The organism is Microbacterium sp. UBA1097, assembly GCF_002313585.1.
GTDB lineage: Bacteria > Actinomycetota > Actinomycetes > Actinomycetales > Microbacteriaceae > Microbacterium.
Window position 1 is genome coordinate 28,879 of the sequence record NZ_DCBW01000019.1, and the last position, 57,185, is coordinate 86,063.

General features: G+C 66.9%; 53 protein-coding genes (1 of these 53 running past the window's edge). 30 read left to right on the forward strand and 23 right to left on the reverse strand.

Translation table 11 applies throughout. The features are described 5' to 3' along the window. The 5 genes from B4F19_RS05560 to B4F19_RS05580 form a co-directional block, all read right to left on the reverse strand. Window positions 1–1,214, reverse strand: a 1,214-nt coding sequence (locus tag B4F19_RS05560) for a maltokinase N-terminal cap-like domain-containing protein (protein ID WP_292733235.1), incomplete at its 3' end; no start/stop codon positions are given. After that, on the reverse strand, window positions 1,211–2,977 hold the full coding sequence (treS, locus tag B4F19_RS05565) for a maltose alpha-D-glucosyltransferase (RefSeq protein ID WP_228177684.1): 1,767 nt from the start codon (window positions 2,975–2,977) through the stop codon (window positions 1,211–1,213). The genes treS and B4F19_RS05560, both read right to left, overlap by 4 nt. A 94-nt stretch (window positions 2,978–3,071) precedes the next feature. Continuing rightward, window positions 3,072–4,091, reverse strand: coding sequence for a 1-aminocyclopropane-1-carboxylate deaminase (locus B4F19_RS05570; protein ID WP_228177685.1), 1,020 nt, complete (start codon window positions 4,089–4,091; stop codon window positions 3,072–3,074). Beyond that, window positions 4,088–4,801: a GntR family transcriptional regulator gene (locus B4F19_RS05575; RefSeq protein WP_292733238.1), complete on the reverse strand. Its 714-nt coding sequence runs from the start codon at window positions 4,799–4,801 to the stop codon at window positions 4,088–4,090. The genes B4F19_RS05570 and B4F19_RS05575 overlap by 4 nt, the downstream gene beginning before the upstream one ends. A gap of 53 nt (window positions 4,802–4,854) precedes the next feature. Continuing rightward, complete coding sequence (locus B4F19_RS05580) at window positions 4,855–5,493, reverse strand: pyroglutamyl-peptidase I (protein WP_292733241.1); 639 nt, start codon at window positions 5,491–5,493, stop codon at window positions 4,855–4,857. A gap of 104 nt (window positions 5,494–5,597) precedes the next feature. On the opposite strand from B4F19_RS05580, the gene gtfA reads away from it, so the two are divergent. After that, complete coding sequence (gtfA, locus tag B4F19_RS05585; RefSeq protein WP_292733244.1) at window positions 5,598–7,085, forward strand: sucrose phosphorylase; 1,488 nt, start codon at window positions 5,598–5,600, stop codon at window positions 7,083–7,085. Between the two features lie 66 nt (window positions 7,086–7,151). Beyond that, window positions 7,152–8,948 (forward strand): proline--tRNA ligase, encoded by a 1,797-nt coding sequence (locus B4F19_RS05590; RefSeq protein WP_292733247.1) that lies wholly within the window; start codon window positions 7,152–7,154, stop codon window positions 8,946–8,948. Window positions 8,949–8,952: 4 nt separating this feature from the next. Here the strand turns inward: B4F19_RS05590 and B4F19_RS05595 are convergent, their stop codons facing one another. From B4F19_RS05595 to B4F19_RS05610, 4 genes are all read right to left on the reverse strand, one after another. After that, window positions 8,953–9,456 carry a pyridoxamine 5'-phosphate oxidase family protein gene (locus tag B4F19_RS05595; protein ID WP_228177690.1) on the reverse strand — a complete coding sequence of 168 codons (504 nt, stop codon included), beginning with the start codon at window positions 9,454–9,456 and terminating at the stop codon, window positions 8,953–8,955. A gap of 51 nt (window positions 9,457–9,507) precedes the next feature. After that, a complete protein-coding gene (locus B4F19_RS05600; protein ID WP_292733250.1) occupies window positions 9,508–10,317 on the reverse strand; it encodes a DUF1206 domain-containing protein in 810 nt (269 codons plus the stop codon). Between the two features lie 84 nt (window positions 10,318–10,401). After that, window positions 10,402–11,232, reverse strand: a complete 831-nt coding sequence (locus B4F19_RS05605) for an NADH:ubiquinone oxidoreductase subunit 4 (chain M) (RefSeq protein WP_292733253.1) — start codon at window positions 11,230–11,232, stop codon at window positions 10,402–10,404. Next, the gene (locus B4F19_RS05610; RefSeq protein WP_292733255.1) at window positions 11,229–12,734 is read right to left on the reverse strand and encodes an alanine/glycine:cation symporter family protein; all 1,506 of its coding nucleotides are present in this window, start codon (window positions 12,732–12,734) and stop codon (window positions 11,229–11,231) included. The genes B4F19_RS05605 and B4F19_RS05610 overlap by 4 nt, the downstream gene beginning before the upstream one ends. A 131-nt stretch (window positions 12,735–12,865) precedes the next feature. Between B4F19_RS05610 and nusA the strand changes: the two genes are divergently transcribed. The 4 genes from nusA (at window position 12,866) to rbfA (ending at window position 17,550) form a co-directional block, all read left to right on the forward strand. Beyond that, window positions 12,866–13,855 carry a transcription termination factor NusA gene (nusA, locus tag B4F19_RS05615; protein WP_228177694.1) on the forward strand — a complete coding sequence of 330 codons (990 nt, stop codon included), beginning with the start codon at window positions 12,866–12,868 and terminating at the stop codon, window positions 13,853–13,855. A gap of 44 nt (window positions 13,856–13,899) precedes the next feature. Further along, complete coding sequence (locus B4F19_RS05620) at window positions 13,900–14,187, forward strand: YlxR family protein (RefSeq protein ID WP_228177695.1); 288 nt, start codon at window positions 13,900–13,902, stop codon at window positions 14,185–14,187. 57 nt (window positions 14,188–14,244) lie between these two features. Further along, window positions 14,245–17,022, forward strand: coding sequence for a translation initiation factor IF-2 (infB, locus tag B4F19_RS05625; RefSeq protein ID WP_292733258.1), 2,778 nt, complete (start codon window positions 14,245–14,247; stop codon window positions 17,020–17,022). 90 nt (window positions 17,023–17,112) lie between these two features. After that, window positions 17,113–17,550, forward strand: a complete 438-nt coding sequence (rbfA, locus tag B4F19_RS05630; protein ID WP_228177697.1) for a 30S ribosome-binding factor RbfA — start codon at window positions 17,113–17,115, stop codon at window positions 17,548–17,550. Between the two features lie 6 nt (window positions 17,551–17,556). On the opposite strand, the gene B4F19_RS05635 is transcribed toward rbfA, so the two are convergent. Beyond that, the gene (locus tag B4F19_RS05635) at window positions 17,557–18,081 is read right to left on the reverse strand and encodes a flavodoxin family protein (RefSeq protein WP_292733261.1); all 525 of its coding nucleotides are present in this window, start codon (window positions 18,079–18,081) and stop codon (window positions 17,557–17,559) included. Window positions 18,082–18,092: 11 nt separating this feature from the next. After that, complete coding sequence (locus B4F19_RS05640; RefSeq protein ID WP_292733264.1) at window positions 18,093–18,995, reverse strand: A/G-specific adenine glycosylase; 903 nt, start codon at window positions 18,993–18,995, stop codon at window positions 18,093–18,095. 92 nt (window positions 18,996–19,087) lie between these two features. On the opposite strand from B4F19_RS05640, the gene B4F19_RS05645 reads away from it, so the two are divergent. From B4F19_RS05645 to B4F19_RS05665, 5 genes are all read left to right on the forward strand, one after another. Then, window positions 19,088–19,762, forward strand: a complete 675-nt coding sequence (locus tag B4F19_RS05645) for a uridine kinase (protein WP_228177700.1) — start codon at window positions 19,088–19,090, stop codon at window positions 19,760–19,762. After that, window positions 19,759–20,664 carry a tRNA pseudouridine(55) synthase TruB gene (gene truB, locus B4F19_RS05650; protein ID WP_228177701.1) on the forward strand — a complete coding sequence of 302 codons (906 nt, stop codon included), beginning with the start codon at window positions 19,759–19,761 and terminating at the stop codon, window positions 20,662–20,664. Before B4F19_RS05645 ends, truB begins: the two co-directional genes overlap by 4 nt. Next, a complete protein-coding gene (locus B4F19_RS05655; protein ID WP_292733267.1) occupies window positions 20,661–21,029 on the forward strand; it encodes a hypothetical protein in 369 nt (122 codons plus the stop codon). Before truB ends, B4F19_RS05655 begins: the two co-directional genes overlap by 4 nt. Window positions 21,030–21,118: 89 nt before the next feature. Continuing rightward, window positions 21,119–21,556: a hypothetical protein gene (locus B4F19_RS05660; protein WP_292733270.1), complete on the forward strand. Its 438-nt coding sequence runs from the start codon at window positions 21,119–21,121 to the stop codon at window positions 21,554–21,556. Next, entirely contained in the window at window positions 21,553–22,530 is a 978-nt protein-coding gene (locus B4F19_RS05665; RefSeq protein ID WP_228177704.1) for a bifunctional riboflavin kinase/FAD synthetase, read from the forward strand. The genes B4F19_RS05660 and B4F19_RS05665 overlap by 4 nt, the downstream gene beginning before the upstream one ends. A 17-nt stretch (window positions 22,531–22,547) precedes the next feature. Here the strand turns inward: B4F19_RS05665 and deoC are convergent, their stop codons facing one another. Then, window positions 22,548–23,276, reverse strand: a complete 729-nt coding sequence (deoC, locus tag B4F19_RS05670; protein WP_228177705.1) for a deoxyribose-phosphate aldolase — start codon at window positions 23,274–23,276, stop codon at window positions 22,548–22,550. 93 nt (window positions 23,277–23,369) lie between these two features. Here deoC and B4F19_RS05675 point away from each other — a divergent pair, with 93 nt between their 5' ends. From B4F19_RS05675 to B4F19_RS05690, 4 genes are all read left to right on the forward strand, one after another. Beyond that, the gene (locus tag B4F19_RS05675) at window positions 23,370–23,990 is read left to right on the forward strand and encodes a hypothetical protein (protein ID WP_228177706.1); all 621 of its coding nucleotides are present in this window, start codon (window positions 23,370–23,372) and stop codon (window positions 23,988–23,990) included. 197 nt (window positions 23,991–24,187) lie between these two features. Further along, window positions 24,188–26,338 (forward strand): DEAD/DEAH box helicase, encoded by a 2,151-nt coding sequence (locus tag B4F19_RS05680; protein ID WP_228177707.1) that lies wholly within the window; start codon window positions 24,188–24,190, stop codon window positions 26,336–26,338. Window positions 26,339–26,473: 135 nt separating this feature from the next. After that, the gene (locus tag B4F19_RS05685; protein ID WP_292733274.1) at window positions 26,474–27,502 is read left to right on the forward strand and encodes a 6-phosphofructokinase; all 1,029 of its coding nucleotides are present in this window, start codon (window positions 26,474–26,476) and stop codon (window positions 27,500–27,502) included. Window positions 27,503–27,714: 212 nt separating this feature from the next. After that, complete coding sequence (locus tag B4F19_RS05690) at window positions 27,715–28,590, forward strand: DUF559 domain-containing protein (protein ID WP_228177709.1); 876 nt, start codon at window positions 27,715–27,717, stop codon at window positions 28,588–28,590. A gap of 101 nt (window positions 28,591–28,691) precedes the next feature. On the opposite strand, the gene B4F19_RS05695 is transcribed toward B4F19_RS05690, so the two are convergent. Further along, window positions 28,692–30,809: a S9 family peptidase gene (locus B4F19_RS05695; RefSeq protein ID WP_414683149.1), complete on the reverse strand. Its 2,118-nt coding sequence runs from the start codon at window positions 30,807–30,809 to the stop codon at window positions 28,692–28,694. 45 nt (window positions 30,810–30,854) lie between these two features. On the opposite strand from B4F19_RS05695, the gene B4F19_RS05700 reads away from it, so the two are divergent. The 3 genes from B4F19_RS05700 (at window position 30,855) to B4F19_RS05710 (ending at window position 33,694) form a co-directional block, all read left to right on the forward strand. Beyond that, complete coding sequence (locus B4F19_RS05700) at window positions 30,855–31,763, forward strand: phosphodiesterase (protein ID WP_292733279.1); 909 nt, start codon at window positions 30,855–30,857, stop codon at window positions 31,761–31,763. A 12-nt stretch (window positions 31,764–31,775) separates the two neighbouring features. Then, a complete protein-coding gene (locus tag B4F19_RS05705) occupies window positions 31,776–33,248 on the forward strand; it encodes an aspartate ammonia-lyase (RefSeq protein ID WP_292727365.1) in 1,473 nt (490 codons plus the stop codon). Window positions 33,249–33,355: 107 nt separating this feature from the next. Then, window positions 33,356–33,694 carry a DUF4190 domain-containing protein gene (locus tag B4F19_RS05710; protein WP_292733281.1) on the forward strand — a complete coding sequence of 113 codons (339 nt, stop codon included), beginning with the start codon at window positions 33,356–33,358 and terminating at the stop codon, window positions 33,692–33,694. 29 nt (window positions 33,695–33,723) lie between these two features. Here B4F19_RS05710 and B4F19_RS05715 read toward each other — a convergent pair whose 3' ends face one another. The 4 genes from B4F19_RS05715 to B4F19_RS05730 form a co-directional block, all read right to left on the reverse strand. Next, window positions 33,724–34,587 (reverse strand): fumarylacetoacetate hydrolase family protein, encoded by an 864-nt coding sequence (locus B4F19_RS05715; protein WP_228177714.1) that lies wholly within the window; start codon window positions 34,585–34,587, stop codon window positions 33,724–33,726. Between the two features lie 140 nt (window positions 34,588–34,727). After that, window positions 34,728–35,336, reverse strand: coding sequence for a cytochrome c biogenesis CcdA family protein (locus tag B4F19_RS05720; RefSeq protein ID WP_228177715.1), 609 nt, complete (start codon window positions 35,334–35,336; stop codon window positions 34,728–34,730). A gap of 16 nt (window positions 35,337–35,352) precedes the next feature. After that, complete coding sequence (locus B4F19_RS05725) at window positions 35,353–36,369, reverse strand: sensor histidine kinase (RefSeq protein WP_292733286.1); 1,017 nt, start codon at window positions 36,367–36,369, stop codon at window positions 35,353–35,355. Further along, window positions 36,366–37,067, reverse strand: a complete 702-nt coding sequence (locus tag B4F19_RS05730) for a response regulator transcription factor (RefSeq protein ID WP_292733289.1) — start codon at window positions 37,065–37,067, stop codon at window positions 36,366–36,368. The genes B4F19_RS05725 and B4F19_RS05730 overlap by 4 nt, the downstream gene beginning before the upstream one ends. Before the next feature lie 167 nt (window positions 37,068–37,234). Between B4F19_RS05730 and B4F19_RS05735 the strand changes: the two genes are divergently transcribed. Then, a complete protein-coding gene (locus tag B4F19_RS05735) occupies window positions 37,235–37,603 on the forward strand; it encodes an FKBP-type peptidyl-prolyl cis-trans isomerase (protein WP_228177718.1) in 369 nt (122 codons plus the stop codon). Between the two features lie 179 nt (window positions 37,604–37,782). After that, window positions 37,783–38,346 carry a YceI family protein gene (locus B4F19_RS05740; protein ID WP_228177719.1) on the forward strand — a complete coding sequence of 188 codons (564 nt, stop codon included), beginning with the start codon at window positions 37,783–37,785 and terminating at the stop codon, window positions 38,344–38,346. Between the two features lie 71 nt (window positions 38,347–38,417). Here the strand turns inward: B4F19_RS05740 and B4F19_RS05745 are convergent, their stop codons facing one another. Together B4F19_RS05745 and B4F19_RS05750 are read right to left on the reverse strand one after the other, a co-directional pair. Next, window positions 38,418–39,725 (reverse strand): MFS transporter, encoded by a 1,308-nt coding sequence (locus B4F19_RS05745; RefSeq protein WP_228177720.1) that lies wholly within the window; start codon window positions 39,723–39,725, stop codon window positions 38,418–38,420. Continuing rightward, a complete protein-coding gene (locus B4F19_RS05750) occupies window positions 39,725–39,946 on the reverse strand; it encodes a DUF167 domain-containing protein (protein WP_292733292.1) in 222 nt (73 codons plus the stop codon). Before B4F19_RS05750 ends, B4F19_RS05745 begins: the two co-directional genes overlap by 1 nt. Before the next feature lie 146 nt (window positions 39,947–40,092). Here B4F19_RS05750 and rpsO point away from each other — a divergent pair, with 146 nt between their 5' ends. The 7 genes from rpsO (at window position 40,093) to B4F19_RS05785 (ending at window position 46,909) form a co-directional block, all read left to right on the forward strand. Continuing rightward, entirely contained in the window at window positions 40,093–40,362 is a 270-nt protein-coding gene (gene rpsO / locus B4F19_RS05755) for a 30S ribosomal protein S15 (RefSeq protein ID WP_228177722.1), read from the forward strand. A gap of 162 nt (window positions 40,363–40,524) precedes the next feature. Continuing rightward, complete coding sequence (gene efeU, locus B4F19_RS05760) at window positions 40,525–41,511, forward strand: iron uptake transporter permease EfeU (RefSeq protein ID WP_292733295.1); 987 nt, start codon at window positions 40,525–40,527, stop codon at window positions 41,509–41,511. Continuing rightward, window positions 41,492–42,724: an iron uptake system protein EfeO gene (efeO, locus tag B4F19_RS05765; RefSeq protein ID WP_228177724.1), complete on the forward strand. Its 1,233-nt coding sequence runs from the start codon at window positions 41,492–41,494 to the stop codon at window positions 42,722–42,724. Before efeU ends, efeO begins: the two co-directional genes overlap by 20 nt. A gap of 2 nt (window positions 42,725–42,726) precedes the next feature. Beyond that, entirely contained in the window at window positions 42,727–44,016 is a 1,290-nt protein-coding gene (gene efeB / locus B4F19_RS05770) for an iron uptake transporter deferrochelatase/peroxidase subunit (protein WP_292733298.1), read from the forward strand. Window positions 44,017–44,064: 48 nt separating this feature from the next. Continuing rightward, the gene (locus tag B4F19_RS05775) at window positions 44,065–44,979 is read left to right on the forward strand and encodes an alpha/beta fold hydrolase (protein WP_292733302.1); all 915 of its coding nucleotides are present in this window, start codon (window positions 44,065–44,067) and stop codon (window positions 44,977–44,979) included. A gap of 90 nt (window positions 44,980–45,069) precedes the next feature. Beyond that, complete coding sequence (locus B4F19_RS05780; RefSeq protein ID WP_292733397.1) at window positions 45,070–46,266, forward strand: LLM class flavin-dependent oxidoreductase; 1,197 nt, start codon at window positions 45,070–45,072, stop codon at window positions 46,264–46,266. Between the two features lies 1 nt (window position 46,267). After that, a complete protein-coding gene (locus B4F19_RS05785) occupies window positions 46,268–46,909 on the forward strand; it encodes an FMN reductase (RefSeq protein ID WP_292733305.1) in 642 nt (213 codons plus the stop codon). Between the two features lie 52 nt (window positions 46,910–46,961). Here the strand turns inward: B4F19_RS05785 and B4F19_RS05790 are convergent, their stop codons facing one another. The 4 genes from B4F19_RS05790 to B4F19_RS05805 all read right to left on the reverse strand — a co-directional run bounded on the left by B4F19_RS05790 (window position 46,962) and on the right by B4F19_RS05805 (window position 51,543). Further along, window positions 46,962–48,977 (reverse strand): PTS fructose transporter subunit IIABC, encoded by a 2,016-nt coding sequence (locus tag B4F19_RS05790; RefSeq protein ID WP_292733308.1) that lies wholly within the window; start codon window positions 48,975–48,977, stop codon window positions 46,962–46,964. A gap of 20 nt (window positions 48,978–48,997) precedes the next feature. Then, on the reverse strand, window positions 48,998–49,963 hold the full coding sequence (locus B4F19_RS05795; RefSeq protein ID WP_292733311.1) for a 1-phosphofructokinase family hexose kinase: 966 nt from the start codon (window positions 49,961–49,963) through the stop codon (window positions 48,998–49,000). Beyond that, window positions 49,960–50,742 (reverse strand): DeoR/GlpR family DNA-binding transcription regulator, encoded by a 783-nt coding sequence (locus B4F19_RS05800; protein ID WP_292733314.1) that lies wholly within the window; start codon window positions 50,740–50,742, stop codon window positions 49,960–49,962. The genes B4F19_RS05795 and B4F19_RS05800 overlap by 4 nt, the downstream gene beginning before the upstream one ends. 186 nt (window positions 50,743–50,928) lie before the next feature. Next, window positions 50,929–51,543, reverse strand: coding sequence for a DedA family protein (locus B4F19_RS05805; RefSeq protein ID WP_292733317.1), 615 nt, complete (start codon window positions 51,541–51,543; stop codon window positions 50,929–50,931). Window positions 51,544–51,693: 150 nt separating this feature from the next. On the opposite strand from B4F19_RS05805, the gene B4F19_RS05810 reads away from it, so the two are divergent. The 3 genes from B4F19_RS05810 to B4F19_RS05820 all read left to right on the forward strand — a co-directional run. Then, window positions 51,694–53,772 (forward strand): glycosyltransferase, encoded by a 2,079-nt coding sequence (locus tag B4F19_RS05810; protein ID WP_292733320.1) that lies wholly within the window; start codon window positions 51,694–51,696, stop codon window positions 53,770–53,772. 249 nt (window positions 53,773–54,021) lie between these two features. After that, a complete protein-coding gene (locus B4F19_RS05815; RefSeq protein ID WP_228177733.1) occupies window positions 54,022–56,301 on the forward strand; it encodes a polyribonucleotide nucleotidyltransferase in 2,280 nt (759 codons plus the stop codon). Window positions 56,302–56,501: 200 nt separating this feature from the next. Beyond that, window positions 56,502–57,185, forward strand: the 5' portion of a protein-coding gene (locus tag B4F19_RS05820) for an aldo/keto reductase (protein WP_292733323.1). Its footprint extends 342 nt past the window's final position; only the first 684 of its 1,026 coding nucleotides appear in the window; the start codon lies at window positions 56,502–56,504; its stop codon lies off the right edge, out of view.

A 57,185-nucleotide genomic window follows, 5' to 3' on the forward strand; every position in this document is an offset into this window, starting at 1 on the left:
CGCGCGCGCTCTGCTCGCAGAGCCCCCGCCTCATCGGTATCGGTGTCAGAAGCCCAGGACATCTCGATCATCGCAGCCGCGTAGTCGAACGAACGCAGCATTCCGGCGACATCCCGCCACGGCGAATCCGGAAGAGAGCGCTGCTCGAACGGCCGGCCCGGTTCACCCTCGAAGTCGACGATGCGCCATCCGTGCGAGGTACGCAGAGTCTGGCCGAGGTGCAGGTCGCCATGCACGCGCTGAACCTCGAGGGTGTCAAGTGCGGCGACAGCGTCATAGAGGGCGTGCAGTTGCGGGACGCTGGCCTCAAGCCCGGGGACCGACCGGCGCGCGTGGTCGAGGCGACCCCGCATCGCGTCGGCGAGCTCCGCCGTGGTGCCGGCACCGCGGCGCTCGGCGGGAAAGCGCGACCGCATCAGGGCATGGACCTGCGCGAGGGCCTCACCCAGACGCGCGGCCTCGCCGGCGAAGTCACCGCCGGAGTCCTCCGCACGCTGCTCGGGATCTGCGAGGAGCGCGCGAACGCTGGCGACGGCCAGCTCGAATCCGTCGGTCGCCGTCGCCAGGAACTCTTGCAGCATCGCCGTCTGCAGCAGCTGCCCCTCGACCTCGACCTCCACCCAGCCGTACAACTGTGCGATGTGTTCGGAGCCGCCGCGTGTGAGTTCCTCATGGATCTCGATGTCGGGGTTCGTTCCGGGGCTCACCTTGCGGAACAGCTTCATGATCGCGGTGTCATCGAACCGCGCCGACGAGTTCGACTGCTCACCGGTCATCGGTGACGAGATGAGCGAGTCGTCCAGGGGTTCGCTGCCTGCGACACGGTGGAAGCGCAGCCGATCGACCTGCGCGGTTCCCGTGGCCTCCGCCGCGATGAACCCGTCCAGCCAGATGCGCATCGCCTCGCGGTCGTGCACCGCGTCGTAGAGGTGGATGTGGCCGGCATCCGTGTCGATGCCCCCGAGGTAGGCGTGGCTGATTCGCTCTTCAACGTCGGGGTAGCCGCTCAGCGGCACCTGATATAGCTCGCTGTCGGCATCCTGATCGCGATAAGTCACCGTGAGGAGGTAAACGGTCAGAGACGGCCGCCCCTGCCGAGCAGGCACGTCCGCGATGCTGCGTACCTGTTCGACCTCGAATGGCCGCCCCTTGCCGCCGAACCAGCGGGTGCGTATCAAATAGCTCTCCAGGAGAGCGGCGTCGGGCGCGGTCACAGCAGCCCCACCTCCTCTGCATCGTCGGCCGGTGAGTGCAGTTGAAACCAGAAGAACCCGTGACCGCCGAGGGTGAGCAGGTAGGGCAGCTCACCGATCCGGGGGAAGGGAACGCCGCCGACGAGCTCGACCGGCACGAGCCCCTCGAAGCGACGGAGGTCGAGTTCGACCGGCTGGGGGAACTGCGACAGGTTGTTGACGCAGATGATGACGTCCACGGTGCCGTCGTCGTTGGTGTGCTCGCGCGTGTAGGAAAGCACTGACGGATTCGACCCGCCCAGGTCGTTGAAGCTCCCGAGTCCGAACGCCGGGTGGCGCTTGCGAGCCTGGATCATCTGACGCGTCCACTGGAGCAGCGAGGAGCGGTTCTCCTGCTGCGCTTCCACGTTCACAGCGAGGTATCCGTGCACCGGGTCCTGCACGATGGGCAGGGCAAGCTTGCCCGGGTTGGCGGTGGAGAACCCGGCGTTGCGGTCCGAGGTCCATTGCATGGGTGTGCGCACGCCGTCGCGGTCACCGAGCCAGATGTTATCGCCCATGCCGATCTCGTCGCCGTAGTACAGCACCGGCGCGCCGGGCAAGGAGAGAAGCAGCGCGGTGAACAGTTCGATGCGATCGATGTCGTTGTCCAGCAGTGGTGCGAGGCGGCGACGGATGCCGATGTTCGCCTTCATGCGCGGATCCTGCGCGTACTCGTTCCACATGTAGTCGCGGTCTTCGTCGGTGACCATTTCGAGGGTTAGCTCGTCGTGGTTGCGCAGGAAGATCCCCCACTGGCATCCGGACGGAATCGGGGGAGTCTCCGCGAGGATGTCGCTGATGGGATAACGGGACTCACGACGCACCGCCATGAAGATGCGCGGCATGACCGGGAAGTGGAAGCACATGTGGCATTCGTCGCCGCCGACGTCCGGATCCCCGAAGTAGTCGACGACATCCGCCGGCCACTGGTTGGCTTCGGCCAGGAGCACGCGTCCCGGATACTCGCGGTCGACGATGCGGCGCACCTTCTTCAGGAAGTCGTGTGTTTCGGGGAGGTTCTCGCCGTTGGTGCCCGGGCGCTCGTAGAGGTAGGGGACGGCATCGAGGCGGAACCCATCGAGCCCCATGTCGAGCCAGAACCGCATCGCGTCCAGCACCGCGTCGTGGACCCGCGGGTTGTCGAAGTTCAGATCCGGCTGGTGCGAGAAGAAGCGGTGCCAGAAGTACTGCTGCCGCACCGGATCCCACGTCCAGTTGCTCGGCTCGGTGTCGACGAAGATGATGCGGGCGTCCTCGTAGAGCTCGTCGGTGTCGCTCCACACGTAGAAGTCGCCGTATGGCCCGTCGGGATCGCGGCGGCTCTCTTGGAACCACGGATGCTCGTCGCTGGTGTGGTTCATGACGAAGTCGATGATGACCCGCATGCCCCGCTCGTGCGCGGCGTTCAGAAAAGCCTGGAAGTCTTCGGTAGTTCCGAGGCCCGGCTGGATGCCGGTGTAGTCGGCAACGTCGTAGCCACCATCGCGCAGGGGGGAGGGAAAGAAGGGCGGAAGCCACAGGCAGTCGACACCGAGCCACTCGAGGTAGTCCAGCTTGTCGATGAGGCCCCGGAAGTCGCCGGTTCCGTCGCCGTCACTGTCTTTGAAGGATCGGACCAAGACCTCGTAGAAGACCGCCGTCTTGAACCATTCAGGCTCCGCGCTTCCGGGTGTATCGGGGAACGGCTCCTGTGTCAGGATCGGGATGGAGACGGTATTTGTCGTCGGTTCCGCGGCGGTCATCTGTTCCTCCCGTGGTTCCGGATGTCGGAGGGCCTGTCGTCTGCCTAACCTGCCACACGCGCCTGTCCGATGCCATCCCCTTGCGCTCGCGCGCTCAGTCCCATAGGCGCCAATAGGCGTTGATCGCGGGCTGCCCGCCGAGGTGGGCGTACAGCACCGTCGAGTCTTGGGGAATGTCGCGGCTGCGCACCAGGTCGATCAGCCCGGCCAGGGACTTTCCTTCGTAGACGGGGTCGGTGATCATGGCCTCCAGCTGCGCGCCGAGCGCCATCGCGGCCATTGTCGAGTCGACCGGGATGCCGTACAGGTCACCAGCCCAGCCTTCGAGCACCTGGATCTCGTCGTCTCGGAGGTCGCGGCCTAGTTCGATGAGGCTGGCGGTGTTCCGCGCGATCCGCGCTACCTGCTCCCGCGTCTTCTCGATCGTTGCCGATGCGTCGATCCCGATGATCCGGCGGCGCACTCCGGTCAGCTCCTCCAAGGCTGCGAAGCCGGCGATCATGCCGGCGTGGGTGGACCCGGTCACCGTGCAGACGATGATCGTGTCGAAGAAGACCCCGAGCTGCTTCTCCTGTTCGGCGACCTCGAAGGCCCAGTTGGCGAATCCCAGTCCGCCCAGCGGGTGCTCTGACGCTCCCGCCGGGATCGGATACGGCACGCCGCCGGCATCCTCGACTTCCTGCAGCGCCGTCTTCCACGAGTCCCGGATGCCGATGTCGAACCCCGCGTCGTCGAGGCGCGAGTCTGCTCCCATCATCCGGGTGAGCAGGATGTTGCCCACTTTGTCGTTGGTGGGGTCCTCCCACGGCACCCACTTCTCTTGCACGAGCCGGGCCTTCAAACCGAGGTGGGCCGCAACAGCTGCCACCTGTCGCGTGTGGTTGGACTGGTAACCGCCGATGGACACGAGGGTGTCTGCGCCCGAGGCGATGACGTCGGGGACGATGTACTCGAGCTTGCGGACCTTGTTACCGCCGTACGCCAGGCCGCTGGAGACATCCTCGCGCTTGGCCCAGATCTGCGCGCCGCCGAGGTGGTTGCTCAGGCGAGCGAGGTGGTGGACCGGGCTCGGTCCGAACGTGAGCGGGTAGCGGGGGAACTCATGGAGCTTCATGCGTGGGAATCCTCGGTTTCGTTGCTCGTGCCGGTGTCGGCGGTGGCGGGGTCCGAGACGTTGGCATCGCCCTCGGTAAGCAGGTAGGTCCAGATAGACTCGGCGATCTCCGCAGCGCCCAGCGCGTCGCCGAGGGCGCAGCGCGCGATCAGCTGGTCGTGGCGCAGTGTCGAGAGCTCGGCGTGCTCCGACGAGAATTGTGCGCGTTCTGCTCGCAGGAGGACCGGTTCATACAGGCGCAGCACCGTTCGTATTGCATCGTTGTCGGCGATTTCGACCAGGATGCCGTGAAAGAGTTCGTCGGCGGCGATGGCGCCGTCGATGTCACCGCACCGGAGCGCTGCGGCGAACAGGCGATTCGCAGCACGCATCCGCTCGATCGTGTTCGAGTCGAGTCGCGGCACTGCTGCAATCGCAGCGAGACGGTGCATGGCCGCTACGACATCGCGAGCCTCACTGGTGGCCCGACGTTCGATCGGCGAGATGATTGTCGCCCGTCCCGGTGTCGTCTGGACGAGTCCCGCGTGTGCGAGCTCGAGCAGCGCCTCGCGAACAGGTGTGCGGCTCACGCCCAGCCACTGCGCAATGTCGGCGTCACGCACCTGTTCGCCCGGCGCGAGGGTGCCGTCCACGATGGCGGCGCGCAGCCGTGCTTGTACCTCGTCGCGGAGGAGGGGGCGGTGGGTGCCCGCTGTCGAGGGGACCGGCATGCAATATATTGCATACGGAACGACGCGTGTCTGTCAACTCCGACCGACGGGGTTCAGGCCAGGTGTCCGGCGGGGACGTCGAGATCGCGGGTGTACGTCAGCGTCGTGATCACGGCGATCTCGAGCGCGCGCGTGATGTCGGCTTGGGGGAGCGACGCCGCGCCGGGTGGTGCGTTCTCGGCATCCCATGGCACATGGATGAAGCCCGCCCGCAGTCCCGGGGTGTTCACGCTCACGTGTGCGAGCGTGAAGAACACGTCGTTGCAGACGAACGAGCCGGCCGATAGCGACACGGAGGCGGGGATGCCGCTGGCCGCGATCTCCGTGGCGATCGCCTTGACGGGGAGCGAGGATGCGTACGCGAGGGGCGCGCCGGGGATGCTGGCGGTGTCGACGGGCTGATGCCCCGCGTTGTCGGGAATGCGGGCGTCGCGCAGATTAACGGCGATGCGCTCCGGCGTGATGGCGTCGCGACCGCCGGCCAGGCCTGTCGCAATGACGACATCGGGCCTGTGTGTGGCGACGAGCTCGATCAGCTCTGCGCCAGCGCGCGCGAAATCCACGGGAAGTACTGCCGTGACCAGTCGAGCCGGCCCGTTCCACGCGGCGCCCAATCGCACTACCGCGTCGCCTGACGGATTCGTCTGATCACCGGCGAACGGTTCGAAGCCGGTCAGAAGCACGGTCGACATGCCTTCACGGTACGTCGAGGATGCCGGTAGAATATGCTGACACGATTTAGCAACGCGGAGGAGGTCGTCAGGACCGAGCCGCAGACGCCCCCGGAGTGCTGCTCATGACCCATCCGATCCAGCTCATCGCCTATGCCGACCGCCTGGGAGGGACGATTCCCGCGCTCGGTGAAGTAGTACGCGACCGATTCGCTGGAGCCTTCGGCGGCGTTCACATCCTTCCTTTCTTCACGCCCTTCGACGGCGCCGACGCCGGGTTCGACCCCGACGATCACACGACAGTCGACCCTCGGCTGGGCACGTGGGACGATGTCCGCGCCCTCTCTGACGACCTCGATGTCATGGTGGATGTCATCGTCAATCACGTGTCTGCCCGCTCGCCGCAGTTCCGCGACGTCATCCAGAACGGGGACCAGTCGCGCTACGCGGAGATGTTCCTGACGATGGGAACTGTCTTCCCGGACGGTGCGACAGAAGCCGATCTGCTGCGGATCTATCGGCCCCGTCCCGGGCTCCCGTTCACTCCGTATCCGTGGGGCGAGTCGACCCGGCTGGTGTGGACCACCTTCACCGCGGCACAGGTCGACATCGATGTGCGCAGTGCTGCGGGGTCCGCGTACCTCCTTTCGATCCTGGATGCCCTGCGCGATGCTGGCACACGGATGATTCGCCTGGACGCTGTCGGTTATGCGGTGAAGACGCCGGGCAGCTCGTCGTTCATGACGCCTGAGACCTTTGCTTTCATCGATGAGCTGACCGTGCTGGCGCACGAGCGCGGGCTCGAGGTCCTCGTCGAGGTTCACTCGTTCTACCGTCGCCAGATCGAGATCGCCCAGCGCGTCGACCGTGTGTACGACTTCGCGCTTCCGCCCCTGGTGCTGTTCGCTGCCGCGACAGGAGATCACGCGCCGCTGGCGCGCTGGATCGCTGAGCGGCCCGAGAACGCCGTGACCGTGCTGGACACTCACGACGGCATCGGCATCGTGGACGTGGGGCCCGACGCGGCGACGGGGGAGCCCGGGCTTCTGGATGCCACCCAGCTCGACGCGTTGGTCGAAGCGATCCACGACGCCACGGGCGGGCAAAGCCGGGCGGCAACGGGCGCGGCGGCTTCGAACCTCGACATCTATCAGGTCAACAGCACTTTTTACGACGCCCTGCGCCGCGATGATCGGGCGTACCTGGCAGCACGTGCAGTGCAGCTGTTCTTGCCCGGCATCCACCAGATCTATTACGTCGGGGCTCTCGCTGGAACCAATGACATGGATCTGCTCGGGCGCACCGGGGTCGGGCGCGACATCAACCGCCACATCTACAGCGACGCCGACGTGACGCGCGACCTCGAGCGGCCTGTCGTTGCCGCTCTGTTGGAGCTGTGCCGATTCCGCGCTGGCGCCCCGGGGCTCGACGGGGCCTTCCAGTCGCGGCTCGATGACGACGGATGGTTGCACATGCGGTGGGAGTCGGCATCCGGATGGTCCGAGCTGCGGGCGCGGCTGGACCAGGGCCAGGCCGAACTCCGCTGGGCGCGTGCCGACGGGCGCGAGCACGCTACGGCGGACCTGCTCGAGCAGCCTCCCACCGATGGGTGAGGCCCGGACGCCTTCGGCTCGCCGTTCGCTGAACCGGTGCGCCGCCGCGGCCTAGACTTGACGCTCGTGGTCACCCGTCTCTCGCATTACTTCCTCCGCACGCTTCGCGAAGACCCCGCCGACGCCGAGGTCACCAGCCACAAACTCCTGGTGCGCGCCGGCTACATCCGGCGTCAGGCACCCGGCATCTTCGCGTGGCTGCCACTGGGCCTGCGGGTCAAGGCGAAGCTCGAGCAGATCATCCGCGACGAGATGGCTGCCGCGGGAGCCTACGAAGTGCACTTCCCGGCGCTGTTGCCCCGGGAGCCCTACGAAGCGTCGGGGCGCTGGGAGTCTTACGGCGACGGTATCTTCCGCCTCCAGGATCGCAAGGGCGCCGACTATCTGCTCGCGCCGACCCACGAGGAGATGTTCACGCTCCTGGTGAAGGACCTCTACTCCTCGTACAAGGATCTGCCGCTGGCGATCTACCAGATCCAGGACAAATACCGCGACGAGGCTCGGCCGCGCGCGGGGCTGCTGCGCGGGCGTGAGTTCACGATGAAGGATGCCTACTCCTTCGACTACACGGATGCCGGGCTCGATGCGTCGTACCAGGCCCAGCGTGACGCGTACGAGCGAATCTTCCAGCGGCTCGGGCTCGAGTACGTCATCGTCAACGCCGACAACGGGCTGATGGGCGGCGCTCGCAGTGAGGAGTTCCTGCATCCGACCCCCGTCGGGGAAGACACCTTCGTTCGCAGCGCCGGGGGATACGCCGCCAATGTCGAGGCCTTCACCACGGTCGTTCCTGCACCCCTGCCGTTCGATGGCCTTCCGGACCCGGTGATCTTCGACTCGCCCGACACCCCGACGATTGCCACGCTGGTAGACCACCTCAACGCGAACGAGGCTGCCCCGGCTCCCGGCATCGCCGGTCCCGCCACGGATGGCGACACGACGTGGACGGCAGCTCACACGCTGAAGAACGTGGTGCTCGCGCTGACCCACCTCGACGGCACCCGCGAGATCGTCGTGGTCGGTATCCCTGGAGACCGCGACATCGACGACAAGCGCGCCGAGGTGGCCTTCGCGCCCGCCGCCGTCGAGGCGGCGACGGCTGACGATTTTGAGAACAGCCCGTTGCTCGTGAAGGGCTACATCGGTCCCTGGTCACCGACGGGGGCGATTCTCGGCGAAGAGTCGGCGACCGGCATCCGGTATCTCCTCGACCCGCGTGTCGTGGAGGGTACGTCGTGGGTCACTGGCGCGAACATCGACCAGAAGCATGTCCACTCACTCGTGGCGGGACGGGACTTCAGCGGCGACGGTTTCGTCGAGGTAGCGAACGTTCTGCCCGGCGACCCGGCACCGGATGGCTCGGGACCCGTCGAACTGGCGCGTGGAATGGAGATCGGTCACGTCTTCCAACTCGGCCGCTTCTTCGCCGAGACGCTTGGCCTGAAGGTTCTGGATGAGAACGGCAAGCTCGTGACGGTGACGATGGGCTCCTACGGCATCGGCGTCACGCGGATCCTTGCGATCATCGCTGAGCTGAGCAACGACGAGAAGGGTCTCATCTGGCCGACTGCCGTGGCACCCTTCGATGTGCATGTCGTCGCCACGGGCAAGGACGCCGTCGCGTTCGACCTTGCGGAACAGGCAAGCGCGCGACTTGAGGCGGCCGGTCTCGAGGTCGTTTACGATGACCGGCCCAAGGTTTCTCCGGGGGTGAAATTCGGCGACGCAGAGCTTGTCGGCGTGCCACGCATCCTCGTGGTCGGACGGGGAGCGGCGGCCGGTGAGGTCGAGCTCTGGGATCGCCGCACCGGCGAGCGCGAGACGATGACGCTTGACGACGCCATCGCTCGCCTCGCGCCGTGAGGTATCAGTAGGCGATCTTCGCGTGCCGGACGATGTCGTCGTCCGGTGTGTCGCGGGTCACCAGCGCCTTCAGCATCCCGGCGGCCTGCGCCAACCGGTTCTGTCCGGGTTCCCAGAACTCCACTTCGACCGGGCTCACCCGCAGGAGGGTGATCCCGGGCGTATCGAGCCCGTCCTCGAACCACACCTCCAGCGACGGCGAGTACAGCTCTTGCATGAGTGCATCGTCGTGGACGACGCGGGCGTGACCGGCGACCGAGACGTAGCGCATGCCCTTCGGGTCGCAGTAGGACAGTCCGACCTCGTCATCTGCTTCGGCCTCGTCGACCTTCTTGGTGTGCTCGGCCGTGAAGAACCAGATGTCTCCGTTCTCGTCCATCCGGCGTGTGCTCATCGGGCGGCTCACCAGATTGCCGCCGTCATCGCGCGTCGTGAGCATCGTGATGTCGATGTCTTCGACGAGTTCCTTGGCGCGGGTGCGGGCTTCGGTTCCTGTCAATTCCGTCATGTCGGCAGGATGTGGGTCATCCCCTCGCGCGCGCGAGGGGATTGACACGGGTCACAGGTCTGCATATCGGGCGCGGAAGAAACAGAAGAGCCCGTATGCGGCGAAGCCTGTGCCGACGCCGATGACGAGTGCCGGGCCGGCCGGTAGCGCGAGCAGGGAGTGGATCGCTTCGTCCAATCCTCCGGCGGCGTCTGGGTCGGTGGTGACCGCCGCGATCACGACCAGGATGCCCACGACGGCAAGCGCGAGGCCCTTTGCGACGTATCCCACGATTCCGAGCACTGTCACCGTCATCCCGAGCCCCCCGCCCGGGTATGACATCTTCTTCTGGAAGCCGCGGGTCACGCCGACACCGGCGTAAGCAACGCCGGCGATGAGGATGCCGATCCCCAGGATGCCAAGCACGATCGGTCCCGCGAACAGCGAGAGCACGCCCTCGCTGGCATCCTCCGCGCTCTGTTCACTGTTGGGCCGCGCGCCCAGTGCAATTGCTGCCGCCAGCACCGCAAGGATCAGGTAGACGACCCCGCGGCCCCAGGAGGCTATTCTGCGCCGCCACCTGTCGGGCTCATCAGAGCCGCGTACGACAAGGCCGTCCGCGAGCTGATAGGCGCCGAGCACGGCAAGCAGCGCGGCAATCACCCAGACGAGGATGATGCCGAACGGCGCCTCGGCAAGTGCGGTGAACGCCCCGCTCTGGCTGGTCTGCTCGCTCGATCCTCCCAGCGCGACAGTGATCACGAGGGTACTCAGGAGCAGATGCACCAGGCCCATCGCGACGTATCCGCCTCTGGCGAGCGCTCGAACGGCGGGATGAGATTGCGCATCGCGCGCGGTATTTTTCACGCTGCCGGGGGCCATGAGGCGAGCGTATCTGCGGTCGGCACGGTCGCGGAGACGGTTGACGTCACCGCGAGCCGATGCAACAGGCGATCGTCAGTGGGCTCAGAGTCCGAACTCCGCACGCACGTGGTCGCGGATCTCGACATACTCCGGGCGATCCCAGAAGAAGAGAAGCTTCTGCGCGATCACCGTGTCGTCGTCGGGTTCGGGCTCGAGCACGAACGTCATGAAGCTCTCGGCGAAGTCTTCGACCACATTGGTGGCGGCGTAGTCGCTGACGAAGTCCTCTTCGTGATCGAGATAGAACTCGTAGGCGAGGTCGGCGTCTGCATTACCAGGATCCGGAGCATCCGACCCGTACCGGGCCCAGAAACCCTGGTCGAAGCCCCACAGCGCCGAATCCGGCTCTGCGCACCCCTCGTCCAGCTGCAGCGTGTCGCAGCTCCACGCAGCGGGGTCGGTCTGGCCCGGAGACAGGCTCAGAATGTGCGCGTACTCGTGGATCATCGTGGGCAGCAGCACATCTTGGTCTGCCCCGTCAGCGAGGTTCACCACGAGTGTCCACCGCGCGGGATCGTCAGTCTGGCGTACGTAGGCCCCCACGTCGCTGGAGTCTGAATCTCCGACACGGAAGTCGCGGATGACGCTGACTGCCACCTCGGGGGTCGCGATCCTCACAAACATGTCCCAGACCGACTCGGTGGTCTCGTCGCCGGTGGGTGACAGCGAAGCATCCGGCTCGACGGTGTAGACCTGGACGACGCCGAGATCCTCGTCATCCTCGGTGTAGACCTCGCCGTCGCTGTACTGGCCGGAGCCGCTCTCGTCGACGACGCCGAAGTCGGTGAATGCTGTCAGCGAGCAACCCGAGAGCGCCAGGAGAAGGGCGACGAGGGCGGTTCCGGCGGCGGGCAGTGTTCGCCTGCGGGTCATTGCTGTGCTCCGTGGAGGTGATCGCGGTGCTTCTGGGACTGCCGCTTTTTGGTGATGAGATCCAGCGGACCGGTGACGGTGAGTTCGTCTTCCCAGCACTCGATCCCCGTGACGCCGGGCAGCAGGTCGCGGGTGAAGACGGGATCGCGGCCCTCCCGGCGTTGGCGGGTGTAGTCGCGCAGCAGGCGGAAGGCGATGCCCGACAGCAGCGCGATGGCGATGAGGTTGATCAGTGCCATGACCCCCATGACGCCGTCGGCGAAGCTCCACACCAGGTCGGCAGAGGCGAGCGAGCCGAGGAGCACGGCGAGAACAACGGCAACACGGTAGGCCGGGAGGATGCCGCGTCGGGTGGTGATGAACTCGATGTTGGACTGGCCGTAGTAGTAATTGCCGAGGATCGACGAGAACGCGAGCAGGAAGATGATGATGCTCAGCGCAATGTTCGACCACTCTCCGAGCGTGGAGACAAGCGCCCCCTGGGTGAGGGCGATCCCTCGCGATGCGCCCGCCAGATCAGGGACAGACACCAGGATGATGAAGGCGGTGATCGAGCAGACCAGGAAGGTGTCGAAGTAGACGCCCAGCGACTGCACCAGACCCTGCTTGACCGGGTGCGTGACGGCGGCGCTGGCACCCGCGTTCGGAGCTGAACCGAGGCCCGCCTCGTTCGAGAACATGCCGCGTCGTACACCCGTCAGCACGATGTATCCGAACGTCGCGCCGACGACTTCGTTGAACCCCCACGCCTGCGTGAAGATCTCCCCGAAAACGACAGGGAGCTGATCGATGTGGATGGCGACCACCGCAAGGCCGAGCAGCAGGTAGGCGAGCGCCATGAGCGGCACCAGGGTCTGGGTGACTGACGCGATACGACGGATGCCGCCGAAGACCACGAGCGCCGTCAATAGGGCCACAATCACCCCGGTGACCGGGCCGACCCATCCGGCATCCGTCCCGAAGCTCGACGACACCGTGTCGGCGATCGTGTTGGCCTGCAGGGATGAGAACGCGAAGGGGAAGCAGATCAGCAGGATGACGGCAAAGAGCACACCCATCCACCGCGCGCGCAAACCTCGCTGCATGTAATAGGCGGGTCCGCCGCGGAAGCCGCCTTCGGCGTCGCGCACCTTGAACAGCTGCGCGAGCGAGGACTCGATGAAGCTCGATGACGCGCCGATCAGCGCCATGAGCCACATCCAGAACACTGCTCCGGGTCCGCCCAGCGCGATCGCGGTTCCCACCCCCGCGATGTTGCCGACGCCCACTCTCGAGGCCGCCGAAATCGTGAAAGCCTGGAACGACGACACGGACTGCGGTGCGCCGTCGGTTGTTCGCGGCGTCTTGTCGGTGAGGGTGCGGAACATCTCCGGGAAGAGCCGGATCTGCACGACGCCCGATCGCACCGTGAAATACAGGCCCAGTCCGACGACGACCGGAAGCACCGCCCAGGTCCAAAACAGGTCACCCCACTCGACGATGAGGGAAATGACGTCATCCACGGCATCAGTATGTCGGTTCCGGGATGGAATGAGCGACCAACACGGGACGAGCAAAGGAGCGATCGGGTAACGTGGGATGATTCCGCGCGGCGTGTGATTCGCGACGGGTAGAGCTGAATAGGGAGGTCACGATGGACATCGATCTGACACTGCTCAGAACGGTCGAGCGCGAGAAGGACATTCCGTTCGACGAACTCGTTCGCATCATCGAGCAGGCGATTCTGACCGCCTATGCAAAACACACCTCGCCAACCGGCGAGGCACCCGAGGGTGCGCGCGCTCAGCTGGACCGTAAGACGGGCCACGTCGCGATCTTTGTGCCGCTGCTGGATGACGAGGGTGTGGTCATCGGCGAAGAGGAGACCACGCCCGAGAACTTCGGTCGCATCGCGGCCTTCGCCGCCAAGCAGGTCATCAGCCAGCGCCTGCGAGACATCGCCGACGACGCCGTCCTCGGCGAGTTCCGGGGCAAAGAGGGCGACATCGTCGCCGGTGTCGTCCAGCAGGGACCGAACCCGCGCATGGTGCACGTCGACCTCGGCACGGTCGAGGCGATCCTGCCCCCCGAGGAGCAGGTGCCCGGAGAGGACTACGCCCACGGTTCGCGGCTGCGGGTTTATGTGACATCCGTCTCGAAGGGAACGAAGGGTCCGTCGATCACCGTTTCCCGGACGCACCCGGGCCTCGTTCGCAAGCTCTTCGCTCTCGAAGTTCCCGAGATTCCCGCGGGGCTCGTGGAGATCGTGTCCCTCGCGCGTGAGGCGGGGCACCGCAGCAAGATCGCGGTGAAGGCCAACGATCCGTCGATCAACGCCAAGGGAGCCTGCATCGGGGAGCTGGGGCGGCGTGTGCGCGCGGTCACCGAGGAACTTGGCGGCGAGAAGATCGACATCGTCGACTACAGCCCTGACCTCGCGACGTTTGTCGGCAATGCCCTCTCGCCGGCGAAGGTGACTTCCAGCTTCGTGTTGGATGCCAAGACCAAGGCCGTACGGGCCCTCGTGCCGGATTACCAGCTCTCCCTTGCCATCGGCAAGGAGGGACAGAACGCGCGGCTTGCCGCAAAACTCACGGGCGCGAAGATCGACATCCAGCCCGACAGCATTCTCGACGAGTCCTGATCGGCCGAGCCTCGCGTGGGCTGGCCCGGGAGGGCAGGTGTAGGATGGAACCTGTACGAACGTGCGTCGGATGTCGCACGCGTTCTTCCCGATCGGCGCTTCTTCGCGTCGTGGCCATCGAATCCTCACTCGTCTGGGACGAGCGGGCTTCGATGCCGGGGCGGGGTGCGTGGGTTCATCCGACGCGAGAGTGCGTCGACGCGGCACTGAAGCGTCGGGCCTTCGTACGCGCGCTTCGCGCCCCAGGTTCTCTGGATTCGCAAGCGCTCACGAAACGGCTGAACGAGAAACGGCTGAATGGCAATGGACACAAAGTGAACGGCTCGAAATGAGACCCGTCCGCAACTAGTGGTCCGCCCCTGTCTGGGTGGACCCCAGACAGGAGAACTGTGGCAAAACCACGCGTGCACGAGATCGCATCCGAACTCGGCATTGACAGCAAAGTGGCTCTCGCGAAGCTGAAGGAGCTCGGCGAATTCGTCAAGAGCCCCTCTTCGACGATCGAGCCTCCCGTCGCGCGGAAGCTGCGCGCGGCGTTCGAGGGACAGGGCGCTGACGCAGCCAAGGGCAGCGGCACGACCGCACCCTCGAGCGCGTCAGGCGCGCGCCCCGCCCCGCGTCCCGGCGCGACGTCAGGTCGCTCGGGATCGCGCCCGGCTGCAACTCCCGGGGCTGCGACCCCGGGACCGCGTCCCGGCCCGCAGCCGGCGGAGAAGGCGGAAGCTCCCGCCCCGGCGGCATCCGCACCCGCTGCGCCTACGGGGTCCAGCGCGCCGGCGTCCGAAGGCAACTCCGCCGACACGGGATCCTCTGCTGCTCCGACGCCGCAGGCTCCGCGTCCCGGTGGCGCACCGCGTCCGGGCAACAACCCGTTCGCGTCGCAGCAGGGTATGGGCCAGCGCCCGGCCGGCCCGCGTCCGGGCAACAACCCGTTCGCGTCGCAGCAGGGTATGGGCCAGCGCCCGACTCCTGCCAACATCCCGCGGCCTCAGGCTCCGCGTCCTGGTTCGCCCGGACGCCCCGGTGGCCCCGGCCGGCCGGGCGGCGCAGGCCGTCCCGGCGGTGGCGGTCGCCCCGGTGCACCGTTCCAGCAGCGTCCCGGCGGCGCCGGTCGTCCCGGTGGCGGCGGTGGGTTCGCTCGTCCCGGCGCGCCTGGTGGCGGTGGCGGTTTCCCCGCCCGTCCCGGTGGCGGCGGCCGTGGCCGCGGTCCTGGCGGTGGCACCGCCGGTGCCTTCGGTAAGGGCGGTGGCAAGTCCAAGCAGCGCAAGTCGCGTCGGGCGAAGCGTCAAGAATTCGAGATGAGGGATGCCCCGCAGGTCGGCGGCGTCAACGTCCAGAAGGGCAACGGCGAGATCATCCGCCTGCGCCGCGGCGCGTCGATCTCGGACTTCGCCGACAAGCTCGAAGCGATCCGCGGCTACACGGTGCAGCCCGGCACCCTCGTGACGATCCTGTTCAACCTCGGTGAGATGGCAACTGCCACCGAGTCGCTGGATGAGGCGACCTTCGAGGTCCTCGGTGAAGAGCTCGGCTACAAGATCCAGATGGTCTCGCCCGAGGACGAGGACAAGGAGCTGCTCGAAGGCTTCGGTCTGAATCTCGAGCAGGAGCTCGCTGAGGAGGACGACGAAGACCTCGAGATCCGTCCTCCCGTCGTGACCGTGATGGGTCACGTCGATCACGGTAAGACCCGCCTGCTCGACGCCATCCGTCGGACCAACGTCGTGGCGGGTGAAGCCGGTGGCATCACGCAGCACATCGGTGCGTACCAGGTGTGGACCGAGCACGAGGACATCGAGCGTGCCATCACCTTCATCGACACCCCGGGTCACGAGGCCTTCACGGCCATGCGTGCCCGAGGTGCGCAGGTGACCGACCTTGCGATCCTCGTGGTCGCTGCCGACGACGGCATCATGCCGCAGACGGTGGAGGCGCTCAACCACGCGCAGGCGGCGAACGTGCCGATCGTCGTGGCGGTCAACAAGGTCGACAAGCCCGACGCCAACCCGCAGAAGGTCCGCCAGCAGCTGACCGAGTACGGTCTGGTGGCCGAAGAGTATGGCGGCGACGTCATGTTCGTCGACGTGTCAGCGCGCCAGGGAACCGGCATCCAGGATCTGCTGGACGCCGTCCTGCTGACCGCGGATGCCGGCCTGGACCTGCGTGCGAACCCGAACAAGGACGCCCGCGGTGTGGCGATCGAAGCCAAGCTCGACAAGGGCCGTGGTTCGGTGGCGACAGTGCTCATCCAGTCCGGAACGCTGCGCGTCGGTGACGCGATCGTCGCGGGTACCGCGTACGGCCGTGTCCGCGCGATGGTCGACGAGAACGGCGATCCGGTCGAGGAGGCGGCTCCCTCGCGTCCGGTCCAGGTGCAGGGTCTGAACTCCGTGCCCCGCGCCGGTGACGTGTTCATCGTGACCGACGAGGACCGTATGGCCCGGCAGATCGCCGAGAAGCGTGAGGCCGCCGAGCGCAACGCCCAGCTGGCCAAGGCGCGCAAGCGCATCTCGCTCGAGGACTTCACCCGTGCCCTCGAGGAGGGCAAGGTCGAATCGCTCAACCTCATCATCAAGGGCGACGTCTCCGGTGCCGTCGAGGCGCTGGAGGAGTCGCTGCTCAAGATCGAGGTCGACGACTCGGTGCAGTTGCGCATCATCCACCGCGGTGTCGGTGCGATCACCGAGTCCGACGTGAACCTGGCGACGATCGACAACGCGATCATCCTCGGATTCAACGTGCGACCGGACTCGAAGGCTCGCGAGCGCGCTGCCCGCGAAGGTGTCGACATCCGGTTCTACTCGGTCATCTACAACGCGATCGACGACGTCGAACAGTCCCTCAAGGGTCTGCTCAAGCCGGAGTTCGAAGAGGTGCAGTCGGGCGTGGCCGAGATCCGCGAGGTGTTCCGCTCCTCGAAGTTCGGCAACATCGCCGGATGTATCGTCCGCAGCGGCACGATCACCCGCAACGCCAAGGCGAGCGTCATCCGCGAGGGTGTCGTCATCGCCGACGGCCTCGCTATCGAGTCGCTCCGCCGGTTCAAGGATGACGTCACCGAGGTTCGCACCGACTACGAGTGCGGTATCGGGCTCGGCAAGTTCAACGACATCCAGGTCGGCGACGAGATCGAGACGACGGAGCTTGTGGAGAAGCCGCGCGGCTGAGGACCACGACACGCTGTGACTCGGGATGTCCCGCCCATTGAGGTCGGGACATCCTGAGTCTCGGCGGTTGGAAGCGCAAGGAGAGATGAGATGACTGGGGAACGTCAGGCACGTATGGCCGACCGGATCAAGGTGCTCGTTGCCGAGCGTCTCGAGAAGGGTCTGCGCGATCCTCGCATGGGGTTCGTGACGATCACTGATGTTCGCGTCACGGGCGACCTGCAGCACGCGTCAGTGTTCTACACGGTTCTTGGAAGCGACGAGGAGAGGGCATCGACAGCTGATGCCCTGCGCGCGGCAACCGGCATGCTCCGCAGCGAGGTCGGGCGAAAGCTCGGCGTGCGGTTGACCCCGACTCTCGAATTCATCCACGATGGACTGGCCGAAGACGCCGGGCACATCGAGGAGCTGCTTCGTGAGGCGCGTGAACGGGACGATGCCGTTGCCGGTCTTGCAGCATCGGCGACGTATGCCGGCGATGCCGACCCGTACGTGGCGCCCCGCATCCTTGCCGACGACGAGGACTGAGTTCCCTCAGTCGAGCACCGTTCTGCTCCGCACGGAGCCGGACACACCTGAGTACAGCGAACGTCCCCAGTGGCGGGCGCGCTCGAGTTCACCGGTTACGAGTGGGCCCTGGACGTCGGTGACATAGAAGCTGCGTGAGGCCACGGGAATGAAGCCGCGCGTTCGGCCTTCCTTTGCCGCAGCCCGACTGGCCGATCCCGGCACCCACCGCTGTTTGGTGTGGGTGTCGAACGTGACCAGGGGAACGGGCGCGGCGAGGCTGACGGCCGCGAGCCAGTCGCGGAGCCCTCTGGCACTGCCTCTGACGGCCCCCCGTGCGACGGCGTCGTGGCGTGTGGTCTCGCGCGACATCGAGAACGCGTGGGTCGGGCCGCCGGCAACGACCAGAGTGGCATCAGCCGGGACGGTCAGCAGCGCGCTGTCGACATCCGTGATCGACACATCCGACCACTCAGCCAGCCCCTCGGCGGTCGCTCGGGCGATGTCTCGGGTGTTGCCGAACATCGACTCGTAGATCACGAGAGTCTTCACGAGTGTTGAGGTTAGGGTGTCGCGCGTGCCTCGCCTAGGGACTTTCGCCCCCGCGGCAGGCAGGCAATGTCGGCTTCGAGCTCGATGAGGCCATCGGCGATGAGTGAATCGATCGCGCGGTCACGTTGTGTCCGATCCGGCCAATCCGGCGCGAGGGTTTCGGCTGCGACGGGGGAGGGTGCGGCCTCGCGGAGAGCCCGCAGTACGAGGCCGCGAACCTGGCGGTCACTTCCCTCATACGCTGCCTGTCGCGGGCGTCGGTCTCCGGTGTCGGGGTAGCCGGCAGCTCGCCACGCGCATCTCTCTGCGACCGGGCACGCATCGCAACGCGGCGCTCGGGCCGTGCACATCGTCGCGCCGAGCTCCATCGTCGCGGCATTGAAGAGCGCGGCATCCTTCCGCTCGAGGGGGAGGAGGGCTGCCATGGCATCGAGGTCACGCCGGGACGGAGGACCGGGCTGAGATCGTCCGTCGATCACGCGCGCGAGCACTCGGCGCGTGTTCGTATCGACGACCGGATGCCGCTCACCGTAGGCGAAGACCGCCACCGCACGGGCCGTGTAGTCGCCGATGCCGGTCAGTGCCAGGAGGGCTTCCACGTCGCGGGGAACCACACCGCCGTGTCGTGTGGTGATCTCTTCAGCTGCACGGTGCAACCACAGCGCGCGCCGGGGGTATCCGAGATTGGCCCACTGGGTGACGGCCTCGGCGGGAGACGCCTCCGCGAGATCGGCGGGCGTCGGCCAGCGCTGCAGCCACGCTTCCAGGTGCGGAATCACACGAGCGACCGGTGTCTGCTGCAGCATGAACTCGCTGACCAGGATCGCCCACGCACCCGTGCGCGGTTCCCGCCAGGGTAGGTCTCTCGCGTTGCGCCGGAACCACTCATTGAGATCGGAAGCGAGCGGATGCACGGCCCTCAGCCTATGCGTCCCGCGCTGAGGTCGGATTGCGGTGGCTCGGGCGGGCCGCAGGGGAGTCGGCCCTCGCCGAATAGGCTGGAGGCATGCGTCTGCCCGCCACACCGACAGTGACGCTGATGCGTGAACTTGTCAGTGCGCTGCCCCGGCGGCGGCTGGCGGGCCGTTCGATCGTCGCTGTAGACGGGGCTGACGGGGCCGGGAAGACCGTGTTCGCGGACACCCTGGCCGCTGTCATGAACGACCTCGGCGTGGTGGCGATCCGCGCATCCATCGACGGATTCCACCGGCCTCGCGCAGAGCGCTACGCGCGCGGTAGGCGCTCGCCCGAGGGGTTCTACCTCGACTCCTACGACTACGCGACGTTCCGCCGCGTTCTGATCGACCCGTTTCGCGAGGGCGGGCTGACCGGAGCGACCACGGGCTTTCAGGTGGCGGCGTTCGATCTCGAGCGCGACATCCCCGTTGAAGCAGAGTGGACGACGGCGCCGCAGGATGCCGTGCTCGTCGTCGACGGCATCTTTCTGCACCGGCCCGAGCTCATCGACGTCTGGGACTGGTCGTTTTGGCTTGATGCTCCGGCTACCGTGCGCTTCGCTCGTATGGCGGAGCGCGACGGCACCGACCCCGACCCGGATGCGGCGTCGAACGAGCGCTATCGCGTGGGCCAGGAGATGTACATCGCACGCGTGGATCCCGCAGCTCTCGCCGCGGTTCGCATCGACAATTCCGATCCGACGAACCCGAAGGTCATCAGATGAGCGATCCGAGCGGCATCCTGCTCGTCGACAAGCCGGGTGGCATGACCAGCCATGACGTGGTTGCCCGCGCGCGGCGCGCGCTCGGCACGCGAAAAATCGGCCATGCCGGAACCCTCGATCCGATGGCCACGGGACTGCTCGTGCTGGGTGTCGGGGCATCGACACGCCTGTTGACCTTCATGGTGGGACTTGACAAGACCTATGAGGCGACGATCCGCCTCGGCGTCTCGACCGGCACCGATGATGCGGAGGGCGAGGTCATCGCGGCGGTGGCGGCCGATGCGGTGACCGACGCCGACATCCGCACCGGCATCGACGCGCTCACCGGGACGATCGACCAGATTCCCAGTTCCGTTTCCGCGATCAAGGTCGACGGGCGACGCGCGTACGACCGCGTACGAGCGGGTGAGCAGGTAGAGCTTGCGGCTCGCACTGTGACGGTGTCGCGATTCGAGGTTCGCCACACGCGCCGGGCTGCGACGGATGCCGATGGTGCCGCGCTGCCGGTGATCGATCTCGGTGTCTCGGTCGATTGCTCGAGCGGAACCTACATCCGCGCACTCGCCCGAGACCTCGGCGCTGCCCTGGGCGTGGGGGGACACCTGACCGCGCTGCGACGCACCCGCATCGGCCCGTTCCTGGTTGCCGATGGGACGAGGATCGACGACATCTCAGCCGTTCGACTGCTCCCACCGGCGGCGGTCGCCGGGACGGTTCTCGGAGCGGTCCCCGTGTCAGCGGAGGAGGCGCGCGACCTCCGTCAGGGCAAACGGATCCTCGGGGCGGCGGAGCGGCTGTCGTCGGGAACTGCGGCAATCGACCCTGACGGGCGGCTCGTCGGCATCCTGGAACGGCGCGGCAATGATCTGAAGAGTGCGATGAATATGGCGGAGGGGTCATGATCCTGTGGTTCACCTACGTGCAGGTGGGAGTGGCAGTCCTGGGAGGTCTGCTGTGCGTCATCCTGGGTCTTACCGGGCGTCGCCCGAGTGACTACACCGTTGGGGCCCTCGCGCTGTTGGAGCTTCTGCTGGTGGCGCAGGTCGTCATCGCCATCGTGGCTCCCTTCGTCGGTAACCTTCCGACCGGGAGCGTCCTCGAGTTCTGGGTCTACCTCGTCTCGGCGGCGCTTCTTCCGCCAGCAGCGGTGATCTGGGCCCTGCTGGAGCGCAGCAGGTGGAGCACCGTCATCATGGGGATCGCGGCTCTTTCCGTTGCGGTGATGGTGTGGCGGATGCAGGTCATCTGGACGATCCAGATCGGATGAGGCACGTCCGCGAGGTCGCGGCTCGCCCCGAGACCGGCCGCGCGGGACGTAGGATGAATGCCGCTATGACTACGCCTTCCCGACCCCGCATGACCGGAATCGGACGGGTACTCGTGATCGTCTACGCGATCATGGCTCTCGCGGCCACCGGTCGCTCGTTCGTCCAGATTGTGCGCGAATTCGATGAGGCACCTGTCGCATACACGCTGTCCGCGCTCGCCGCGGTCGTCTATATCCTCGCTACCCTCGCGCTGATCTTCGCAGGACGCCGCGGCTGGTACCTGGTCGCCTGGATCGCCATCTCTTTCGAACTGGCGGGCGTCCTCATCGTCGGGACGCTCAGCTACCTCGTCCCCGATATCTTCGGGCATCCGTCGGTGTGGTCGTATTTCGGTGGTCTTGGACCGGACGGCTATATCGGATACCTCTTCGTCCCCCTCGTCCTGCCGTTCCTGGGGCTGTGGTGGCTGTGGTCGCACCGTCCTGCCCGCGTCGCCTCTCTCGACGACGTCGCCGCGGTGTCATGATCGTTTTTCGGGACCCCGCCGAGGTGCCGCCGGGCTTCGGTCCGAGCGTTGTGGTCATCGGTAAATTCGATGGTGTGCACTCCGGCCACCGCGCGGTGATCGACCGAGCGCGGGTGAAGGCAGTGTCGCTCGGCGCGACAGTGGTCGCCGTCACCTTCGACCGCAATCCGCTAGCGCTGCTGGCCCCCGACAAGTGCCCCGAGAACCTCATTGGGGTGAACCAGAAAGTACGTCTGCTTGCCGATACCGGCGTGGACGCCGTGCTGGTGTTGCGCTTCGACGAAGATCTCGCGTCTCTGGCAGCTGACGAGTTCGCCAGTCTCGTTCTGGTGGACGCATTGGCCGCCGAGGCCGTGTTGGTCGGCGCCGACTTCCGCTTCGGTCGGGGTGGCGTCGGTACTGCGCAAACCCTCACCGCTTTCGGTCTCAGCCACGGCTTCGAGGTTGACGTCGTCCATGACGTGCGAGCTGCCGACCGAGGCAGGCGCGTCTCGTCGACATGGATTCGGGAGCTCCTGAGCTCCGGGGACGTCGTGGGCGCGCGCAAGTTGCTCGGCCGCGACCATTCGGTCGTCGGCGAGGTCGTTCACGGACTCAAGCGTGGAAGAGAGATCGGGTACCCGACCGCGAACCTCAGCGACGACCTCGAAGGGTTCGTTCCGGCCGACGGTGTGTATGCCGGCTGGCTCATCGATCAAGCGGATGCCAGTGGCCTGCGCCCCGGCATCCGATACCCGGCGGCGATCAGCATCGGCACGAACCCGACGTTCGATGACGTCGCATCGCGGCAGGTCGAGGCGTACGTGCTCGACGAGACCGATCTTGACCTTTACGGCCGTCAGATCGAGCTGCGGTTCGTCGAGCGCATTCGCGGCATGGGCGCATTCGAGGGTATCGAGGCCCTCGTCGCCCAGATTGCGAACGATGTCGAGCGCACCCGCGAGATTCTCGCGCGTGATCAGTCAACGGACTGACCACCGCCGCTTACCGCTCAGTAGGAGGACTCGTCCACCGCGCCGCTGGCCGTTCCGCCGGCAGCGATTCTTCGAAGCTCGCCGAGGATCGTCGCGCTGCCGCTTGTTCCCAGTCGGGTTGCGCCGGCGTCAAGCATCGCGATTGCGTCCTGGAGACTGCGTACCCCACCTGACGCCTTCACCTGCGTGTCCGGCCCGACGGTTCGCCGCATGAGGCTGACAGTTTCGACCGTCGCGCCCCCGCCGGCAAAGCCCGTCGAGGTCTTCACGAAGTCGGCCCCGGCTTCTTCGGCGAGCCGGGAGCCGCGTTCGATCTGCTCATCGTCGAGGAGGGAGACCTCGAGGATGACCTTGGTGACGGCACCGCCCGCGGCCTCGACGACGGCGCGGATGTCGTCACGGACCACATCATCGAACCCCGAACGCAGCGCGCCGATGTTGACCACCATGTCGAACTCGCTAGCTCCGTCCGCGGCGGCCTGTCTGGTCTCCGCCACCTTCGCCGCTGTCGAAGTGGTTCCGTGCGGGAAGCCGATGACGGTGCCGACAGCGACGCCGGACCCCTCGAGGAACTGCACAGCATGGGCGATGTCGGAGGGGCGGACGCACACGCTGAAGACCTTCCAATCCCGGGCGATCGTGAGCTGCTCGTCGACGTCGTCGCGGGTGAACTCGGGCTTCAAGATCGCGTGGTCGATCGTGGCTGCCAGCTGCGCCTCGGTGATCTGTTCGGTGGTCTCGCTCATGCCTTCAGCCTACGCACCGGTCGGCGCGGGGGACACCGGATCAGGCAAGCGCGAGGTATCGTCGCTCGTGCTGTCGAGCCCAAGGAGAACAGGATGCGTTCGAGATCCCTCGCCGCCGTGGTGCTGATCGCGGGCGCCCTCGTGCTCGCTGGCTGTGACGCACTGCCTTCCGAGACTCCTGCGCCCACGGCATCCGAGTCCTCGGCTGCCCCCGCTCCGAGCGAAACGTCGTCGGCCACGCCGTCGCCGACCGCGGAGGCGGGATTCACGCTGCCGGGAGCGTGCGACGCGCTGTACTCGCCCACAATGCTCCAGGAATTGAACAGCACCAACCCGCCGCTGAACGACCCCGGCATCACGATCTACGCGACAGAGAACGTTGCTGCCCTGGAGATCCTGAACTCCGGGATCCCGACGTTGCGTTGCTCCTGGGGTGCCGCCGGGGCGCCGGGGCTCGTAACAAACGTCTCGGTCGTTTCAGCCGACCAATCCACGGCGCTCATGGATGCTTTCGCCGGCTCCGGCATGGCGTGTGAGGAACTCGGCGCCGGCACGGTGTGCCGCATCGAGCAGCAGACCATCGATCGCAATGACAACATCGTGACGATCGGTGAGACGCACTACCTGCAGGGCGATGGCTGGGTTGCAACCCACTGGGTGGACTTTTCGCCCGACGGCTACACGGAGGACATCGTCGCCACGCTGTGGCCCTGACGAGTCCTGCGATGGCGCGCGGGCCACTCGCGCTAGACTAGGGGAGACGCCGCGTCACACTGCACGGTTCGCAGAAGCGAGTGCCCGTGTTGTCGTGAGCCGCAGGTGTCGATGTTCGAGTGAGATCGCGTCTTTGCAGACGCTCATCCGACGCCACGATGGCGGCGGTCACAGATGTACCAACGCTCAGGAGGAGCATGCCGGCTACGGCAACCGCCGCCCAGCGGCGCAAGAAATCCTCGTCCGCACGCCGCGACGATGAGGCCCCGATCATCCCGATCCTCGCGCGCAAGGTGCGCGAGGTCGAGGCGAAGGCCCAGCGCGGCAAGCTCGGGCCGACCAACCGCGTGAAGTTCCAGGTCATTGCGTTCCTCGTGCGCGAGGAGCGGGCCAGGGTCAAGGCCGATACGTCGCTCACGGATGCCGCGCGTGTCGAATTGCTCAAGCGGCTCGACGGTGTCGCGACGATCCTCGCCAAGACCGCTGCGCGGGACACGTCCCTCATCCAGCTGCTCGAAGTCGATCAGGCGACCTCGCCCGTGGCGCGTCGTATGCGCCGCGACTGGCTGCTGGAATCAGGCGCCGAACTCCCGCCGGACGAACTCATCATCACCGACACGCCGGCTCCCGCGCAGCAGGTGGTGCCCGCAGCGCTCGCCGAGCGTCAGGTGGTCCCTGCCTCGATCGAGGCGCGACAGATGGCGAACCCGTTCCTCGCTCCGGATCTCACCGCCCGCGCTCCGCGAGACACCCCCCGTCGCCGCCTTGACGGATGGGAACTCATGGGTCCCCTCTACAAGGCGTTCGAGACCGGCGCCGGAGGCGCGGCGGCATCCATGGAGCTTCCGCCGGTTCCCGAGTTCGATCGGCTCTCACCGCGCGGCCTCGAGATCATGCCTCACCAGTCACGGTTCCTGGAGTCGGTGCGCGAGGGGCACCGCACGTTCCTGCTGGCCGATGAGCCGGGCCTGGGCAAGACCGCGCAATCGGTGCTCGCGGCATCCGTCGCCGGCGCCTACCCGTTGCTTGCCGTCGTGCCCAATGTCGTCAAGATGAACTGGGCTCGCGAGGTTGAGCGGTGGACGCCGCACCGGCGCGCCACGGTCATCTCGGGCGACGGTGAAGATCTGGATGCCTTCGCCGACGTCTTCATCGTCAACTACGAGATTCTCGACCGGCACCTGTCATGGCTCGGCTCGATCGGGCTGAAGGGCATGGTCGTTGACGAAGCCCACTTCATCAAGAACCTCACGTCGCAGCGCTCGCAGAACGTTCTTGCGCTGGCCAGCCGCATCAAGGAGCAGGTCCACAATCCGCTGCTGCTCGCCTTGACCGGTACACCGCTGATCAATGACGTCGAAGACTTCGACGCGATCTGGCGGTTCCTCGGCTGGACCACGGGCGACAAGCCCGGCGCGGAGCTGATGACCAAGCTTGACGAGACGGGGCTCACCCCGGCCGACAAGGCGTTCTATCCCGAAGCGCGCTCCGCCGTGATCTCGATGGGCATCGTGCGGCGCAAGAAGAAGGATGTCGCCGCCGACCTGCCCGATAAGCTCATCGCCGACCTGCCGGTGGAACTCGACGACGAATACGGGCGGTCGATCCGGCAAGCCGAGCAAGAGCTCGGTGCGCGTTTGGCGGCCAAGTACCGGCGCATCATCGACGCGCGCGGCGATCGCGGGCTCGCGCCCGGCGAGATCGACGGGGACATCGTCCGGCTCGTCGCGGAGGGCGAACTCGAAGAGTCGAAGGCGGCCGGTACCGGCAGCGAGAACGTGTTCACGATGGTTCGCCGTATCGGCCAGGCCAAGGCCACTGTTGCCGCCGACTACGCGGCCCAGTTGCAGCGCTCGGTCGGCAAGGTCGTGTTCTTCGCCAAGCACATCGATGTCATGGACGCCGCCGAGCGCCACTTCGCGCAGGCGGGCCTTCGGACAGTCTCGATCCGTGGCGAGCAGACCACGGCAGCTCGCCAGCAGGCGATCGATGCGTTCAACGAGGACGCCGGTGTCGCAATCGCGGTGTGTTCGCTCACGGCGGCCGGCGTCGGCCTGAACCTGCAGGCAGCCTCGAACGTGGTTCTCGCAGAACTCAGCTGGACGGCTGCCGAGCAGACGCAGGCGATCGACCGCGTGCATCGCATCGGACAGGACGAGCCGGTCACGGCGTGGCGGATCATCGCCGCGCACACGATCGACACGAAGATCGCCGAGTTGATCGACACCAAGCAGGGGCTCGCGCTGCGTGCTCTCGACGGTGAAGCTGTCGACCCGGCCTCGAGCGACTCCGTGCAGCTTGCGGCGCTGATGCACCTGCTCCGGCAGGCGCTGGGCGAGGTCGACTGAGCGCCGCGCGCCGGCAGCCGGGGGTGCGTCGAGTAATCACGGCGGCCCGGGGATGGATGCTGCGCGGTGCGGACGCTAGTGTCGGTGGAGGCAACGTCGCCACCTTGCATCCGGAAACACCAACAGGGACGGCACATGAGAATCGGCATCCTCACCAGCGGCGGCGATTGCCCCGGTCTGAACGCGGTCATCCGCGGCGTGGTCCTCAAGGGCACGACGGCATACGGACTCGACTTCGTCGGCATCCGTGACGGATGGCGTGGCGTCGTCGACGGGGACTTCTTCCCGCTCTCGCGCCACGACGTGAAGGGTCTGTCGAAGGTCGGCGGCACGATCCTCGGCACGAGCCGCACCAACCCCTATGAGGGACCTCGCGGCGGAGCCGAGAACATCGCTCGGACGCTCGAGGATGCGGGCATCGACGGCATCCTGGCCATCGGCGGTGAAGGCACGCTCGCCGCGGCCAACCGCCTTTGGAAGGACGGTATCAACGTCCTCGGCGTCCCCAAGACGATCGACAACGACCTGCGCGCCACCGACTACTCGTTCGGGTTCGACACCGCCGTGAACATCGCCACCGATGCGATGGACCGCCTTCGCACGACGGGCGACTCCCACCAGCGGTGCATGGTCGCCGAGGTCATGGGTCGCCACGTCGGGTGGATCGCCTTGCACGCCGGCATTGCAGCGGGAGCGCATGTCATCTGCATCCCCGAAGTCCCGATGTCGATCGACGAGATCTGCCAGCAGGTCACGAGCGCCCATGATCGCGGACGTGCGCCTCTGGTCGTCGTCTCCGAAGGCTTCACCATCACCGGCATGGATGAGGCTCACAGCCACAAGGGTCTGGACGCATTCAACCGTCCGCGCCTCGGTGGTATCGGTGAGCTCATCGCTCCCGAGATCGAGCGGATCACGGGGATCGAGACGCGCGCGACAGTGCTCGGCCACATCCAGCGTGGCGGGTCGCCCTCGGCGTTCGACCGCGTCCTCGCAACTCGCCTCGGACTCCACGCGGCTGACGCGCTCGTCGACGGCGCCTGGGGCCAGATGGTCGCAATGCGCGGAACCGACATCGTCCGCGTCTCGTTCGAAGAGGCGCTCGGCGAGCTCAACACCGTCCCGCTTTACCGCTACGAGGAAGCTGCCGCCCTCTTCGGCTGATCCGCGACATCCGCCCGAACGCTGCCGCTCGCGCACGAGGGTAGGACTTCTTCGCAGCGTAGGACGTGTTGACGTCGATTCGTCCTACGCCGGGGATTTCTCCTACCTCAGGTAGGGGCGCGTCGCTCCTCCCCGGGGGGCATACGACCTGCGGCATCCACACTCTGCGTATCCGAACGCTCGCGTCGGGTCGCGCACGCAAGAGTCGACGGATGCGGAGCGTGGACGAGCTTGTGGCATGGGTCGACGGATGCGGCGGCGCCGCGCACTCACGGTCGATTGCCGCCGCTGGCTTCACCATGCACGTGGTGCGTACTGCTATCGCGCTCGGGGTGCTCGAGCGCGTGCGGCGCAGCTGGCTCGTGGGTCCTGGCTGCGATCCGGCGCGGCGAACCGCGGCGACGGCTGGCGGACGACTCACCTGCCTGAGCGCAGCATCGGCGCTGGGACTATGGACCCCACACCACGACGACGTGCACGTAGCCGTGGAGCCAACGGCGTCGCGGGTCCGTGCTCCCGGAGTACGGCTGCACTGGGGTGGTGGGCCGGCGCCGACCTCGCCGACTCAGACCGCCGAGCCGCTCGTCAATGTGCTCTTCCATGTGGCTCGCTGTGTGCCGCTGGCTGACGCGGCCGCCGTGTGGGAGTCAGCGCTGCGCAGCGGTCGCACCGACCGGTACGTGCTGGAGCGCGTCCAATGGGGGAGCGGGCGGGCGCGGCGGCTGGCGGAGGTGGCATCGCTCCTGTCCGACTCGGGGATCGAAACACACTTCCTCCATCTCATGCACGGCATCGGCGTAACCGTTGCGCAGCAGGTCTGGGTCGACGGACACCCGTTGGACGGGCTGATCGGCGATCGCCTCGCCATTCAGCTCGACGGGTTCGCTCATCACCAAGCATCCGATCGCCGCCGGGATCTTCGGGCTGATGCTCGACTCGCCCTGCGCGGCTTCACCGTCTTGCGCTTCGACTATCATCAGGTCCTGTTCGAGCCCGATTACGTGACGGCGACAGTCACGGATGCCGTCGCTCAGGGCCTCCATCGACAGCCGCTCGCATCCCGCAGGTGGGCGTTCTCGCGGAGGTAGGAGGTGTTGGCGTTGAATCGTCCTACGCCGGTGATTTCTCCTACCTGCGGGAGGAGGCGGGAGGCCGCAGGAGGCGGGAGGCGGCGGCGCGCGCCAGCGGATCAGGCGTCGGCAACCCCGAGGACGTCGAAGATCCAGGCCAGCTCGTAGGCCCGCTCGCGCCACGAGTTGTAGCGCCCGCTGACACCACCGTGCCCGGCTGACATCTCGCATTTCAAGAGCGCGTCGGCACCGACCTCGCGCAACCGCGCGATCCACTTGGCCGGCTCCACGTACATCACGCGGGTGTCGTTGAGGGAAGTGACGGCGAGGATTCGGGGGTAGGTGACGCCCTCGCGCACGTTCTCGTAGGGCGTGTAGCCCTTCATGTACGCGTAGACATCCGGATCCTCGAGGGGATTGCCCCACTCGTCCCATTCGATGACCGTCAGCGGCAGCGACGGATCGAGGATGGTCGTCAACGCGTCAACGAACGGAACGACAGCCAGGATGCCGGCAAACAGTTCCGGCGCAATGTTGGCGACCGCGCCCATGAGCAGGCCGCCGGCGCTGCCGCCCTCGGCAACGAGGTGCTCGGCATCCGTGTAGCCGTTGTGGACGAGGTGCCGGGCTACCGCGACAAAGTCGGTGAACGTGTTGCGCTTGCTCAGCAGCTTGCCGTCCTCGTACCAGCTGCGCCCCATCTCGCCGCCGCCGCGCACGTGCGCGACAGCGAACACGACACCCCGGTCGAGCTCCGACAGCCGCGCTATCGAGAACGCCGGATCGATCGAGTGCTCGTACGACCCGTAGCCGTAGAGGTGCAGTGGGCGTGGCTTCTCGCCCGGCTCCCCGAAGGAGCGCCGCCACACGAGCGAAACGGGGATCCGCGTGCCGTCCTCGGCGAGTGCCCATACCCGCCGCTGCCCGTAGGCGGCAGGGTCGTAGCCGCCGAGCACCGGCTGCTGCTTGCGGATGCGGCGCTCGTCGGTCGCGACCACGAGGTCGACCACCGTTGAGGGCGTTACGAACGATCCGAACGCGACGCGGATCATCGGCGGTGCCCACTCGGGGTTTCCTGCAGTCCCGACGTCGTACAGCTCCTCGTCGAAGGCGATTTCAGTGGGCGACCCGGTCGCATAGTCAAAGGTCGCGAGCCGAGAGAGGCCGTCGCGCCGGTAGGCCAGCACTGCCCAGTCTCGGAAGGTTGAGATGCCGAGCAGGCGCTGCCCGGGCTCATGCGCGAGCACGACCTCGCGCGGGCCCTGCGGATCGGCGGCGCGAACCCGAACGAGTTCGAAGTCGAGCGCCTGGTCGTTGTGAACGATGTAGAGCACGTCTTCGCCGTCAACGACAGCGTGGGAGCTCGAGTACTCAACGCCTTCTTGTCGGGGCCACACGACGCGGGGCTGCCCCGACAGGTCGTCGGCATCCATCAGCCACTCTTCCGAGGTGATGGAGGACCCGAGCTCGATGACCAGGTAGCGGTCGCTGCGCGTGAATCCCGCACCGACCCAGTACCGATCGTCGGGCTCGTGGAAGAGCGTGCGATCCGCGGATGCCGCGGTGCCGACCTCATGGAGCCACACGGTGTCGGGTCGCCACGCCTCGTCGACCGTCGTGTAGACGATATGGCGGCCGTCGGGTGAGAACGTCGCCCCCGCGAACGTATCGGGGATTTCGTCGGGTAGCAGCTCACCGCTCTCGAGGTCGCGCACCCGGATCGTGTAGCGCTCGTCGCCGACCGTGTCGACGGCATAGAGCAACCGGGTCGTATCGGTGGACACCTCGAAGCTGCCGAGGGCGAAGAATTCGTGGCCCTCGGCCTCGCGGTTGGCATCCAAGAGCACCTGCTCGCCTGGAACCTCACTACCTGGGGAGAGGGCGGGCGGGTCCCAGTCGTCGGGTGAGCCCAACGGTGCGCGGCAATGGATGCCGTACTGCTGCCCCTCGACCGAGCGGGTGTAGTACCACCACTGCCCCCGTCGCACCGGCACCGACATGTCGGTCTCGAGCGTGCGGGAGCGGATCTCCTCGAAGATCTGCTCGCGAAGCGGCGCGAGGTGCGCGGTGCGCGCCTCGGTGAAGGCGTTCTCGGCCTCCAGGTGGGAGCGGACGCCGGCGTCGTCCTTCGCTCGGAGCCATTCGTAGGCATCCTCGACCTCGTCGCCATGGTGGGAACGCGGGACGGGGCGGCGGGCGGCGCGGGGTGCTTCGGGGGCGGATCTCACCCGACCCACGCTAGTCGAGAGGGCCGCGTCGCCCGTGCGACGTATGCTGGCGGCATGGCTTCGGCTCCCGTCCGTTTCGGTCAGTATCCGCCCGCACTTCGGACGATCGTGCACCTGAGCGACACGCACTTTCTCGATGCCAATCGGCCGCTCGGCGGGCGTTTCGACACGGCGGCGAACCTGGGCAGGACCCTGCAGAAGGTGCGCGGCCTCGGCATCCATCCCGACGCGATCGTCGTCACCGGAGATCTCACCGACGAGGGCGAGCCCGGCGCCTACCGTGACCTGCGTGAGCTCCTGGAGCCCCTGGCCCGGGAGCTTGCTGCACCGCTGGTCTGGGTGGCAGGCAACCACGATGAGCGGCCGGCGCTTCGCGAGCAGCTGTTGGATGCCGAACCGACGCAGGAGCCGGTGACCGGTGTCTGGGATCTGGATGGCCTGCGGCTTATCGCCCTCGACACCTCAGTGCCGGGCTGGCATCACGGCAACCTCGACGAGGGCCAGCTCGGCTGGCTTCGGGAGCAGCTCGCGACTCCCGCCCCGCTCGGGACGCTGATCGCGATGCACCACCCGCCGATCCCATCGCATCTGCCGTTCTTCGACATTCTCGAACTGCGCGACCAGCAGCGCCTCGCCGACGTGATCGCAGGTACCGATGTCCGCGGCATCCTCGCAGGCCACCTGCATTATTCGACGAGCGGGACCTTTGCGGGCGTTCCCGTGTCAGTGTCGGCAGCTACCTGTTACACCATGAATCTGGCCCGGCCCGCGCAGCAGGTCAACGGCATGGACGCCGGGCAGTCCTTCCACCTCGTACACGTGTACGAGGCGACGATCACGCACGCCGTCGTGCCGGTCGTCGACGCCGACACCGGCGACTACTTCTCCGAGGAGTGGGTCGAGCGGATGGCGGCACTCACCCCCCACGAGCGCCTCGAAGCCTTCTCTCGAAAGCGCTCATGAACGGCAGGAACAATGACGCACCACACCGCCGCCCCGACGCGCACCGAAACTGATTCTCTGGGATCGATGGAGATCCCGGCTGACGCGTACTGGGGAATCCACACCGCACGCGCCCTCGAGAACTTCCCGATCTCGCGACGCCCGATCTCGGTGTATGCCGATCTCGTGCGCGCCCTCGCGATGGTCAAGCAGGCGGCGGCGCGAGCCAACGCCGAGATCGGCGTGCTCGACCGCGAGAAGGCGGCGCTGATCGACCGGGCGTCTCAGCTGGTCATCGACGGCGGCTACCACGACCAGTTCGTGGTCGGAGTCGTGCAGGGCGGCGCGGGCACCTCCACCAACATGAATGCCAACGAGGTCATCACCAACATCGCGCTGGAGCTTGCCGGCCGCCCCAAGGGTGACTACGCGTTCCTCTCGCCGATCGACGACACCAACCGCAGCCAGTCCACCAACGACGTCTACCCGACGGCCATCAAGGTCGGCTTGAGCCTTGACCTGCAGACGCTCTTGGAGGAGCTCGACCTGCTGCGGCAGTCGTTCCTGCGCAAGGCGAGCGAGTTCCACAACGTCCTGAAGGTCGGCCGCACGCAGCTGCAGGATGCCGTCCCCATGACTCTCGGGCAGGAGTTCCACGGTTTCGCAACGACGTTGGGTCAGGACTACCAGCGCCTCACCGAGAACGCACATCTGCTGTTCGAGGTGAACCTCGGCGCGACGGCGATCGGCACTGGCATCACCGCGCATCCCGACTATGCGGTTGCGGTTCTGCGACACCTGCGCGAGATCACGGGCTTGGATCTCGAAACCGCATCCGACCTCGTGGAGTCGACCAGCGACACCGGGGCGTTCATGTCGTTCTCGGCATCCCTCAAACGCAACGCCATCAAGCTCTCGAAGATCTCGAACGACCTTCGGCTGCTCTCGTCGGGCCCGCAGGCGGGTCTCGGTGAGATCTCGCTACCTGCCCGCCAGGCCGGATCCAGCATCATGCCCGGAAAGGTGAATCCGGTCATCCCAGAGGTCGTGAATCAGGTGGCGTTCGCCGTCGCCGGCGCGGACCTCACCGTCACAATGGCCGTCGAGGGCGGCCAACTGCAGCTGAACGCCTTCGAACCGATCATCGCTCACTCGATCTTCCAATCGATCACCTGGATGCGACGCGCGATGCGCACACTGCGAGTGAACTGCGTGGACGGCATCACGGCGAATCGTGAGCGGCTTGCGGCGTCGGTCGGAGCCTCGGTCGGTGTCGTGACAGCGTTGACGCCGTTCATCGGCTACGCGGCTGCTGCTGCCCTGGCAAAGTCTGCCCTCGTGTCGGGCCGAAACATCGCCGATCTGGTGGTCGAAGGCGGACTCATGTCACGCGCGGAAGTCGACAAGCAACTCTCGCCCGAACGGCTCTCGGGACTTCAGGCCGTGACCGCGGCGATGCCCATCATCGGATTCGAGAACGCTCCCACCGGAGACACTGACCTGTAACCCAGATTGGGGCCGTTGCGGAAGCTGGGAATTAGCCGCTAGATTGCGGCGAGGTCGCTCAATGGCGTGCGACCACCCTCACCCGCAATGGACGCAAGGAGTCGCCCATGTCTGATTCACCCGCCTACCAGCCTGCCCCGCAGGCTCCCGCAGGAGCGTCGGCCCCCGTGCCGGGAAAGACGCTCGGCATCGTCGCCCTGATTCTCGCCTTCTTCTTCCAGCTGCTCGGCCTGATCCTCGGGATCGTCGCGCTCGTGCAGAGCCGCAAGGTCGGAGCCAAGAACACTCCGGCACTGTGGGCCATCATCCTCTCGATCGTGTTCATGGTGATCGGGATCATCATCGCGATTGTCATCGTCAGCTCGCTCGGCTCGGCGCTCGCTATGTGTTCGGAGCTGGGTACGGGTGTTCACGACGTGAACGGCGTCACGGTCACCTGCGGCTGATCCTGCAAGCCACCTGACGCACTGCCGGATCAGCCGATGATCCGGCAGTGCGTCGTTAACGCACCGATGCCTTCGACCCCGACGGTCACGGTGGAACGGTCGCGGAGGAAGACCTGCGGGTCGCGGGAGTATCCGGCACCGCCCGGACTGCCGGTGGAGATGAGGGTTCCCGGTAGGAGGGTGACGGATGCCGACAGATGCGCGACGAGTGTGGAGACCGGCCTGACCATTTGACTCGTCGAGGCATCCTGCAGCGTGTGTCCGTCGAGGACCGTCCAGATCTGCAGGTCCTGCGGATTGGGGATCTCATCGGCTGTCACGACAACGGGGCCGACGGGAGTGAACCCGTCGAAGGACTTGCAGCGCGACCACTGCGCCTCGGCGAACTGAATGTCGCGTGCCGTGATGTCGTTGACGACCGTGTAGCCCCAGACGTGGTCGAGCGCCGTCTCGGGGGCGACATCCTTGGCTGGCTTGCCGATGACCACGCCGAGCTCGGCCTCGTAGTCCACGGACTCGCTGAGTGTGCGGGGCCAGCTCGTCGTGCCGTCGTGGCCGGTCAGGGAGTTGGGCCACAGCACGAACACCGTCGGCGCCGTGTCGGTCTTCAGACCGAGTTCACTGGAGTGCGCCGCGTAGTTCAGGCCGACGGCGAGGATGACGGGCGGCCGAGGGACAGCGGGGCCGTACACGGCGCCCTCCAGGGAGACCCGGGGAGCGTTCAAGGCCGTCGTACGCACGCGTTCGAGCAGCTCGTCGCCGCCCTCGATGAGTGCGTTGAGTGTGGCGGGCGCCCCGTCGAAGAGCAGTGACACCACGGCTGCGCCGTCGTCATCGACGGTCACGAGCTGCGGCGTGGCTGACCCGGGAAGGGAAACGTGGGCGAAGCGCATTCAACCACGCTAGCGCTGAACAAAGACTCAGCGCCCGGTGCCGCGGCGATGCCTGCGAGTCGAATCCGGGCGCTGAGTAGATCTAGAACAAGCTTCTCGCTGCATCCGTGCCCTGTCAAGAGCCCCGCGGGCGAGCTGCGTCAGCGACCGATATCGGATCCGATCTCCCACGGCGCGATGGGTGAGGAGGTGAGGATCCAGGCCTCGATGTCTTGCATCAGGCCGGTCGCGATGAGGATCCCGATGACGATGAACAGGATGCCGAGCCCCCTCCGGAACCAACCGTGCGGGTCAGCCGCCCACCGCATCCGGCGGACGGCCCGTTGTCCCGCCAGCGCGATCACGAGCAGGACGGCCATCAGGCCGACGACGTAGGCGCCGAGCAAAGCCAGTCCTCGTGCCGGCTCCGCGGGAAGCACTGTCACGATCACATAGGCGAACAGGGGGCTGCACGAGGTGAACACGGGACCGAGAGCGGCGCCGGTAAGGATCGCGCCGGCGGTGCCGCCGCGTCGGTGGGCGGCATCCAGGTTCCGCGTGGAGGCGCCGGTCAGTCCGGTGCGCTGCGAGATGCGGTCCCACGCCGCGGGGAACACCGAGAACAGGCCGAGGACGATGAGCAGGATGCCGCTGGCAATCTGCCACACCTGGGTGGGGATATCGATGAGCGCCGTGGTAGCTCGAAGCAGCAGCGTGAAGACCGTGACACTCGCGCCAAGCGACAGGGTGACCGCGAGGCGCTTGGCCACTCAAACGCCGCGCTCGTCATGGGTCTGTAAGAACTGCGTGATTCGCCGGAAGCCGCAGGCTCACCGTGCAGCCCTCGGCGGGTGCGGTCCCGACGATCGTGACGGCCCCGCCGTGGGCCCGGGCCACCTCGTCGACGATCGCAAGGCCCAGGCCCATGCCTCTGCCGGATCGGGCGGAGTCGCCGCGCCAGCCGGGTTCGAGGAGGTGCGGAAGATCGCCTGCCGGAATGCCCCCGCACGCGTCTGTGACCGAAACCACGGCCCAGCCCTCAGCACGTGTTGTCATGAGCAGAACGCGACCTCCTGCTGGCGTGTGCTGTACGGCGTTTCTGATGATGTTCGTCACGGCGCGGGTGAGTTCGCGGACTTCGACCTCGACGATCTCACCGCCGAGGGCAGTCGCTTCGATCCGCACTCCCTCGGCCGTCGCGAGCGGAGAGACCGAGGCCACCGCGTCCGAGACGATGTCATCGAGCGCGGCAGCGGTGATTTCTCGCCGGCTCTGGCCGTGGAGCCGCGAGAGCTCGACGATGTCATCGACCATCGCGTCGAGTCGGTCGACTTCGCGGACGATGCGCGCGGGCGGGTCGTCGGGGGAGTCATCCTGTGCGGCGGACTCGGCCAATGCTCGGATGCCGGCCAGCGGCGTTCGAAGGTCGTGGGAGAGCCACCTGACCGTTTCTCGCCGGGAGTCCTCGACCTCGCGGGCCCGCTGTCTGTCGGCTCGCTCGGCGGCTGCCTCACGCTCCACGGCGCGGGCTCGGCGCGCCAGGACCAGGCCGACGAGGAGTGCAAGCGGTGCGCACGCTGCCAGCACAATGAGCAGTGTCTGGGAGGTGTGATCGTCGATGAGCATCTGCCGGGTGGCTACGGCCACGCCGGCGGCAAGCGAGGCGACGACGACGAACGGTGCTGCGATGGCAGCCACGACGGGCTTGGAGCGGGGAAGCGCCGCCACGATTGCGGTGCCGGCCAGCCCGACGCCCGCTGTGGTGAGGATCGACAGAACGACGGCGTTCTCGTCCGGGGTCATGGTGTGCCCGCCGAGCCGTCAGTGTCCCAGCGATACCCCTTGCCGAATACTGTCGCCAGCCGCGTGGGCCGGGATGGGTCGGTCTCGACCTTCTCACGGAGGCGTCGAACGTGCACCGTCACGGTGGAGGGATCTCCGACGTTCCATCCCCAGACTTCGCGGATGAGATCTTCACGACTGTGAACGACTCCCGGGTGCTGCAGGAACCAGACCAGCAGATCGAACTCTCGCGCGGTAAGGGTCAGGGCCTCCCCGTCTCGAACGGCCCGGCCGGCAGCGACCTCGATGCGCAGATCCCCGTCGACGAGGATGTCGGAGGTCGCCCGGGGTGTCGTGGTGGCCCGACGCAGCAGGGAACGGATGCGCAGGTCAAGCTCTCTCAGGCTGAACGGTTTCGTGATGTAGTCGTCGGCTCCGGCGAGCAGTCCCTGGACCCGCTCGTGCTCCTGCGTGCGCGCCGTCACCATGATGAGGGGAAGATCGCGCCGCATCGCGCGGAGTCGTCTCGTCACTTCGAGCCCGCTTGTTCCGGGCAGCATCAGGTCGAGCAGCACCAGGTCGACGCCGGACTCGGCGAACCGCGATATCGCTGCGTCTCCGTCGGCGACCGCGACCACGTCGTGCCCGGCGCGGGCCAGGTAGGCCGCGACAGTCTCGCGCATCGTCCGATCGTCTTCGACCAGCATCAGGCGCACCACGGCCCCACTATAGGCATCCGCCGCGTGCGCGGCACCCGCGCAAGCTCTGCCGTCAGGAGTTCGTAATGACCGGCGAAAGAGCCGGTGCTCACACGAGAGCGCTCAGTGCTTCCGCCGACCGTGGTGCCGCATTGCGCGCCGCGACCGGCTCTGGTGGGATGGTGAGCATGACTGATGACCGCACCAAGCCCGACATCGATGCCCCTCAGGGCCCTGCTCCGTCCGAACTCGTCGTCCGCGATCTCATCGTCGGTGAGGGAGCAGAGGCGAAGCCCGGCGACAGCGTCACTGTGCACTACGTCGGCGTCGAGTACGACTCGGGTGAGGAGTTCGATTCGTCGTGGAACCGCGGTGAGAGCATTCAGTTCCCGCTGCGCGGGCTGATCCAGGGGTGGCAGGACGGCATTCCGGGGATGCGTGAGGGCGGTCGCCGTGAGCTCGTGATCCCACCGCACCTGGCGTACGGCCCCGCCGGTGGTCACTTCCTGGGCGGCAAGACCCTGATCTTCATCATCGACCTGATCTCGGTCGGCTGAGTTTCGCTGGCTGATCGCGCGGCGGCGGATGCTTCGGTATCCGCCGCCGTTTCGTCGCTACCGTGACCAGGAGATGACGCGCTCGGAAATTTTTCCATTCACGGGAATAGAGTCCGCTGGTGGCTTCGTTGGGGCTCTTGTCGCCGACTGGCGGCACAGAGAACTCCCGAGGAGAGAGCATGACCGAAACGACAACCGTCGAGATCCCCGGCTACCGCGTGGGAACGTGGCAGCTTGATGCGTCGCACAGCGAGGTCCACTTCACCGTCCGGCACATGATGATCTCGAAGGTGCGGGGCACCTTCGGTGTGAAGAGCGCGACGTTCGTGACTCCCGCGAACCCCCTCGAGACCACCGTGACTGCCTCGGTCGACGTGACGTCGGTTGACACCAAGGATGAGGGCCGCGACAAGCACCTCGCCTCGGCCGACTTCTTCGACGCCGAGCAGTACCCGACGATGGACTTCGTTTCCACCGGTGTTCGCATCGAGGACGGTGACTTCTTCGTCGACGGCGACCTCACCATTCGTGGCGTCACCAAGCCGGTGACCTTCGAGGTGGAGTTCGGTGGCTTCGGTAACGACCCGTGGGGCAACTACAAGGCCGGCGCCACGGCCAAGGCTGTCATCAACCGCGAGGACTTCGGTCTGACCTGGAACGCTGCGCTCGAGACGGGCGGCGTGCTCGTTGGCAAGGACGTGACGATCGAGCTTGACCTGCAGGGCGCCCTCCAGGCCGACTGAGGCGACGCGCGACCTTCCGGTGGGGCGGATGCTGCGGCATCCGCCCCACCGTCGTTCGTCGGCGTGCCCGATCAGGGAACCGGATTGTCAGCGTCGTAGGCGCGGAAGCCTGGGCTGAGGCGCACGAGCGTGGTCACGATCGCCAGAATGAGCAGTCCGCCAAGCAGTGGCGGGAACCAGAGGGTCGTGAACGTTGCGAGCGTTCCGGCGTAGAGTGCCCCCACTCGGGGTCCGCCGGCGACGACGACGATGAAGATCCCCTGGAGCCTGCCCCGGATGCTGTCGGGCACCGCAGACTGCATCATGGTCGACCGGTAGATCGCGCTGACATTGTCGGCGCCGCCTGCGACGGCCAAAACCAGCACGGCCAGAACGATCAGCGCGATGTTGGGCGAGGTCTCGCTGACACCGCCCGCGGCGCCGACGCCGAAGGATGCAGCTAGGAGCACGGCACCGAAGGCCAGGATCGCGACGCCGTAGACGAGGATCGCGCGCTCGATTCCCAGCCCGTGCGCGCGGTACCGTCCGATGCGGCCCGAGAAGAGGCTCGAGAGGAAAGCGCCGGCCGCGAAAGCCGCGGTGAGAGCGCCGGTGGTGATCGCGCCGCCACCCAGAAGCACGGCGCCTATCGCGGGAAACAGGGCGAGGGGCTGACCGAACGTCATCGCCGTGATGTCGAGGATGTACTGCAACCGGATGTTCGCGGCGCGCCGGAGGAACGCGATGCCATCACGCAGCGACTCGAGGCCGGGTCTGACGATCTCGCCTTCGGGGACGATGCGGGGGAGCGTCCAGAGCCCCAGGAACAGCGAGGTCATCAGCACGACATCGGCGGAGTAGGTCCACGCGTAGCCGACCGTTGCAACGAGCACCCCGGCAAGCGCCGGGCCCGCCATGACCATGATGCCCACGGTGATGCCCTGCAGGGCGGCAGCCGCCGGGAGAAGCTGCCGCGGTAAGAGTCGAGGGACGATCGCCGAGCGGGTCGCGAGAACCACGGAGTTCGCCGCGGAGTTGACGATGCTGAGCGCGTAGAGCGACCACACTGTCTCGGACTGGGTCCATGCGAGGATAGCCAGCAGCGCGGTGGAGGCGAAGGTGATGGATGCCGCCAGCAGTGCGACCAGGCGACGGTCGAATGCGTCGGCAAGCATTCCGCCGTAGAGCCCCGCGACAACCATCGGCACGAGCCCGACGACGGCGATCATCGAGACCGCAAAGGTGCTCTGCGTGAGGTCGTAGACGTGGAGCATGACCGCGACGATCGTGAGCTGCCCGCCCAGCCCGGCCAGGGTGGAACCGATCCACAGTCGCGCGAAGGCGGGGCTCGCGCGGAAGGGGCGAAGATCGAGGAACTGGTCTCGCGAGATTCGCGCCATCACAGGTCGACCTCGACCTGTTTGATGCGCGCCGAGTGTCCCCGAACGATTGAGACGCGGCTCGGCGAGGTATCGAAGTGTTCTGCCAGCACTCGGGGGAGGGCGGCGTTGGCCTCGCCCTCACGGGCCGGCTCCCGGAGATACACGACGAGATCGGATCCCACCGTCTCGACCAGGGGGCCGCGCCGGCTCCCGGGTTTTACTCGGACGGTGATGCGCACCTGATGAGGCTACTCCGCGCACGCGCTCGCGGGCTCTGCCCCGGGGCTGGTAGAGTTGTTCGGTTGCCGTTAGATCGGCCGCGGAGAAAGAGAGCTCGCACAGCAGGTGACGGGCACCGCGCAACGAAGAGAGAGGGGATCGTTCTATGGCACTGGAAGCAGAGACCAAGAAGGCGATCATCGAAGAGTACGCAACGCACCCCGGTGACACCGGATCCCCCGAGGTGCAGGTCGCGCTCATGACGCAGCGCATCAAGGACCTCACCGAGCACCTCAAGGAGCACAAGCACGACCACCACTCGCGTCGTGGCCTGTTCCTGCTCGTGGGTCAGCGCCGTCGTCTGCTCGGCTACCTCCAAGACATCGACATCGAGCGTTACCGCAAGCTGATCGAGCGTCTCGGGCTTCGCCGCTAAGCGCGAACCGCGTATATCGCTTTCTCGAAGGGTCGTCCCACGGTGTGGGGCGGCCCTTCGTCGTTGATGTGGGGGTGCGGGTGGGAATTGCTCAGCCGAGGGGCGGGGGAGTAGTCTCGGAACGCTTAGGTAAGGCTTACCGAATTCACCCCGAGGATCCGCGTGCTCGCTAGCTTTCTGATCGGCCTTCGCGAAGGGCTCGAAGCGGCGCTTGTCGTCGGCATCCTGGTGGCGTATCTCACACAGCTGGGGCGCCGCGACGTGCTGCCGCGCCTGTGGCTGGGGGTCGCGGGTGCGATTGCGCTGGCGCTCGCGATCGGAGCCTTCTTCACGTTCGGTGCCTACGCTCTGACCTTTGAAGCGCAGGAGATCATCGGGGGACTGCTGTCCCTGCTGGCTGTCGCGATGGTCACCTGGATGATCTTCTGGATGCAGAACCACGCGCGAACGCTCGCGAGCGGACTGCGCAGCGGCGTCGACCGGGCTATCGCCACCGGCGGACTGTGGGGCATCGTCGTTCTGGGGTTCGTCTCGGTCGCCCGGGAGGGCGTGGAGACGACGCTTCTGCTGTGGTCGATGGTGCAATCGTTCGGTAACGCGCCGGAGTCGCTCGCCGGCGCCGTGCTCGGCATCCTGTGCGCGGCAGTCCTCGGCTGGCTCGTCGCCCGCGGGATGCTGCGCCTGAACCTCCGCCGCTTCTTCACCTGGACCGGCGCATTCCTGATCGTGGTCGCGGCGGGCGTGCTGGCCTACGGCATCGGAGATCTGCAGGAGGCGGGCGTCCTCCCGGGTCCGAACACAGTTCTCGCGCCCGTCGTGGACGGAGTCGTCGCGGTCGGTTGGTCAGGATTCCCGTTCGGCTGGGCCTTTGATCTCACCACCGCGTTCGACCCCACGAGCCCGGCTGCCGGCATCCTGCAGGCAACCATCGGATTCACCGCCCGCATGAGCTGGTTACAAGTGATCGCCTGGATGCTCTACGTCGGGGTCGTCGGCGCTCTCTTCCTCGTGCGCGCGGTCACCGCGTCGCCGTCTCCGGCGCCTACACCGCCGACCGCCGGCCCCACGACGGACACGGCCGACTCGAACCTTCACTCGTCCGCTCTCAGTCCCCACAGCAAGGAGACCCATGAACACCCTCTCTCGTAGCCTCACCCTGGTCGCCGCGACCGCGGTCGGCTCCCTCGTCCTCGCTGGCTGCGTGGCCCGCGCCGATCAGGCAGCAGGCGACGCGCTCACCGTCACCTCGACGGATGACTCGTGCGAGATCTCCTCTGCCAGCTCTGCCAGTGGCACGCTGAACTTCGCGGTGACGAACGCAGGCTCGGAGACCACAGAGTTCTATCTGCTCGCCAGCGACGGGCTACGGATCGTCGGCGAGGTCGAGAACATCGCCCCCGGCGCATCGCGCACTCTCACGGTTCTGGCCCAGCCCGGCGACTACTACACGCTGTGCAAACCGGGAATGATCGGCGATGGCGTGGGCCGCGCGGCTTTCGCCGTCACCGGTGAGGCAGTCGAGGTGGACGCTCAGGATGCCGAACTCAAGCAGCAGGCGGTGGATCTGTACGCGGCATTCGTGAAGGATCAGGTGGGTCAGCTCGTTCCCGCCGTCGACGATTTCGTCGCAGCCTATGTCGCGGGCGACGACGACACCGCCCGCGCGATGTTCCCGCAGGTGCGCGCGTATTACGAGCGCATCGAGCCCGTGGCAGAGGCGCTGGGTGACCTCGACCCCCGCATCGATTTCCGTGAGGTCGACGCCGTCGCGGACGGCATCGACTGGACGGGCTTCCACCGGATCGAAAAGGATCTCTGGGTCCCCGCGACCGATGCCCTCAACTCCGATGGTGTGACCCTGGCATGGCAGGACTGGGCGCCGTCGACGCCCGAGCAGCGGGCTGACTTCGGTGACCTGCTCATCGCCGATGTGCAGGAACTGTACGACTACGTGCACGGTCAGGAGTTCGTGGACACACTCGAGTCGCAGGGCATCGCGGGCGTTTCCAACGGCGCAATCGCCCTGCTCGATGAGGTAGCGACCGGCAAGATCAGCGGCGAGGAGGACTGGTGGTCGGGTACCGACCTGTACGACTTCGCCGCCAACGTCGAGGGGTCGAAGATGGCCTTCTCACTCGTCCGCGACTTCGCGCTCTCGAGTGGCCCCGACGGGGAGGAACTCGTCGCGCTGATCGACGATGGATACGCTCAGCTGGAGGCGGAGCTGGCGGAGTTCGGCTCGCTCAGCGACGGATTCGTCTCATACGGCACACTGACGGAGGCTGACAAGCGCACGCTGTCCGACCAGATCAACACCCTCGCCGAGCCGCTGTCGCAGCTGACGGTGACAGTCCTGGAGTGAGTATGACCAATCCTGCATCGCAGGAACGCCCGGTGGCCGGGCTGAGCAGGCGAGGCCTGCTCGGCCTGGCGCTGGGTGCCGGCGCCGCGGGGGTCGCCGTCGGCGTCGGCGGCGCCGCGGTGGTGGCGCGCGTCTCGGACGCGCAGGCCGCGCCGCGCGCCGACACGCACCCCTTCTTCGGGGAGCATCAGTCCGGGATCACGACGGAGGTGCAAGACCACCTTCACTTCGCAGCCTTCGACGTGATGGACACGACCAGCCGCGAGGAACTGGTCGAACTGCTCCAGGACTGGAGCTATGCCGCGTCGAGAATGATGCTCGGGCTCGAGGTCAGCGCCTCCGGAGCCGTGGGCGGCTCACCGGAGGCGCCACCGGACGATACCGGTGAGGCGCTCGGGCTGCCGGCGAGCAATCTGACCATCACCTTCGGTTTCGGGCCTACGCTGTTCCGCACCGCGGACGGAGCAGATCGTTTCGGAATCGCAGCCCAGGCGCCTGAGGCGCTCGCGCCCCTGCCACCGTTCCTCGGTGACGACCTCGACCCAAACCACACCGGTGGCGACCTGTGCATCCAGGCCTGTGCCGATGATCCGCAGGTCGCCGTGCACGCCGTGCGCAACCTCAGCCGCATCGCGTTTGGACGAGCGCGCCTCCGTTGGTCGCAGCTCGGGTTCGGTCGCACCTCACGAACGTCAGCGCAGCAGCAGACCCCGCGAAATCTCTTCGGGTTCAAAGACGGCACCGCCAACCTCCTGGCGACCGACGAGGATGCGCTCGCCGAGCACGTCTGGGTCTCGTCCGAGGATGGCCCAGCCTGGCTCGCCGGGGGCTCGTATCTCGTCGCCCGCAAGATCGCGATGAAGATCGAGACGTGGGACCGGGTTCGCCTCGTCGAGCAGGAGCAGATCACCGGCCGCGCCAAAGGCAGCGGTGCCCCCTTGAGCGGAGGCGACGAGTTCACCGCTCCTGACTTCGCCACGCTCTCGGCATCCGGTGGAACCGCCATCGACCCTGCATCCCACGTCGCGCGGGCGCATCCCGACCACAACGGCGGCATCCGGATGCTGCGTCGCGGCTACAACTACGTCGATGGAAACACCGTGCTCGGCAGGCTGGATGCTGGGCTGTTCTTCCTCGGCTACGTGCGCTCGCCGGATCGGTTCATCACGGTGCAGCGCTCGGTCGCAACCGACCTCATGATGGAGTATCTCCTCACGATCGGATCGGGCATCTGGGCCATCCCGCCGGCGCCCTCGGAAGGCTCGTTCGTCGGCGCCGCGCTGTTCTCGTAGCCCGGAATACTGCCTGCGCGAGCGCTGCTGGAGTAGTCTCGGGCGTCGATGACGCTTACCGATGACGCCCGCGAGCGGGATGCGGCGATTCCCGACCTCGACTGGCGGGTCTTCCCCGCCGGGACTGTGCGTGACCAGTTCGATGCCCCGAGCGGGAAGCTCGCACGGGTGAGTCTCGGTAGCGGCGCGCGCGGACGGGTGGTGCTCTTTCCCGGCGTGACAGGTTCCAAAGAGGACTTCACGCTCATGCTGCCGCTCCTCGCCGAGGCAGGCTACCGCGTGGAGGCGTACGACCTTGCGGGCCAGTACGAGTCGAGGGATGCCGGCCCCGAGAACCTCGATCCGCCCCGGACCCGCTACGACTATCCGCTGTTCATCGAAGACCTGACCGCCGTCCTTGAGGACGGCGCGAGCGCCCACGTGCTCGGGTACTCCTTTGCCGGACTCGTGTCTCAGCTGATCGTCGCCGAGCGTCCGGAACTGTTCGCAACACTCACCCTGTTGTCCACTCCGCCCGCCACCGGGCAGGTATTCCGGGGCGTGAAGCGAATCGGCCGGTTCAGTAGTCTCGCGGGCCCGCGAAGCGGCGCCTCACTCCTGCTGTGGGGCATCCGGAACAACCTCAACCGGGTCCCGCCGCAACGCATCGCCTTCGTTCGTGAGCGATTCGCTCTGACCCGTCGCGAAAGCGTCGATGACATCGTCGGGCTCATGATGCGGATGCCGGATGTCGCGGATGCGGTGCGCGCGGCATCCGTGCCCACGCTCGTCGCGACGGGGGCACATGACCTGTGGCCCACCGAGCAATACGTCGCGTACGCACGGCGCATTGGCGCGCAAGTGGCGGTCTACGAAACGGGACATAGCCCGTGCGAGACGGCACCCCATCAGCTGGTGCGCGACATGCTCGCGATGTTTGCCGAGGTCGACGGTCTGCCCGATCCTGTCGATGCCGGGGAATAGATTCGCCGGCACCGCGTTGCACAAGATACATTCACTTGCATAGATCGGCCGCATACCCCGCGACCGGGAGCGGAGAGCACGATGAGCCAGATGCAGTTCGGGATCTTCACCGTCAGCGACATCACGGAAGACCCCACGACAGGTCACACTCCCAGCGAGGCTGAGCGGATCCGGGCGACGCTGCAGATCGCCAAGCACGCCGAGGAGGTGGGACTTGACGTCTTCGCCCTGGGCGAGCACCACAACCCGCCGTTCTGGTCTTCTTCGCCGACGACGACCCTCGCCTACATCGCGGGCCAGACCGAGCGCATCCTGCTCTCGACTGCCACGACCCTGATCACAACCAATGACCCCGTGAAGATCGCTGAAGACTATGCGATGCTCCAGCACGTCTCAGGTGGCCGGGCTGACCTCATCCTCGGTCGCGGCAATACGGGCCCGGTGTATCCGTGGTTCGGAAAGGACATCCGTCAGGGCCTGAACCTTGCCGTCGAGAACTACGCACTGCTTCACCGACTCTGGCGCGAGGATGTCGTGGACTGGCAGGGTCAATTCCGCACGCCGCTGCAGGGGTTCACGTCGACGCCGCGTCCCCTCGATGGGGTACCGCCGTTTGTCTGGCACGGCTCCATCCGCACCCCCGAGATCGCCGAGCAGGCCGCGTACTACGGCGACGGTTTCTTCGCGAACAACATCTTCTGGCCCAAGGAGCACTTCCAGCGGCTGGTCACCCTCTATCGCGAGCGGTTCGAGCACTACGGTCACGGCACCCCGGAGCAGGCGATCGTCGGGCTCGGTGGGCAGGTGTACATGCATCGAAACTCGCAGGAGGCAGTGCGGGAGTTCCGCCCATACTTCGATAACGCGCCGGTCTACGGCAACGGACCGAGCCTGGAGGACTTCACCGAAATGACGCCGCTGACGGTGGGTTCGCCGCAGCAGGTCATCGATCGGTACGCGGCGATGCGGGAGCACTTCGGTGACTACCAGCGCCAGATGTTCTTGATCGACCACGCGGGCCTGCCCCTGAAGGCCGTTCTCGAGCAACTCGACATGCTCGGCGGCGAGGTCGTGCCGGTGCTCCGTAAGGAGCTCGCGAAGGATCGCCCGGCAGGCGTCGCCGACGCTCCGACACACGAGAGCCTGGTAGCAGCGGCCGGGGGAGCGCGTGAAGCTCGGCCGCGGCCCAACCGCGGCGACAACGTCACCGGCGGCTCCCCGTACCGTGACAGCGCGCCGCTTGCAGGTGCCGCATTCGGTGCCGCAGCGACACGTCAGGGGGCGTGAGATGACCACGCGCCGCATCGCGGTCGTCACCGCGGGGCTCTCGAACCCGTCATCGACGAGGCTGCTTGCCGACAGGCTGGCGGAGGCCGTTCGTGCACAGCTGGCAGAGCGTGAGATCGAGGTCGGGGCGGATATGATTGAGCTGCGCGAGCACGCTCATGCGATCACCGACAATCTCCTCACCGGGTTCGCGCGCCGGGGGCTCGCTGAGGCGATCGAGACCGTGACCTCGGCAGACGCCCTCATCGCCGTCACGCCCATCTTTACGACGAGCTACTCCGGTCTGTTCAAGTCGTTCCTCGACATCCTGGATCCGGACTCGTTGCGGGGGATGCCGGTGCTGCTGGCAGCCACCGGCGGGTCACCACGCCACTCGTTGGCACTCGAGTACGCGATGCGCCCGCTGTTCACCTACCTGCACGCCAACCCGGTCTCAACATCCGTGTTCGCGGCATCGGAAGACTGGGCCGGCGGCGAGGGAGCATCCTCGCTACGTTCGCGCACTGAGCGGGCCGCGGGAGAGCTCGCGGATGCCGTCGCCCGTCGGGGCGCGACAGCTGCTGAGGACCCGTTCGACCCGGCGACCTACCTCGGTGAGGGTCGCTCGTTCGAGAGCCTGCTGGGCGGACTCAGCGCCGACTGACGCAGATACACGATGCCCCGGCCGCACCCGACGGCCGGGGCATCGTGAGTTCTCAGGCCCGGGCTGCGCCGCTGGCGAGCACGCCGCTGGCCTCGGTGTCGTCGGCAGCTCCCGCGGCCTCGACAGTCGCGGCGCTCGGCCGGCGGCCGATGCGCTTGAGGCCGATGACCGCGACAGCGGTGATGACGGCGCCGATCGCGATCGACAGCAGGAACCACAGGATGTTCCCGACGGCGAAGAGCACGAAGACTCCACCGTGGGGTGCCTGCGAGGTGACCCCGAAGGCCATCGAGAGCGCACCGGTCACGGCGCCACCGAGCATGGATGCGGGGATGACGCGCAGCGGGTCGGCTGCGGCGAAGGGGATCGCACCCTCGGAGATGAAGGATGCACCGAGCAGCCACGCCGCGACACCGTTCTCGCGCTCCACGGGAGTGAACTGCTTGCGGGCAAGCACCGTCGAGGCAAGAGCGAGTCCCAGCGGCGGCACCATGCCCGATGCCATGACGGCAGCCATGATCTCCAGAGGCACCTGGTTGGCCAACGACGCAGCGCCGAGGCCCGCGACGGCGAACGAGTAAGCGACCTTGTTGACAGGTCCGCCGAGGTCGAAGCACATCATGAGGCCAAGGATGACGCCCAGCAGCACGATCCCGACGCCGGTCAGGCTGTTGAGCCAATCGGTCAGTGTCGTCATCAGCCAGGCAATCGGTCCGCCGAGGAAGAGGATCATGGCTCCGGATGCGGCGATCGATGCCAACAGCGGAATGATGACGACCGGCATCAGGCCACGCAGCCAGCGGGGTGCCGGGATGCGGGTGAGCGAGGCTGCGACGAGGCCCGCGAGGAGGCCGCCGACGATGCCGCCGAGGAAGCCGGCGTTCATCATGACGGCGATCGTGCCGACCACGAATCCCGGTGCGATGCCGGGGCGGTCGGCCATTGCGTAGGCGATGAAGCCCGCAAGCGCGGGGACCAGGAAGCCCATGGAAGCTGCACCGATGACAAAGGCGACGGCGCCGATATACGTCCAGAAACCGCCGTCGGGAAGGTTCCACAGGGACGACGACGCGACGATGTCGCTGGCCGTCGCATTGATGTCGTATCCCGCGAGGCCGAAGCCGATGGCGATGAGCAGGCCACCGCCGGCAACGAAGGGGATCATGTAGCTGACGCCGGTGAGCAGCCAGCGTTGCAGCTTGCGCCCGGCGTGTTCGCTGGCGGTATCGGTTGTCGCCGTCGTGGTCTCGGTACCCGCGACCCGCGCAGCATCCGGGTTCGCGGCCGCGGCCAACGCCTCATCGATCATGGCTCCGGGAGCTTCGACGCCTCGCTTGACGGGCCCCTGGACGACGGGCTTTCCGGCGAAGCGTGCCCGATCGCGCACGTCCACGTCGACGGCGAAGATCACCGCGTCGGCGGCGGCGATGAGGGCAGGATCAAGGGCGGTCGACCCGCTCGAGCCCTGTGTCTCGACCTCGAGTCGGATGCCGCGCTTCTTCGCTTCGGCGACGAGGGCGTCGGCTGCCATGTAGGTGTGGGCGATGCCGGTCGGGCAGGCGGTGACGGCCACGAGCACGCGCTGATCCGACGACGCCGGCGCCGCGGCGTTCGCGGCAGGAGCGGGGGCGATCGCCTCGTCGATCAGGCTGACGACTTCGGGGGCCGAGGTCGCGGCGCGGAGCGCGTCGACGAACTCCTCGCGCACCAGCGCGCGGGCGATCGTGGAGAGGATCGCGAGGTGATCGGTGTCGGCTCCGATCGGCGCGGCGATGAAGAACACGAGATCGCTCGGGTCATCGTCGCCGAAGTCCACCGGATCCGACAGGCGTGCGAACGCGAGTGTGGGCTCCGTCACGGCAGCCGTGCGGCAGTGGGGTATAGCGATCCCGCCGGGCATCCCGGTTGAGGTCTGCGCCTCACGGGCGTGGGCGTCTGCCGCCAGCGCGTGGGCATCAGTGGCGCGACCCGCGCCGGCGACGATGGTGCTGAGGGCATCGATGACGTCCCCGGATGTCGCGCCCAACGCGACATCGAGAGCGACGAGCTCCGGGGTGATGATTGACATGTTCTCTCCTTCGAAGAACGTCACGGTGCTGTGACCATGGCGGGCAGGTGTAGTTCGGTGACCGTGACCTGGTCAGGGCGGGTGTCTGTGGGGCGCGGGATGGTGGTCCCGGGTAGGGAAACGGCGGCCGAGCCGTAGGCCACGGCGCGTGCTAGGCGCGCAGCAGGCGAGAGCCTTTCGGCGTCGGCGATGAGGTAGCCGGCCAAGGATGAGTCGCCAGCGCCGACGGTGCTGCGGGCGATCACCGGCGGGTGGGTGGCGTGCCAGGCGCCATCGGCCGAGGCGAGGACCGCGCCGGCGGCGCCGAGCGTTGCCAGCACGGCGGCGATACCGTCGGCCCGCAGTGCCGTGCACGCGCTGGCCACGGCCTCCGGTGTGCCTAGAGTCGCGGGGTTCGACCCGGTCAGCTCGGCGAGTTCTTCGAGGTTGGGTTTGATCAGATCGATCCGCACGCCCGCGGTGCGCAGTGCGGTAAGGGGTGCGCCCGAGGTGTCTACCGCGATTCGGACGGCGGGCGCTGCCATCCGTGCCGTCCGCGCCAGATCGGCGAGCAGTTCGACATCGGCGCCCGGGGGGAGCGAACCGGCAAGAACCACCCAGCTCGCCCGGGGGGCCTCCGCGGCCACGACGTCGTGAAGGGCTGCGACGGCGGCGGCGCTCAGGGGTGAACCGGGCTCGTTGATCTTCGTCGTGGTGCCGTCGGGTTCGACGAGAGAGATATTGGTGCGCACGCTCGCGCCGGGATCGACCGTGACCACGGCCAGCCCGCTTTCGACGAGTTCACGAACATAGGGGTCGTGGTAGTCGGCGCGAACGATGGCGCGGGTCGCGACGGATGCGTGAGCCAGCGCTCGCGAGACGTTGACGCCCTTGCCGGCTGCCTGCGAGCTGACGGCGCTCGCGCGAAGGACCGCATCGCGAACGAGGGGCGAGGGGAGCTGAATGGTGCGATCGACGCTCGGGTTGATCGTGACGGTGACGATCATGCGCGCACCAGATCCACGTCGGCTGCGCGCAGGGCAGCGCTCAGGTCGGCATCCGGTTCGCCGTCGGTCACGAGGGCGTCGATGTCATCGAGCCCTCCGAACCGTACGAGCGATTCTTCGCCGAGCTTCGATGCGTCAGCGACGACGATCACACGCCGCGCCGAGGCGACAGCGGCTCGTTTGACCTCGGCTTCGGCCTCGTCAGGTGTGCTCAGCCCGAATCTGGCGTTTACGGCGTTGGTCCCAATGATTGCCACATCCGGCCGCAAGCCCGCGATCTGGTCGATGGCTCCTGCGCCGACCAGCGCGCCGGTCACCGCTCGCAGTCTTCCGCCGATCACGCGCACCGCCGGGGTGGTGAGGTGGCTGAGCGTCGACGCGGTGATCACGGAGTTGGTGATGAGCGTGAGCGAAGCGTTGCCGTCCTCTCGGGCGGCCAGAAGCCGGGCGACGCGTGCTGCCGTTGACCCCGCGTCGATGTGCACGGCCCCGCCGAGACCGCGGGGGATCAGATCGAGCGCCGCCGCGGCGATGTGTTCCTTGGCTTCGGTCGCCGTGGCTTCGCGGGCCGCCAGACTCGGCTCGGCGGCGCTCGTTCGACCCGCGGGAACCGCGCCCCCGTGCACGCGCAGGAGCACGCCGTCGGCCTGCAACTGATCAAGATCGCGGCGGATCGTTTCTTGTGCGACGCCGAACAGAGCTGACAGGGCGGTTACCGATGCCCGGCCCTCGTCGGTGACGATTCCCGCGATGCGCTGCTGGCGCTCCGTCGCGTACATGTGTTCTCCCACCCGGCGTCATCCGTGACGTCGAAATCTGTGTATGTGTGAGATTAGCTGTGTATGTGTGAGGTTACAAGAGTTAATCTGCATTTCGGTCGCGCGACCGCGGATGCCGCTGGCGTGCTGGATCCGCCCCGGAGGCTGGGGCACGGCCACCGCGGGCATCTCGAACTGCGGCGCGAGCTACGCGGAGGTGTCTTTAGCGCCGGGGGAGCGGCTGCCCTGCGCGGATGAGATGCGCGTCACGATCAGGTCGATGACGATCCCCAACACGATCGCGACACCGATGGAGATGAGGACGGCGACCACGGGTCCACCCGGAACCAGTCGTCCGACGATCGCTCCGACTGCAGCCTGATACACCGCCCATCCCGTGGCGGCCGCGGCAACAAGAATGAGGTATCGAGGAGCCGGAACCCGCGATGCTCCAGCCGTCAGATTCACCGCCAATCGGGCGAACGGGATGAACCGGGCTGTGAAGACTACTGTCGCGCTCGATCGGTGCAGTCGCCGGTGGGCCCAGCCGATGGCGGCACTCACTCTGCGACCCCGCATCCACGCCCACCGGTCCAGCCCGACGCGGCGCCCGACGACGTACACGATCATGTCGCCGAGGAACGCTGCGACCGCGGCCAGTAGCACAACGCCCAGGAGTGGCGGTGAGCCGACGGTGACAGCGAGCGCACCGAAGGCGGTCACGGCGACCTCTCCCGGGACCAGCACCAGGAGGCTGTCGGCGAGGACGAGCGCGAACATGAGAGGGAGTGCCCAGGGGCTGCCGGCAACGTGCGTCAGCACCTCATCGATCACACTTCTGGGTAACACGCGCGGGTGAACGGAGACGGAACGGGGCACGTCCGGTGACGCGCTAGCGTGCATCCGGTGAACTCTCGGCGACCGTGCCTGCCTCAGCGTGTTCGGCGATCCGACAGGCGTCACCCTGGAGCCGTGAGAGTCGCGGTATTGGCGGAATCGTTCCTCCCCCACATGAACGGAGTCACCGGCTCGGTGCTCCAGATCCTTCGTCATCTCGCGAACGAGGGACACGAAACCCTTGTCATCGCACCCAAGGCAGGCGACGTTGAGACGGATCTGCGCGGCGCTGATCTGTCCGGCGCTCGCACGACAATGCTGCGGTCGGTGCCGCTGCCCTCGTACCCACAGGTGCGGGTCGTGTTCGCTCGCGCGGCGAAGCTCGCGGCGCACCTGGGCGAGTTTCGACCCGATGTCATTCACCTGGCATCGCCCTTCGTGCTGGGCTGGCAGGGAACTGCCGCTGCCGACGCGCTGAAGGTTCCGGTTGTCGCGGTCTACCAGACGGATGTCGTCGCTTATGCCCAGAAGTACGGGCTGCCGGCTGCGACATCGATCGTGCAGTCGCACCTGGCGCGCTTGCACCGGCGTTCGACGTTGACCCTGGTGCCGTCTTCGGCGAGCATGTCTCAGCTCGAAGGTCTCGGCATTGATCGCCTCCGCCGGTGGGGGCGGGGAGTGGATGCCATCCGATTCGCTCCCGAGCACCGGAGCGCTGCGTGGCGCCAGCGCGTGGCCCCGGGTGAGACGATCATCGGCTACGTGGGCCGGCTCGCCCCCGAGAAGCAGGTCGAAGATCTCGCCGCGCTGCACGATCTTCCGGGAAGCCGCCTCGTGATCGTCGGTGACGGACCGTCAAGACCAGCGCTCGAACGGTCCCTCCCGCGCGCTGTCTTTCTCGGACACCTGTCCGGCGACGCTCTCGGCGAGGCGATGGCATCCTTCGATGTCTTCGTTCACCCCGGCGAGAGCGAGACGTTCGGTCAGACGATTCAGGAGGCTCTCGCGGCTGGAGTTCCCGTCGTCGCGACGGGCACAGGCGGGCCGGTCGATCTGGTTCGCAGCAGCGTCGACGGATGGCTCTATCGGCCGGGCGACCTCATTGATCTCCGCGCGCGCGTGTCAGACCTCATCGGAGACGAATCCAAGCGGCGAGCCTTTGCGGCCGCGGCCCGCGAATCCGTGCGCGAGCGCACCTGGGAGGCTCTGGGCCGCCAGCTTGTCGGTCACTACGCAGAGGCCCGGATGCTCCGCCCGATCGATGACGCCCTGTTCGCGCGTGCGGCGACTCGCCCCGCAGCTCCGCCCGCACCCGCGACGGAGGGAACCCCGCGGTGGTCGCGTTTCGTTGCCCTCGGTGATTCCTTGACCGAGGGGCTGTGCGACACATCGCGGATGCCGAAAGGTCAGTATCGCGGGTGGGCCGACCGTCTCGCGGATCTGTTGGCCGGCGCCCGAGAGGCGAGACTTCCAGCGAGCGCGGAGCCGTTCCGGTACGCGAATCTCGCTGTGCGCAGCCGCAAGATCCGGGACCTCCTCGACGAGCAGCTCCCGCGCGCGCTGGAGATGGCACCCGATCTGGTGTCGGTGTTCATGGGCGCAAACGACCTGGTCAGCCGCGGAGCCGATCCGCTCATCCTGGCGAAGGGGCTCGAACGGGCGGTCGTGGATTTGCGGTCCCGCGGGATCGATGTGCTGCTGGTGAGCATCGTTCTTCCCCGGCGGCCCGCAGCCATGATCTTCGCTCGCCGCGTTGCCGTCTACAACTCCGAAATCAGACGCATTGCGGCCAGCACCGGCTGCATGCTGCTGGATCTTGAGGCCCAGCCGGCGATCAGTGACCTCGACATGTGGGCCGACGACAAGGTCCACTTCCGGTCGAAGGGTCATCGCTTCGTTGCCTACCGGGCTGCTGAGGCGCTCGGCGTCCCGTACGCTGACGAGCTGGCGACGCTCGACTCGGCTTTCCATGACGATGACGACCCGAACCCGCGCGGCTGGGTTCGTCGCGATGCGGTGCCCTGGCTCTGGCGGCGACTCCGTGGACGAACCGCGGGGGACGGCTTGAGCGCGAAGCATGCGGATTACGTAACGATCTCGCGGCGGCCGGCGACCGTTTCCGAGTCGCCGGTCGTGCCGGATGCCGGAGCGAGCCCGGTGCGTGACGGAGCGGAGTCGCCGGGCGCCGACCCGACACGGCGAGTGCGCCCCTGATAGGATCGTCCGGGTTGCCTTACGGCATCCGCTCAACTTCACAGTGAGCTTCATGGAGCAGGCCGGCAGGAAGCTGGTCCCCTGTGGTGGGTTCCCCGTCGTGTTGCGCCGGGTGGTCTTCTACTGGTGGCCAGCGCCGACGATTCACGCGGCGTTATGCCGCACGCTCGATACTGCCTGTTCCTGCTCCTTCGCATGTGCTCGCGCGCCACACGGGTGCGCGAGTCAAAACAAAGAAGGAGAGACCTCTTGGAAGGTCCTGAAATCACCGCCGCTGAAGCCGTTCTCGACAACGGCCGCTTCGGCACCCGCACCGTCCGGTTCGAGACCGGACGCCTGGCCCAGCAGGCTCAGGGCGCTGTTGCCGCGTACCTCGACGAAGAAACCATGCTGCTCTCGGCGACGAGCGCCGGAAAGCACCCTCGCGAGGGCTTCGACTTCTTCCCCCTGACGGTGGATGTCGAAGAGCGCTCCTACGCCGCCGGAAAGATCCCCGGTTCGTTTTTCCGTCGTGAGGGTCGCCCCTCGACCGAGGCGATCCTGGTCTGCCGTCTGATCGACCGTCCGCTGCGCCCCTCGTTCGTCTCGGGGCTGCGCAACGAGGTGCAGATCGTTGTCACGGTGCTCTCGATCGCGCCGGGTGAGTTCTACGACGCGCTCGCGATCAACGCGGCATCCCTCTCGACCCAGATCTCCGGTCTGCCTTTCTCGGGTCCCATTGCCGGTGTACGCCTCGCGCTGATCCCCGGCCACGGCGAGCACGCCGACCAGTGGGTCGCGTTCCCCAAGGCCGAGCAGCTCGAGGATGCGGTCTTCGACCTGATCGTCGCCGGGCGCGTCCTGCCCGACGGTGACGTCGCGATCATGATGGTCGAGGCCGAGGCCACCGAAGGTAGCTGGAACCTCATCAAGGGCGGCGCCACCAAGCCCAGCGAAGAGATCGTCGCGCAGGGCCTGGAGGCCTCCAAGCCCTTCATCAAGGAGCTCGTGGCCGCGCAGAACGTCGTCGCGAACACCGCCGCGAAGGAGATCCAGCCCTACCCGGTCTTCCCCGCGTACGCCGACGAGACCTACGACTTCGTCGCCGGTCGCGCTTACGACAAGCTCGTCCCGATCTACCAGATCGCCGACAAGGTCGAGCGTCAGAACTCCGACGATGAGCTCAAGGATGCCGTCAAGGCAGAGCTGGTCGCCGCCGTTGAAGCCGGTGAGCTGCCCGAAACGGCTCTGGGTGAATTCTCGGCAGCGTACAAGTCGGTGACCAAGAAGATCGTTCGTGGTCGCATCCTCACCGACGGTGTCCGCATCGACGGCCGTGGGCTTGCCGACATCCGTCCGCTGGATGCCGAGGTCCAGGTGATCCCGCGTGTGCACGGTTCAGCGATCTTCCAGCGCGGTGAGACCCAGATCCTGGGCGTCACGACGCTGAACATGCTCAAGATGGAGCAGCAGATCGACTCGCTCTCGCCCACGACGAGCAAGCGGTACATGCACCACTACAACTTCCCGCCGTACTCGACCGGTGAGACCGGTCGCGTGGGAAGCCCGAAGCGCCGCGAGATCGGCCACGGGTTCTTGGCCGAGCGTGCGCTCGTGCCGGTGCTGCCCCCGCGCGAGGAGTTCCCCTACGCGATCCGTCAGGTGTCCGAGGCGCTCGGCTCCAACGGATCGACCTCGATGGGCTCGGTGTGTGCCTCGACGCTGTCGCTGCTGAACGCGGGTGTGCCGCTTCGCGCGCCCGTCGCCGGTATTGCGATGGGCCTCGTCTCGGACGAGGTCGACGGTCAGACCCGCTACGCGGCGCTCACCGACATCCTCGGTGCAGAAGACGCTCTGGGCGACATGGACTTCAAGGTCGCCGGCACGAGCGAGTTCGTCACCGCTATCCAGCTCGACACGAAGCTCGACGGCATCCCGTCGTCTGTGCTCTCGGCTGCGCTCACGCAGGCCAAGGAAGCGCGCCTGACGATCCTGAACGTCATCAACGCTGCTATCGACGGCCCCGATGAAATGGCTCCGACGGCGCCGCGCGTGATCAGCGTGCAGATCCCCGTCGACAAGATCGGTGAGCTGATCGGGCCCAAGGGCAAGACGATCAACGCGATCCAGGATGCGACCGGCGCCGACATCTCCATCGAAGAGGACGGCACCGTGTACATCGGCGCTACCGACGGTCCGTCGGCCGAGGCGGCCCGCGCCCAGGTCAACGCGATCGCCAACCCCACCAACCCGGAGGTCGGCGAGCAGTTCCTCGGAACCGTCGTCAAGATCGCGACGTTCGGGGCGTTCGTCTCGCTACTTCCGGGCAAGGACGGCCTGCTCCACATCAGCGAGGTCCGCAAGCTCGCCGGTGGCAAGCGTGTCGAAAACGTCGACGATGTCCTGTCGGTCGGGCAGAAGCTGCTGGTCAAAATCACCAAGATCGACGACCGCGGCAAGCTCTCCCTTGAGCCCGTGATCGACGAGCCCGCCGATCAGGAGGGCCGTGCCGCAGCAAACGAGGGTCCCGAGGCTCCCGCGGAAGGCTGATACCCGTTGTCGAGAACGCCCGTCCCTCCGGGGGCGGGCGTTCTCGCGTTCGGCGTGATCGAAGCGTTATGTAATATTCACGCCTGTGTTGCCTGGCGTCGCCGCGCCGCCGCCGGTAAGCCGTAACCTCGAAACACGCGCCGGGGAGCGCGTCGGCATCCGTCACTCACCACCACGGATACCGTGAAGGGGGTGAGGGAATGGCTGCTTTTGGCCTCGGTGCCGCGGCAACGGCAGGAGCCGGAGCGGTGAACCCCGCCCACCCGTCAGCCCCAATCCCCGTCCTCGGGCAGCCGCTCGGCTCGAGCGTGCGCGTCGACCTCGGCGAGACGGGCATGTCGGTCTTTCCCCTCATTCTTGGCGGCGGTGAGTTTGGCTGGACGGTTGACGCGGCCACGAGCCACGAGATCCTCGACACGTACGTTCGGGCAGGCGGCAACGCCATTCACACCGCTGACAGCTTCTCGGGCGGGCGCAGCGAACACATCATCGGCCGATGGATGGCAGACCGCGGCATCCGGGATGACATCGTTCTCGCCGTTCGCGTCGGTGCGCATCCCGACCACCCGGGACTCGGGCCGGTAGATCTCGTGCGCGCTGCAGAGGCTTCGCTCACGCGGCTCGGCACCGACCGCATCGACGTTCTGTACCTTGACGCTCGTGCTGACACGACCACCGCGGTCGAAGAGACACTCGCCACCGCGGAGTGGCTCATCAGCGCGGGTAAGGTGCGCGCGATTGGAGCGATCGGCTATCAGGCTGCGCAGCTCGTGGAGGCGCGCATCCTGTGCTCGGCGGGTTATCCGCGCATCTCGGTGCTGGATGTTCCCTTCAACGTGTTGCGGCGGCATGAGTTCGACGGCGACCTGCGTCTGGTGGCCAAC

Excerpts from the sequence above, each read along its gene's own strand:
- treS (WP_228177684.1), bottom strand. The coding sequence starts at position 2,977 with ATGACCGCCGCGGAACCGACGACAAATACCGTCTCCATCCCGATCCTG.
- B4F19_RS05570 (WP_228177685.1), bottom strand. The coding sequence starts at position 4,091 with ATGAAGCTCCATGAGTTCCCCCGCTACCCGCTCACGTTCGGACCGAGC.
- B4F19_RS05575 (WP_292733238.1), bottom strand. The coding sequence starts at position 4,801 with ATGCCGGTCCCCTCGACAGCGGGCACCCACCGCCCCCTCCTCCGCGAC.
- B4F19_RS05580 (WP_292733241.1), bottom strand. The coding sequence starts at position 5,493 with ATGTCGACCGTGCTTCTGACCGGCTTCGAACCGTTCGCCGGTGATCAG.
- gtfA (WP_292733244.1), top strand. The coding sequence starts at position 5,598 with ATGACCCATCCGATCCAGCTCATCGCCTATGCCGACCGCCTGGGAGGG.
- B4F19_RS05595 (WP_228177690.1), bottom strand. The coding sequence starts at position 9,456 with ATGACGGAATTGACAGGAACCGAAGCCCGCACCCGCGCCAAGGAACTC.
- B4F19_RS05600 (WP_292733250.1), bottom strand. The coding sequence starts at position 10,317 with ATGGCCCCCGGCAGCGTGAAAAATACCGCGCGCGATGCGCAATCTCAT.
- B4F19_RS05605 (WP_292733253.1), bottom strand. The coding sequence starts at position 11,232 with ATGACCCGCAGGCGAACACTGCCCGCCGCCGGAACCGCCCTCGTCGCC.
- nusA (WP_228177694.1), top strand. The coding sequence starts at position 12,866 with ATGGACATCGATCTGACACTGCTCAGAACGGTCGAGCGCGAGAAGGAC.
- B4F19_RS05620 (WP_228177695.1), top strand. The coding sequence starts at position 13,900 with ATGGAACCTGTACGAACGTGCGTCGGATGTCGCACGCGTTCTTCCCGA.
- rbfA (WP_228177697.1), top strand. The coding sequence starts at position 17,113 with ATGACTGGGGAACGTCAGGCACGTATGGCCGACCGGATCAAGGTGCTC.
- B4F19_RS05645 (WP_228177700.1), top strand. The coding sequence starts at position 19,088 with ATGCGTCTGCCCGCCACACCGACAGTGACGCTGATGCGTGAACTTGTC.
- truB (WP_228177701.1), top strand. The coding sequence starts at position 19,759 with ATGAGCGATCCGAGCGGCATCCTGCTCGTCGACAAGCCGGGTGGCATG.
- B4F19_RS05655 (WP_292733267.1), top strand. The coding sequence starts at position 20,661 with ATGATCCTGTGGTTCACCTACGTGCAGGTGGGAGTGGCAGTCCTGGGA.
- B4F19_RS05660 (WP_292733270.1), top strand. The coding sequence starts at position 21,119 with ATGACCGGAATCGGACGGGTACTCGTGATCGTCTACGCGATCATGGCT.
- B4F19_RS05665 (WP_228177704.1), top strand. The coding sequence starts at position 21,553 with ATGATCGTTTTTCGGGACCCCGCCGAGGTGCCGCCGGGCTTCGGTCCG.
- deoC (WP_228177705.1), bottom strand. The coding sequence starts at position 23,276 with ATGAGCGAGACCACCGAACAGATCACCGAGGCGCAGCTGGCAGCCACG.
- B4F19_RS05675 (WP_228177706.1), top strand. The coding sequence starts at position 23,370 with ATGCGTTCGAGATCCCTCGCCGCCGTGGTGCTGATCGCGGGCGCCCTC.
- B4F19_RS05680 (WP_228177707.1), top strand. The coding sequence starts at position 24,188 with ATGCCGGCTACGGCAACCGCCGCCCAGCGGCGCAAGAAATCCTCGTCC.
- B4F19_RS05685 (WP_292733274.1), top strand. The coding sequence starts at position 26,474 with ATGAGAATCGGCATCCTCACCAGCGGCGGCGATTGCCCCGGTCTGAAC.
- B4F19_RS05690 (WP_228177709.1), top strand. The coding sequence starts at position 27,715 with ATGCGGAGCGTGGACGAGCTTGTGGCATGGGTCGACGGATGCGGCGGC.
- B4F19_RS05700 (WP_292733279.1), top strand. The coding sequence starts at position 30,855 with ATGGCTTCGGCTCCCGTCCGTTTCGGTCAGTATCCGCCCGCACTTCGG.
- B4F19_RS05705 (WP_292727365.1), top strand. The coding sequence starts at position 31,776 with ATGACGCACCACACCGCCGCCCCGACGCGCACCGAAACTGATTCTCTG.
- B4F19_RS05710 (WP_292733281.1), top strand. The coding sequence starts at position 33,356 with ATGTCTGATTCACCCGCCTACCAGCCTGCCCCGCAGGCTCCCGCAGGA.
- B4F19_RS05715 (WP_228177714.1), bottom strand. The coding sequence starts at position 34,587 with ATGCGCTTCGCCCACGTTTCCCTTCCCGGGTCAGCCACGCCGCAGCTC.
- B4F19_RS05725 (WP_292733286.1), bottom strand. The coding sequence starts at position 36,369 with ATGACCCCGGACGAGAACGCCGTCGTTCTGTCGATCCTCACCACAGCG.
- B4F19_RS05735 (WP_228177718.1), top strand. The coding sequence starts at position 37,235 with ATGACTGATGACCGCACCAAGCCCGACATCGATGCCCCTCAGGGCCCT.
- B4F19_RS05740 (WP_228177719.1), top strand. The coding sequence starts at position 37,783 with ATGACCGAAACGACAACCGTCGAGATCCCCGGCTACCGCGTGGGAACG.
- B4F19_RS05745 (WP_228177720.1), bottom strand. The coding sequence starts at position 39,725 with ATGGCGCGAATCTCGCGAGACCAGTTCCTCGATCTTCGCCCCTTCCGC.
- rpsO (WP_228177722.1), top strand. The coding sequence starts at position 40,093 with ATGGCACTGGAAGCAGAGACCAAGAAGGCGATCATCGAAGAGTACGCA.
- efeO (WP_228177724.1), top strand. The coding sequence starts at position 41,492 with ATGAACACCCTCTCTCGTAGCCTCACCCTGGTCGCCGCGACCGCGGTC.
- efeB (WP_292733298.1), top strand. The coding sequence starts at position 42,727 with ATGACCAATCCTGCATCGCAGGAACGCCCGGTGGCCGGGCTGAGCAGG.
- B4F19_RS05775 (WP_292733302.1), top strand. The coding sequence starts at position 44,065 with ATGACGCTTACCGATGACGCCCGCGAGCGGGATGCGGCGATTCCCGAC.
- B4F19_RS05780 (WP_292733397.1), top strand. The coding sequence starts at position 45,070 with ATGCAGTTCGGGATCTTCACCGTCAGCGACATCACGGAAGACCCCACG.
- B4F19_RS05785 (WP_292733305.1), top strand. The coding sequence starts at position 46,268 with ATGACCACGCGCCGCATCGCGGTCGTCACCGCGGGGCTCTCGAACCCG.
- B4F19_RS05790 (WP_292733308.1), bottom strand. The coding sequence starts at position 48,977 with ATGTCAATCATCACCCCGGAGCTCGTCGCTCTCGATGTCGCGTTGGGC.
- B4F19_RS05795 (WP_292733311.1), bottom strand. The coding sequence starts at position 49,963 with ATGATCGTCACCGTCACGATCAACCCGAGCGTCGATCGCACCATTCAG.
- B4F19_RS05800 (WP_292733314.1), bottom strand. The coding sequence starts at position 50,742 with ATGTACGCGACGGAGCGCCAGCAGCGCATCGCGGGAATCGTCACCGAC.